The following is a 55,353-nucleotide window of genomic DNA, read 5'->3' as shown; positions in this document are numbered from 1 at the left end:
CTCCCACAGCGCCACTGCCTGCGGTGAGCCCGCAGCCTCGAAGTGCGCCAGGCGCTCTGCGATGAACGTGTCACCGTGATCGCCATGGGTTCGCTCGACCCACAAAGCTAGGGCCCAGATTTCTTGCTTCCGGGTGACCGCCACCGCTACATCATCCACGAAACAGAAACAGCAACATGCCGCCTGCGGCGAAGATCATGAGGACGCCTAGCAGTGTGGCTTCGACCCAGGCCCGGCGCTCGTCCTTCGGGTTATGAGGCTCCCAATCTTTCATCGCCGCGAGATTGTCATCTGGCGGTGGTGAATGGCAAGTCCAATCGAGGAGAAGAGATGCCCTATCGAACCGCCCTGGTCGCTGCTGCGGTCGCCATTTGCCTGCCCTGCCCTGCGGCTGCGTGGGGGCAGCTGGGCCATCGCGTGATCGGCGAGATCGCCGACGAACGTATCAGCGGCAGGACCCGCGCCGAGATAGAGCTGATCCTTGGCAAAGAGGATCTGGCCGAGGCGTCCACATGGTCCGATGAGCAGCGCTCCAACCCCGCGGAGTTCTGGCAGCGTGAGGCGGGCGCCTATCACTATGTGACGGTGCCCGAAGACCAGACCTATAACGAGGTAGGTCCGCCCGAAGAAGGCGATGCGTTGAGCGCACTCGAGCGCTTTGCTGCCACCGTTCGCGACCGGAACGCATCGCGGGAAGACAAGGCCCTCGCGCTGAAGTTCATCGTCCACATCGTAGGAGACGTCCACCAGCCGCTTCACGTTGGCCATGGCGAGGACCGCGGTGGTAATGATGTGCGGCTTCGCTGGTTTGGCGAAGAGACCAATCTGCACCGGGTCTGGGACAGCCAGATGATCGAGGGCAAGAGTCTGTCTTATACCGAGTATGCGGCTTGGCTCGATCGCCAGATCGAACCGGCTCAGACCATTAGCTGGTGGGATGCCAACCCGCAGGCCTGGATCGGGGAAAGCGCGCAGATCCGCGACACGATCTACCCAACCACTGACGGGGAATTGCCGAACCTGGGCTATGACTACCAATTCCAGCATCTAGGAACGGCCGAGCTGCGGCTAAAGCAGGGCGGCGTCAGACTGGCGGCTTATCTGGATTGGATGTTTCAGACCGGCCTATAGGATAAATGCTAGGCCATTTTCCGATCGCGAGTGATCGAGAACGATGCGATAGGTTAGCCGCTGAAATAGCTGCGATGGCTTCGGCAGCGACAGCGCTGTCGATATGCATGCCCTTGGTCCTGCAAACCGTATTGTAACTATGACTGTTGCCGTTCGCGCAACAGCTTGACTCCTAATGGGGTTGGTAGTCTCTACGAGATGGGAGGCCGTGCCAGAGAGCATCGGTCGACAGGGGGAATACCAATATGAAATCGCTTTACCTAGCGGGAGCGTTGTGCGCGCTCTCCGCACCTGTGTTCGCGCAGGAAACCAACGTCACTCTGCAACCCGCACCCGCTGCGACGGTCCCATCGCCGATCGCAGCACCGCCGACCGCAAACGCCGTGCTTCGCGCAGGCACGCCAATTATCCTGCGACTACTGGAAGAAGTGACCACGAAGGAGAAGGCTGCTCGTGTCGGTCAACGCATCAAGATGGAAGTGGCCGCGCCTGTCGAAGTCAACGGCGTGGTCGTGATACCAGCTGGTAGTCCTGCCGAGGGCGAGGTCGTCTCGGTGCGCAACAAGGGCATGTGGGGCAAGTCGGGTCATCTTGCTGCCCGCGTGCTCTATACGCGCGTCAATGGGCGTCAAATTCGTCTGACAGGTAGCTTCGACGACAAGGGCGTAACGGGCACAGCAGGGGTCATTGGGGCTGTCGCGTTCGTTCCAATTGTGGGCTTCTTCGTGACCGGCACAAGCGCAGTTCTGCCGATGGGGGGCGAAGTGCCTGCTTTTATCGATGAGGACGTTCAGCTCGCTATGGTTGCCGCCGCTCCCGCGCCAATGGTGGTAGAAACTACGTCTACTACAGTGGTCGCTGCAGCAGCAACGGCTATTGAGGAGCCTGCTCCAGCAACAGCACAAACGACGGCGGTGGTCGAAAACTAGACGAGACTGAAGGGGGGCGCACTCCGGTGCGTCCCTGGGGCATCATTTAATTGGGTTGGCCCGAGTGCTGGTCACTAACGGTCTTACCCTGAGATGAAACACCAAGGAGTTTGAATAGACGCCGCGCCACCCAGCGGCGCAATCAGCGGGCGCGAATGAATTCGCGTTCGTCTGCCGACAACGCCTTTCGGTGCTGATCGCGAATATACATCATGTGACCAGAGTCGTAGTAGCGCCACTCGATCCGATCCTGGGGAAGACCGGTGCGGGTAAGTGCGTATTCGGCAGCAAAGAACGGGGTCGCGAAATCGTACCAACCTTGGCCCACGAAAATGCGCATTCCCGAATTTTCGCGCAATGCGCGGCCGAGGTAAGGCGTGACATTGAGATACGCGTTTGAATCGTCGTGGCCAGTGGCGAACTACGCAGTATGATCTGGGGCTTCCCGCTCACTTTGAAAAGCAAGAAGACCGGGCAACCGCTAAAACCCAAGCCGGTCAAAAACGCCCGCGCCGACAAGCTCGATAGCTTCATGTGGCGCTACAGCTTTGCCGAGCGCCGATGCCTTATTCCTATGACGAGATTTGCCGAGGCGGAGGGTGAATCGGGCAGCAAGACCCGCACGTGGTTCTCCCTGCCGGATCAGGACGTATTCGTCGTCGCAGGTATCTGGCGCGATACTGACGAATGGGGCTCGGCGTATTCGATGGTGATGACCGGGCCTGTGTGCATGTGGCAGACATTCACGACCGCATGCCCGTGGTCCTGCAGCACGACGACTGGGCAAAGTGGGTGGAGGGGCGCCGGAAGATGTGCGGGAGCTTTGCCGGCCTTATCCCGCTGCCATGACTGTCGATCGCACAGATGAGACGTGGCGCCGCGGCTGAGATGCCGCTGAGTTTGGACCCTTTAAGATGACCGAGTGTTGGCGGTCTCTTCACGAAAGGACCAACCATGATCAAACTCGCGGCCCTTGGGGCACTCGGCTTCGCCAAATACAAGTACTACCAGAAGAGCTCGAACCAAAGCGGTCGTGACGATGCGACGACAACGCAAAATGCCGTTGCTGGCGGGCCACTTAGCGACAAAGCAACCGTGCGGACGAAAGCCAATTCACCGATGACTTGATCGCCTTTGATTGAAGATTTTGAGTACATTGCTAGTAATATTTGAGGGGAGAGATTTATGCGACCGGTCTCACCCTTTTTATCAAATGCGGTAGCCACCACATATGGTTGGGGCTCGGCTTCGCTCCGTGGAGAAACGAAGACCTTTTGTCCGCATTTGGGCCGGTGGCTGAAAGGCAGGTCCTGGCTGGGATCGGGGCAAAGCCGCATGTCGGCTTTCGGGTAACCGCCACAGGACATTTCATGGCCGCAACTGGGTGGGAAGCTGCCATTGGACAGCACTCCCTTTCCGGTCCAAACTACCGGTTCGCAAGAGTGGAGAGGTGATGTCGATACTAGGGCTTGAACACATCCAACTTGCAATGCCACTCGGGGGCGAAGACACTGCGCAGGCTTTTTACACTGGTGTGTTGGGCATCCCGGAAGTGCCGAAGCCGTCCCATCTTGCTAGCCGTGGCGGCTGCTGGTTTGAGGATGGCGGTCTAAAAGTGCATCTCGGCGTGGAAGCCGACTTTAGGCCCGCTCGAAAAGCACACCCTGCGTTCCTGGTTAGCGATCTGCCCCAACTCGTCCGGCGGCTGCATCGAGGTGGACACTCTGTGGTGGAAGACCAACCCCTCGATGGGTTTGATCGGGTCTACGTTGACGACCCCTTTGGCAATCGGATCGAGCTCATGGAGCCGCGTCGATCGGAATCCCTCGGCTAGGGAAATTTGCGGAATGTCTGCAAGTGGGTGGAAAACTGAAGGAGCGGTTGTGCGGCACAGCTAGGGCGAGTTCGGAGGGGCATAATCCTTTCCACATCGATCAATTGCCTTGTGGCGCAAGGCCTTGCGATATTCTGTCCGCATCTGATCCGGCTGGAGCCTCGGGCAGTTTGCTAAAATCAGTTTCGATTGACCTTGGCACGGGCCCTCCAAGCTTCGGACAGAAAGAGATCAGGCTTGGCACACAGGGGGGCGGAGACAGATCAGGTGCCAGGGGATTGCCGGCATCCATAGTACTGGTGGCATAATCCTGGCGCGCCTCTTCGCGGCTCTGCAGCACGTAATCGCGCTGATCTTGAACCTGCGCGCAGACCACAATCTCGTTGGAAATGGTCGTTTCAAGGTCGGCATCAGCGCAGGCGTTCTCGACTAACTTCAGATCAAGGACAAAGCCGGTCTCGCCCGTCGTTGCGTCAACATTTGCTAGATTGGCTGCATCGGCAGCCTGCGCGAAATCAGGCGCAGGTGAAACTATCACCGTAAGACATATTATCAACAAGGCTCTGCACACAAACGACATATCGACCCAATGGCGACATTTAGCGAGCGGATATATTGCGGCCACTATCTGCAAGGGGCTCAAAGAAGACTAGGGTGCGATTGATTTAGGCCACATCGATAAATGGGCAAGATTTAGGTCGGCATCAGAAATTCCACTCCTAGCAAATCCAGGGTGGGAGCTGCCTGACCGGTCATGGTAGTGAGGATGGCCACCGGGAACGGCGTGAACTAGGGCGGGAAGCAGACTGGCGAGCTCTTCACTCGAAAACCATGAATACGGACCTTTAATTAGCAATCTGTAATTCTACGTCCCGCGCGTTATCGCGTAACGCCATATCCTTTCCTACGGCGTAACCAAAACATGCCATCACACCGACAGCGATTACAAACGATGCTAAAGCTTTGGATATCACTCCTTTTGATTTCGGAGCCTGGTTCACTACCTGATTCATAATTATCGTCCCTCGTTTACGACCGCTTGTAGGTTGAACCGGCAAAGGCATCAATGTCCACAAATGGGTCGGAAGCAGAACGTCCGCATTAGCGGTTCGGTGGCCAGAAGCGGACGGCCCGCAATCGCACCCAATGAATGACGTCAAGCGCAAGTCTGATGGGTGATCTCAGCAAGTTGTCTCCATCTCCTGACAGGCGCCCAAGGCCCCCTCCATGCTGCATTCGTGCTGCATGGAGATTGAGGGAATGGCGCGGAAAAGCCCGTAACCGTCTGAAAAGAGAAGGAACGGCTCGGAATCGGCTGGGACCAAGGCTTTTAGACACTAGCTATTGAATTTGTTGGGAAAAAATGGATGCCCCGTGAGGATTCGAACCTCAATTGACGGAGTCAGAGTCCGTAGTCTTACCATTAGACGACGGGGCATCGGCACCGGGTCGGGCGGGACTCGCCTGCGCCCCCGACGCGAGGCGGCCATCTAGGTGGGAGTTCCCGGCAGGTCAAGACCGCGCAGCGCCGTGCCTCGCAAGTCCTTGCTCCCGCGCCGCATCGGCTGTAGCACTCCTGTCAGGTCCCCGCGCCGGCCTTTTCGGAGCGCGGGAGGAAACAGAAAGATTTGCCATGGCGGACCATTCTCCGCCGGACTTGCACGCAGCGGCTGGCAAGCGCAGGGGTAAGACGTCCGGCAAGGTAGCCGATTTCCGCTACAAGCTCCCCTCCCGGCCCGACAAGAAAGCCCGCGACTCCCGCGGCCCTCTCAACGCACCGCCCGGCCATGTCCGCCACGAAAGCGGTCCGCGCCGTCAGGCCTATGCTGCGCTCGATCTGGGCACCAACAATTGCCGCCTGCTGATTGCGCGGCCTTCGGGCGAAAATTTCACCGTGATCGATGCCTTCAGCCGCGTGGTCCGCCTGGGCGAAGGATTGGCGGCCTCGGGCAAGCTCTCCGATGTGGCGATGGAGCGCACGCTGGGCGCGCTGCATGTCTGCGCCGAGAAACTGCGCCGCCGCAACGTCCATCTGGCGCGCTCCGTCGCGACCGAGGCCTGCCGCCGCGCCTCCAATGGCGAGGCCTTTATCGAGCGGGTGCGCGAGGAAACCGGGATCGCGCTCGATATCATCTCGGCGCAGGAAGAGGCGCGGCTGGCGGTGCTGGGCTGCCACATCCTGCTCGAGGACGGCGTCGGCCCCGCGGTCATCTTCGATATCGGCGGGGGCTCGACCGAACTGGTGCTGATCGAACCCGGTGGTCCGGTGCCGCGCATCCTCGACTGGCTGAGCGTCCCTTGGGGTGTGGTCTCGCTCACCGATTCGGTACAGCCCCCCGATGGCACCAGGCATGGCCGCGCGGTCCGTTATGCCGAAATGCGCCGGTTGGTATCGGAAAGCTTCACCCCCTTCGCCGAACGCATCGCCGACACGGCGCGCGAATCGGAAACGATCCGCCTGCTGGGCACCAGCGGCACGGTGACCACCCTGGCCAGTATCCATCTTGAACTCCCGCAATACGACCGCCGCGCGGTCGATGGGCTGATTGTCCCTTCGCAATCGATGCGCGAGATCTCGCTGCGGCTTTCAACCATGAGCGAGGCGGATCGCCGCACCCTGCCATGCATCGGCGACGATCGCGCCAATCTGGTGGTGGCGGGCTGCGCGATCCTGGACTCGATCCTCGATATCTGGCCGGCGAAGGAACTCGCGGTTGCCGATCGCGGTATTCGCGAAGGCATCTTGCGCAGCCTGATGGCCGCGGACGAAGTGGCAGAACGCAGCCGCGAAAGTCGGCTGCGCATTCGCGAGGAAGATTTGTGAGCCGTTCAGGGCGCGATTCGGACCGAAGGGTCAAGACGGCGAAGGGGCGCACCGCCTCTTCCACCCGCTGGCTCGAACGCCAGCTCAATGATCCTTACGTCAAGCAGGCGAAGGCCGAAGGCTATCGCAGCCGCGCGGCCTACAAGCTGATCGAGCTCGACGAGAAATTCGCGCTGCTCAGAGGCGCCGAGCGGGTGGTCGATCTCGGCATTGCACCCGGTGGCTGGAGCCAGGTCGTCCGCAAGGTCGCACCCAAGGCGACGATCGTCGGGATCGACCTGCTCCCGACCGAACCGATCGAGGGCGTCACCATCTTCGAGATGGATTTCCTGGACGATGCCGCGCCCAAGGCGATGGAAGAAGCGCTACAGGGTGCACCCGATCTGGTGATGAGCGACATGGCCGCCAACACGGTGGGCCACAAGCAGACCGACCATCTGCGCACGATGGGGTTGGTCGAGGCCGGCGCTTGGTACGCGATCGAGACTCTGGCGCCAGGCGGCGCCTTCATTGCCAAGGTGCTGGCAGGCGGAACCGATGCCGAGCTGCTCAACCTGCTGAAAAAGCATTTCCGCACGGTCAAGCATGCCAAGCCTCCGGCCAGCCGGAAGGGATCGTCGGAGTGGTATGTGGTGGCGCAGGGGTTCAAGGGGCGCGAGTAAGGGCGCCCCTCGTTACCTAGGCTCGTTTTCCTGAGACGGTTTTCGCGACCAATTCGCGAAGCCCATTTCGCTCAGCGCGAAGTTTATTCGCTTGCCTCGACCGGACCGGAAGGAACCGGCTGCTCGTCACCCATGGCACCAACTGCTTCGGGGGCATCCGCAGCGGCGCCCTCGACAGCGCCAGGACCTTCACCCGGACTATCGACACCCTCCTCGGCAGCCGGGGCCGCGGGCTCGGGCTTGGCCGGCGCCCCGCCGAAGGTCGACAGATATTCCATCACATTGGCGCGATCTTCAGGCTTGGACAGGCCGGCGAAGCTCATCTTCGTACCGCTGGCAAACGCGCGGGGGCTGGTGAGCCACTCGTTCATGTTTTCCCAGGTCCACTGGCCGCCGTGATCGGACAGCGCGCTCGAATAGGCGAAACCGGGAGCAACGCCAGCGATCGCCTTGCCCATCGAACCGTAGAGGTTGGGCCCGATACCGCTCGCTCCACCCTGCTCGATCGTGTGGCAGGCGGTGCATTTGGCGAACACGGCTTCGCCCGCGGCGGCATCGGCGGACGCCAGCAGGGTCCCCAGGTCCGGTCCGGCATCCTCGCCGGCACCTTCTTCGGGCGCATCGATGAAATAGCCCGGTTCCTCGGGCATTTCAGGACTGTCGGCATGAAAATACATACCCGAACCGATCGAGGCGCCGAGCGCGACGATCCCGGCGAAGAGAACCCATCCGGAGGCGGTATTGAACTTGTCGTCCATGCGTGAATCGTCCGCAAACTTGTTTGATGATGTCGGTTGGGCGACGCTCTAGGGGCGCAGCAGCCCGCGCGCAAGTGCGACCGACGCGCCTTGGCCTGCAGGAGCTGCAATTCGCTTGCGGCGCTCGAGCGGCCCCGATAGCACGCCCGCCATGCGCAAATTCCCCCAACCCGCCCTGGCTATGGTCGACACGATGCGCAGCGCGGCGCAGGCCGACCCGGCGCGCACCATCGCTTTCGGCGGTGCCCCCGGCTCGAATTCCCACCAGGCGACGATGCAGTTCGCGCCCGAAGCGCTACCGCTGCCCTGCTACGGCTTCGAGGACGCGCTCGACGCGGTGAAGGCAGGGCAGGCGGGCGCGGCCATGATCCCGATCGAGAATTCGCAGCACGGCCGGGTCTCGGACATTCACTTCCTGCTGCCCGAAAGCGGGCTGGCGATCGTGGCGGAGCATTTCATGCGCATCACCCACGCGCTTATGGCGCTGGGCGACGGCCCCTTCGAGGCCGCCTACAGCCATCCCCAAGCGCTCGGGCAATCCCGCGAATTCCTGCTGGCGCGCGGGATCGTACCGATGAGCTACGCCGACACCGCCGGCGCGGCAGCTTATGTGGCGGAGCGCGGGCGCCCCGAACTAGCCGCGCTCGCGCCGCCGATGGCAGCCGAACTCTACGGCCTGAAGATCGTCGAACAGGCGGTCGAGGATGCGCATGACAACACCACGCGCTTCGTCTTGCTCGCCAGGAAAGCCCGCGATCCGGCGGGGCTGGATGGCGCGCCGCCGATGACGACCTTCATCTTCGAGGTGAAGAACGTGCCCGCCGCGCTCTACAAGGCGCTCGGCTGCTTCGCCACCAATGGCGTCAACATGACCAAGCTGGAAAGCTACCAGAAGGGCGCCAGCTTCGCCGCGACGCGGTTCTACGCCGACATCGAAGGCGCGCCGGGCGATCCGCGGGTCGATCAGGCACTGGAAGAACTGGCCTTCCACTGCAACAGCGTCCGCCTGCTCGGCAGCTACGCGCAGGCGCGCAAGCGGGGATGAGCATGGCCACCCGGCGTGGCGTCATGCTTGGCGGTCTCGCCTTGGCGGGCGCGGCCTGCGTGCCGATCGGGGCGGATAATAACGCCCGGCTGGAAGCCAAGCTGCGGATAGTGGAAGCCGGGGCCGGTGGGCAGTTGGGAGTCTTTGCGCTCGACACGCAGACCGGGCTCGGGCTCGGCCATCGCCAGACCGAGCGCTTCGGTCATTGCTCGAGCTTCAAGGCCTCGCTCGCGGCGATGGTGCTGCAGCTCGACGCCGATGGCACCATCTCGGCGGATGAGCATGTCCGCTGGACGCGCGATCAGCTGATGGCGGTGTCGCCCTTTACCACCGAGCGGCTGGAACAGGGTGCGACCCTGCACGAACTGGCCGAAGCGACGCAGAAATATTCCGACAACGCCGCGGCGAACATCCTGCTGGCGAGGCTCGGTGGACCGCAGGCGCTGACCGCGTTCTGGCGGCGCATGGGCGACGATGCCAGCCGGCTCGATCGCACCGAGCCCGAACTCAACAACGTGCCGCCGGGCGAATTGCGCGACACCACCACGCCGCGCGCCATGGCGACCACGCTGGCACGGATGCTCTATGGCGGCGGGCTGGATGCGCAGGCGGGCGAGAGGCTCAAGGGCTGGATGCACGACACCCCCACAGGATTGCGGCGGGTGCGTGCAGGCCTGCCCGAAGGCTGGCATGCCGGAGACAAGACCGGCACCTCGATCTGGCCGGGAATGGGCGGTCTCTATGTCGATATCGGATTCATCGAACCGCAGCAGCGTGCGCCGCTGACCTTCGCGACCTATTACCGCGCGCCTACGATCCATGGCGCCATGGATCCGGTATCGGAAGCCGTGCTGGCTCAGGCGGGGAGCATTATCGCCCGCTGGGCCACGGGCTGATCGCGGCTAGTCTTCGGCGAAAATTGCGATCTCGTTGACGCCCTTGCTGGTCGCGCGCCCGCGGTACATGCCGCTGGTGTTGAAGCTGAACACCGCCGCGCCCGAGGGCGCGACCACGATCACTCCGCCATCGCCGCCCAGCTCCTTGACCTCGGCCATCACGGCGTCGGCGACGTTCTCCACCAGTGCATCGGTCAGCGTGATCTCGCCCCCGCCTTCGCTCTGGCCGTTGTCGAATTCCTCAAGCGCGGTGTCGCCAGCCAGCCGCAGCCGTGTGCAGATCTCCTGCGCTACGCCGACGCGGATGAAATACTCGCCCGCGCCCGTGGCCGATACCGCGCAGCTGCGGTTGTCGGCATAGGTGCCCGCGCCGATGATCGGGGCATCGCCGATCCGGCCCCAGCGCTTGCCGGTCATCCCGCCAGTCGAGGTGCCTGCCGCCAGATTGCCCGCCTGATCGAGCGCCACCGCGCCGACCGTGCCGAATTTGTGATCCACGTCATAGGCCGAGAGCTGGTCGGCCTTCATCCGCTCGAGCGCCTCGCGGCGGGGCGCGGTCTGGAACCATTCAGGCGCGACCGTTTCAATCTCGCGTTCGCGGGCGAATTCCTCGGCGCCTGCGCCACTCAGGAAGACATGGCGCCCGTCGCGCATCACCGCGCGCGCCAGCAGAATCGGGTTCTTGACTGCGGTGATCCCGGTGACCGCCCCCGCGGTGCGATCGCGCCCGTCCATCACCGCGGCGTCGAGTTCATTGGCGCCTTCCCAGGTGAAGACTGCACCGCGCCCGGCGTTGAACTTGGGGTCGTCCTCCATCAGCAGGATCGCCGCCTCGACCGCATCCATCGCGGTGCCGCCATCGCGCAGCACCGCTGCACCGGCATCGAGCGCACCCTGCAGCGCCGCCTCGTATTCCGCTTCGCGCTCGGGGGTCATGTTCTCGCGCGAGAGCGTCCCCGCCCCGCCGTGGATTGCGAAGGACCAGGCCTCCGCTTCATGCGCCGTGGCGGGGGTGGCGAGAAGGGTCGGCAAAGCGAGCAGGCCGAGGGCGACAGCGATAAAAGAACGGGTCATGCCAGCGCGATAGCACGGCAACTTATCCACTCCACTACAAATCGATTTTGGAACAACAGCGACCACGTGGTACCCTTCGACGTACAACAACCAACGGGGAGAGCTTTCGATGCAAATCGGCAATTATCGTTTCGACGAGGAGGTCGCGATGACCGTGCTTGAAAAAGCCGTCGTCGCAATCCTCATCCTTATCGCCACATGGGCATTGGCGAAGGCCGCGAAATGGGCCTTCGCCAAGCTGGTCGACAATGTTGCGTTCTTCCAGCGCGCGACCGGGACCGGCTCCTCGCTGGGGGAATCGCTGGGCAAGATCGTCGCGCTGTTCATCTGGCTGTTCGGTCTCATCGCAATCCTTAATGTCTTCGGGCTTGGCGCGGTGGCCGGGCCGGTCGATACGCTGCTCGAAACGACCGTCGAATTCATTCCGCGCATCGTTGCCGCGGGGCTGATCTTCTTCATCGGCCTGATGGTGGCGAAGATCGTTCGCGATCTGATCGTCACCTCGCTTGGCGCGATCAGCTTCGACAAATGGGCCAATCGCGGCGGGGTCGACAGCGTCACCGGCAACGCAACGATCAGCAAGACCATCGGTACGATCGCCTATGTCGTGATCGTCCTGTTCGTCTCGATCGCGGCGCTGGAAACGCTCAACATCCAGTCGATTTCCGAGCCTGCTTCGGACATGTTGCGGCGGATCTTCGCAGCCATTCCCAACATCCTGGCCGCGGCGATCCTGCTGGGCATTGGCTATCTCGTCAGCAAGTTCGTGGCGCAGATGCTCAAGGAAATCCTCCCCGGCCTCGGCGTCGACCGGGCGCTTGGCGAAAGCGGCCTGACGACTGGCACCACCGGGGCCAGCGCGATCATCGCGCGAGTCGTCCAGGTGGCGATCATCCTGTTCTTCGCGATCGCTGCCACCCGCGTTCTGGGATTCCCCGAACTGACCGCGATCCTCGACCAGATCCTCGAGCTTGGCGGACGCGTGGTGTTTGGCGCCGTGGTGATCGGGGTCGGTTTCCTGATCGCCAACATGCTCGCGCGGCTCATCGCCGGCGACGAGACACGGTCCACCCCGGCGACCATCGTCAAATGGATCACCATCGTGCTGTTCGTCTTCATGGGGCTGCAGTTCACCGGGATCGGCGGTATGATCCCGACCACCGCACTGACGATCATCGTGGCGGGCATCTCGGTCGCCGGCGCGCTGGCCTTCGGGCTCGGCGGCCGCGACTGGGCGGCGCGTAAGCTCGAAGAGCTCGACGAGAGCATGGGATCGGGCGAACTCGACAAGCCGACCACCACCCCGCCGTCGCGGCCTGGACGCAAGCCGGCCGCTGCTCCTACGGACGACGACCCGCTTCCACCCGGCGCGTGACGGATCGTTCAACAGTCCACTAGCCAAACAGCAGGGGCGCGGGATAGACCATCCCGCGCCCCTTCTTCATTCGGAGATATTTTCATGAGCACATTCGGTTTCGACAGCACGGCGGACAAAGTCCTCGCCGACAAGGACCTCACCGGGCGAACCGCCTTCATCACCGGTGCCTATTCGGGGCTCGGCCACGAAACCGCGCGCGCGATGGGCGCCAAAGGTGCAAGCCTCATCCTCTCGGGTCGCGACGAATCCAAGCTCGAAGCGGCGGCCAAGACGATCGGCGACGAGACCGGCGCCAAAGTCGAAACGCTGGTCTGCGACCTCGCCTCGCTCGGTTCGATCCGGGCCGCCGCGGAGCAGGCGCTGGCACGATTCGACCATGTCGATCTTCTCATCAACAACGCCGGGGTGATGGCCTGCCCGCTCAGCCGCACTGCCGACGGCTTCGAACTGCAGTTCGGGACCAACCACCTGGGCCATTTCCTGCTCACCAATCTGCTGATGCCGCTGCTGGAAAAGGGCGAGAACCCGCGCATCGTCAATCTGTCGAGCCGCGGCCATCATCTCGATTCGGTCCATTTCGACGACCTCAACTATGCCGAGCGCGACTACGACAAATGGGAAGCCTACGGGCAGTCGAAGACCGCCAACATATTGTTCGCCGTGGCGCTCGAGCAGCGGCTCTCGGACAAGGGCATCCATGCCTATGCGGTGCACCCCGGCGGGATCATGACCAATCTCGGGCGCCATCTCGACGAGCAAGACATCGCCAATCTGCGCAAGCGGATGGAGAGCAATGCCGAAGACAAGGGCATGACCTTCAAGACCGTGCCACAGGGTGCGGCAACGACCTGCTGGGCCGCGACCGCACCGGAACTCGAAGACAAAGGCGGGCTCTATGCCGAGGATTGTGCCGTCGCCGATCACAGCGACAGCGATCCGAGCGGCGGCGTACGCTCCTACGCACTCGACAAGGATGCAGCCGAGCGGCTGTGGTCCGCATCGGAAGAGCTGGTCGGAGCGACATTCGCTTACTGAGCCTGATGCCGGGCTGGACGAGTCGCACAAGCGGGCCGCCGTCTGTCGCCGGTCCGGTCGGGGGCGGCTTTCGTCGGGCTCCGCTTGCGCAGAACCATCCGGGGCCGCAGGATTCCCCCACGAAATTCACGGGAGTTGCAGATGAGAACCTTCGCCGCCGCTATTGCGCTTGCCAGCGCGCCAGCCATTGCCCTGTCGCCCACTCCCGTCCTGGCGCAGGCCGAGGCGGGCTCCCCTGCCGCCGCCGAAACCCCGGAATGGGTCGAGACCAGCAACGCCTATACGACCCAGCTGATCGAGTTCGAGGCGCAGTTCTTCCCCGAAGGCGCCTCGCAGTCGGGCTACGAGCAATATGACGGCCAGACCTTCGACATGTCGGCCGATCGCAACGCGCGCTATCTCGCCGGGGCCGAGGCTCTGCGCGAGCGCTTCGTTGCGGCGCGCGAGACCGAGACCGACGCGTTCGTCAAACAGGATCTCGCGATCCTGATCGATTCGCTCGACCGGAGCATCGAATCGACCCGGCTCAATGAGCGCCTGCTGCTCGAATGGTCGGAAATGCCGCAGACCATCTTCTACACTATCGGCGGGATGCTGTCGGACCAGACGGCGGAAGGTCGCCGCGCTTCGGCGCTGACGCTGCTGCAGCGCTATACCGGGCTCGCCGAGGGTACGCAGCCCTATACCGAGCTGGCCAAGGCGCGGTTCGAAGCCAGCCGCGGGACCGACAAGCTTGGCCCCTATGCGGTCGAGGTCGAGGAATCGATCGCCAAGATCCCGACCTTTGTGGCGGGCATACGCGAGCTGTTCGAACGCTACGAGATCGCGGGTGCGGAGCCCGCACTCGCGGCGATGGAGAGCCAGTTCGCCGATTACGGCCAATGGACGCGCGACACGGTGCTCCCCAGCGCGCGCGCCGAGGCGCGGCTGCCCGAGGAACTCTACGCGCTCAATTTGCGCAATGTCGGTATCGACATGGAACCGCGCGAGGCAATGGCGCGGGCGCGGCGCGGCTATTACGAAATCCGCGCGCAGATGGAGGCGCTCGCCCCACAGATCGCGGAGAAGAACGGCTGGGAAGAAACCGATTACGTCTCGGTCATGCGCAAGCTCAAGGAGCGCACGATCCCCGATGACGAGATCGAGGATTACTATCGCGATGTGAACGCCCAGCTCGAGGCGAAAATCCGCGAAAACGACATTGTCAGCCTGCCCGATTACGAGATGTCGATGCGGCTTGCTTCCGTGGCCGAGAGCGCCGCGCAGCCCGCGCCGCACATGCGCCCGCCCCGGCTGATCGGCAACACCGGCGAGCGCGGCACATTTGTGTTGACCGCGGGCAACCCCACCGCCGGGCCCGAAGATGCCTATGACGATTTCAACCACGCGGCGGCAAGCTGGACGCTGAGCGCGCACGAGGCGCGCCCTGGGCACGAAATGCAATTCGCCGCGCTGGTCGAACAGGGAGTCAGTCTGGCACGCCTGCTCTACGCCTTCAACAGCGTGAACGTCGAAGGCTGGGCGCTTTACGCCGAAGCCGAGGTGATGCCCTACGAACCGATCGAGGGACAGTTCATCGCCCAGCAGTTCCGGCTGCTGCGCGCGGCACGCGCCTTTCTCGACCCGATGCTCAACCTCGGGCTGATCACCCGCGATGAGGCAGGCCGCATTCTGCGCGAGGACGCGCTGTTCTCGCCCGGAATGGTGAAGCAGGAACTCGACCGCTACAGCTTCCGCTCGCCCGGGCAGGCGGGCAGCTATTATTACGGCTACCGTAAGCTGATCGACCTCAGGATCGAGACCGAGATCGCGCTGGGTGCGGATTTCAAGGAGCGGGCGTTCAACGATTTCCTGCTCAGCCAGGGGATCATCCCGCTCGAACTGATGGCACAGGCGGTACGCGACGAGTTCATTCCTTCGCAGCGCTCGGGGGAGTAAGCGCCACCAAATCGGGCGGCGCGCTAGAGCCAGCGCTGGCTGCGGAAGATCGCCAGAATGGCGAGCGCGATCGCCAGGCACGCGCCGATCACCCCCCAGAACGCCCAAGGTTCGTCGTGCCAGGGAATGCCCGAGACATTGCTGCCGAGCAGACCGGTGAAGAAGGTCAGCGGCAGGAACACTCCGGCCATTACGCCGAGCTTGTAGGTCGCGTTCTGGCCGACAGCCTGGGCGCGAACGCGCAGCTCGTCCTGCAACACGACCGCGCTTTCCTTGCTGATGTTGATGTCGTCGACATGCCGCCGCAGCCGGGCGATCGATTCGGCTATTTCGCGGCGGTCGTGCGGCTCGAACCATTCGGGTGCATCGCGGCTGATCTGCTGCAGCGCCTCGTGCTGGGGCGAGATGTGCCGCTGCAACGCCAGGCAGTTGCGGCGAATTTCGGCGATCTCGCGGGCACGGACTCCGATCGCCAGATCGTCGGCATTGTCTTCCAGCCGATCGATGGCGGCGTTGATGTCGATCACCGCGCCGCTCAGATGGTCGATCATCAGCTCGGCAATCAGCGTGATCATCGCCCCGGCGTCGCGCGGGCCCGCGCCGCGATCGAGCAGATCGCGCAGCTCGTTGGGGCTCTGCTGGGGCGCGCGCCGCAGCGTCAGCACGCGGCTGCCATCGCTCCACAATTGCATCGCGATCATGTCCTCGGGCGTCGCGCCGGGATTGAAATTGAGATCGCGCAGCGTGGCGACAAGCGCCTCGCCCTCACGAAAGGCGCGCGGCCGCGACAGGTCCGAGACCAGCAGCTCGGCGGTCGGTCCGGTCATTCCATGCTGCTTCCGCAACCACGCCTGGAGACCAGGGGAGGCGCGATCGAGATGCAGCCACAGGATCTGGTCGGGAGCCAGCGGCACCCAGCCCTGCGCCTCCTCCCAATCGATAGGCCGCGCCCCGCCCGCGCCGTTTAGGACGCGGCCGAACAACAGTGGCTTCCGGGTGTCATCGGCGTCGAGCGAGCTGGTCATCGTCACATCATGGCGCATCGCTCATGCGCTGTCATTGCTCCTTCACCTTGGGCGTTCTATATCGCAAGCATGTCTTCTATACGCCCCTGGCGCGATATCGAGCGCCGCAAGAGCCGTCAGATCATGATCGGCAAGGTCCCGGTCGGCGGCGATGCGCCGATCAGCGTCCAGACCATGACCAACACCCCGACCGAGGATGTCGGCGCGACGATCGACCAGATCCGCCGCTGCGAAGAGGCGGGCGCGGACATTATCCGCGTGTCCTGCCCGACCGAAGAGGCGACCCGGCATTTCGACAAGATCACCCGCGCTGCCGAGGTCCCGATCGTCGCGGACATCCATTTCCACTACAAGCGCGCGCTCGAGGCGGCCGACAAGGGTGCCGCCTGCCTGCGGATCAATCCGGGCAATATCGGTTCGTCGCAGCGGGTCGCCGAAGTGGTCCGCGCCGCGAAGGCCAATGGCTGCGCGATCCGCATCGGGGTCAACGCCGGCAGCCTGGAAAAGGACCTGCTCGAGAAATACGGCGAGCCCTGCCCCGAGGCGCTGATCGAAAGCGCGCTCGACCATATCAAGCTGCTGCAGGATCACGATTTCCACGATTTCAAGGTGGCGGTGAAGGCCAGCGGCGTGTTCCTCGCGGTGGCCGCCTATCACGGGCTCGCCGAAGCGGTCGACTGCCCGCTGCACCTCGGCATCACCGAAGCCGGCGGGCTGATCGGCGGGACGGTCAAGAGCTCGATCGGGATGGGCAGCCTGCTGTGGGCCGGGATCGGTGATACGATCCGCGTCTCGCTTTCCGCCGAGCCCGAGCAGGAAGTGAAGGTCGGGTTCGAGATGCTCAAGGCGCTCGGGCTGCGGACCCGCGGTGTGCGCGTGGTCTCCTGCCCTTCGTGCTCGCGCCAGGGTTTCGACGTGATCCGCACGGTCGAGGCGCTGGAAAAGCGGCTCGAGCACATCAAGACCCCGATGAGCCTTTCGGTACTGGGCTGCGTCGTCAACGGCCCGGGTGAAGCACGCGAGACCGATATCGGGCTCACCGGCGGCGGCAATGGCAAGCATATGGTCTATCTCTCGGGGGTGACCGACCACACGGTGCAGAGCGAGGATATGCTCGAGCATATCGTCCGGCTGGTCGAGGCCAAGGCCGCGCAGATCGAGGCCGGCGAACAGGTTGCCTTCGACCCGCATGCCTCCCCCATCCAGGCCGTCGAAGCGGCGGAGTGATTCGCGCCTTCCCGTGATCGAAGGGCTGTTTCTCGCTTTCGCGCTCGCGATGGACGCCTTCGCGGTCGCGCTGACGCAGGGTGCGCGGTTCCGGCCGCGGGTCTGGCACGGTCTCGGCATCGCCGCTGCGTTCGGTCTGGCGCAAGGGATCATGCCGCTGATCGGCTGGGCGCTGGGTGCGGCTGCCCTCGTCTTCATCGCCCACCTGGACCACTGGATCGCCTCTGTGCTGCTCGGCTTGCTTGGAATCCAGATGATCCGCGGCAGCGGCGATGACGACGCTGCGCCCAAACTGCGCGGGATGGCGCTGCTGGTGGCGGCGATCGCAACCAGCATCGATGCGCTCGCCGCCGGGATCACTTTGCCGACGCTCGAACTTTCACCGCTGGTCGCGGCGGGGCTGATCGCCGCAGTCACCTTCGTGCTGTCGGCGGCGGGTGTCCTGTCGGGCCGGATCGCGAGCGACGGATTGGGGCGCTGGGCAGAGCGGGCGGGCGGCGTCATCCTAATCGCGCTGGGGACCAAGATCCTCGCCGAACACAGCGGCTATCTGTGACGCCATGCTGCATGTCGTCCATCACACCGATTACATGGCGCCGCCGCCCGAGCGCGGCACCTTCAAGTTCGACAAATACTATCTGGTGATGGAAGCGCTCCGCGCGAGCGGCGCAGCGATCACCGAACACGCTCCCGAGCCGATGCCGCGCCGCTGGCTCGAAGAGGTCCACGATCCCGCCTATGTCGACGAGGTGTTCCGCGCCGCAGTCCCGCGCGCCAAGGAGCGGCGGGTCGGCTTCCCGGTGACGCCGCATATCGCCAGCCGGGTGCGCCACACCAATGGTGGGACCTGGCTCGCGGCGCAGCTGGCGCTCGAGCACGGCTATGCCGCCAACAGCGCGGCGGGCAGCCACCACGCGCTGCACGATACCGGCGCCGGCTATTGCGTGTTCAACGATCTCGCGGTGGCCGCCAACCGGTTGATCGCCGAGCGCGATGCGCGGCGGATCCTGATCGTCGATTGCGACGTCCACCAAGGCGATGGCACCGCCAGCCTGACCGCGACCCGCTCCGATATCTTCACCCTGTCATTCCACGCCGAAAAGAATTTTCCGGTGCGCAAGGCGCGTTCGGATTGCGATGTCGGCCTGGAGGACGGGACCGATGACAGCGGATATCTCGCAGCGCTCGAACGCCACCTGCCCGATATCATCGAGCGTTTCGCACCCGACCTCGTGCTCTATCAGGCGGGGGTCGATCCGCACCAAGACGACAAACTCGGGCGGCTGGCGCTGAGCGACGAGGGGCTGGCGGCGCGCGATCGGTTCGTCGTCGGTGAAGCGCGGCGCCGGGGGCTGCCCATCGCCAGCGCGCTCGGCGGCGGCTACGGAACCGACCAGCGCGCCGTGGCGCAGCGGCACGCCGCCTCGATGCTGGCGATGGCCGAGACCAATGCCAGCTTTGCGCGTTCATCTTGTGCTAGGGTAGACGCTGCTACAGGAAGAGACGATGAAACGCCGTGATCTGATCAAGGCCGGACTGCTGGCCGGCGCAGTCGCCGCGCTGCCGCTGCGCGCCGCCGCGCAGGTCGGTGGCCCCTCGGCCCGCGACCGCAAACTGTTCGAGCTGGCCCGAAGCGAAATCGCCCGGCTGGGCAACCATGTCTGGCGCAGCGATATCGTCGGGATCGCCGATTTTGCGCTCCATTCCTCGCAGCGACGGTTCCATTTCGTCGATCTCGAGCGCGAGCGGGTGGAAAGCTACCACGTCAGCCATGGCGATGGCTCGGATGGCGAGCACGATGGCTGGCTCAAGCGCTATTCCAACCTCGAGGGTTCGCACGCCACCAGCCGCGGCGCCTACACCACGCGCAGCTGGTATATGGGGCGGTTCGGCATGTCGCTCCGGCTCGACGGGCTCGACCCGACCAATTCCAACGCGCTCGACCGCGCGATCGTGATGCACAAGGCGCAATATGCGACCCCCGAGCATGTCGATCGTTGGGGGCGGCTGGGCCGCTCCAACGGCTGTCTGGCGATGGGCCCCGAACAGTTCGACCGCGCGCTGATCGATCTTTCGGGCGGGCGTCTGGTGCTGGCAGGAAGTTACGGGATTGCCGAGGATGGCAGCACCATCACCCCACCGGTGCAGCAAATCGACCTGCTGCGTCCCGAGACCGAGAACACCTTCCAGCGGACCAACCCCGGGGTCTACTGACCGGCCCACCCATTCGACGACTGCGGGGGGACCGATCAGCGATTTTTAATCCAACTCAATTTTCGGTCGAACTCAGGCTCCCGGCGCCTCGAGCGGGATGATCTTCTCTCCCTGAACCCGCGAACGATTGGCCATGCGCGGCTTTTCGAACGAGGCCATCACCGCCGCGTCACGGTCGTAGATGTCCTTGAAGGTGGTCAGTTTGCCATCCACATCGCGCGCCATCGTGAAATAGGTGATGTAGACCGGCCACTGGTTTTCGATGCTGTAGGCGGTGTATTCGCCCGAGGCGGTGATCGCCTCGACCTCGCGCTGGATTGCGGGGATATCCTCCCTGTTTTCCATATTGCCCAAAATCGCCATGGTCATCGCCAGTTCGCGCGCATCCTCGACGCGGATACAGCCGTGGCTGAGCGCACGATCGGAATTCGCGAACAAACCGCGCGACGGCGTGTCGTGAAGGAAGATCGCGTGGCGGTTGGGCATGTCGAGCTTCATCACCCCGAGCGCGTTCTTCGGCCCCGGTTGCTGGACCACGCTGATCCAGCCATTGGCGCCGCGAGTCGCCTTATAGCCCTGCGTCCGAGCCCAGGCGGGGTTGGCGAGTACGCGTTCGCCGAGCCCCTCGCCCTTGACGATCGATTGCGGCACCGTCCAGTTGGGGTTGAAGATCACCCCCTGGACCAGCTGCGCGAGCTGCGGGGTGGCGGTCCGCCCCGGCTTGCCGACGATGGTGCGATAGCTCTTGATGATCTTGTCGCGCACGGTCAGCCGGACCTGGAACTCGGGCACGTTGGTCATCAGATATTTGCTGCCGAGATCCTGCGGGAGCCAGCGCCAGCGATCCATATTGGCGCGGACCAGCTTGCGCTTGGACGCCTGGCTTTCCGGCGTGGCGGCGAGTTCCGCCTTGAGCAGCGCGTAATCGGGATGGATCGGGGCGAGCCCTTCGAGCGTCTCGACGATGGTGCCCTCGGCGAGCGCATCCTTCAACAGCCGCGCGGTGGGCATGCGGTCGGCATCGGGATCCATCACGAACCACTGCTTGCGCCCTTCCATCGGAGTGCGCCCGTCGCGCAGATCCTCGACCAGCCAGACAAAGGTGCGACTGGCGATCTCGTTGAGCGCCCCGCCCTCGCCCTGCGCAATCGCAACGGCGAGCACGTCGGGCCCGTAATCCTGCGGATCGAGCCCTTCGGCGGCAAGCTCCGCAACGAAGCGGGCCAGTTGCTGCGCCTGCGGCAGCGACCATTCGCCCACCAGGACGGGCAGTTCTTGCACCACTTCGCTCGACTGAAGCGCGATATCGTCGAAATTCTCGGCGACGGTCGGTTGGGGTGCCCCGGCCTGCGGGGTGGAAAGCGGGCGCTGGTTTGCGGGCGCGGGCTGCACCGCCGCCGGCGCGGCAGGCGTGGCGTCGTTGCGATCGCTCGCCTGCAGCTGGGTGTAGTCGGGCAGCGGCTCGCTCACCGTCTCGGATTCGGGGGGGAGCAGGTTCTGCGGCCCGGTCTGTTGCGCATGCGCGCTGACCGCCAGCATCGCCGTGCCCGTCGCCAAGCCCAATATCATCTTGAAATTTTTCATAAGTCCCACCGGAAGCGCCTGTCGGCATCTCTTTACGCGATCTGTCGTCACCTTCCAATATCGCAGCTTAGCTGCAGGTGAACTGCCAGCGGATAATTCGCTCTGGATCGATACGACCGGATTTGCGTGACGCTGCAACGGCTCGCGGATAATGCCGCTAGCATGATGCGATCCCGGCTCCTGCTCCCGATCGGCGCGGCTTTGCTCGGGGTCGCCTGCCTGTCGTTGATGGACGCCTTCATGAAAGGCGCGGCGCTGGCGGCGGGGACCTACAGCGCCACGCTGCTGCGTTCGGCGATCGGGACGTTGATCGCCGCTCCGGTCTGGCTGCTGCTGGGCGGACGCTGGCCGACCCGGCCGGTGCTGAAGCTTCATCTGGAACGCGGGGTGGTGTCGGCCTTCATGGCGCTGTCGTTCTTCTATTCGCTGACCAAGCTGGGAATTGCCGAGGCCATCGCGATCAGTTTCGTCGCCCCGTTGCTTGCGCTCTATCTCGCGCGGGTGTTGCTGGGCGAGACGATCCGCAGGCAGGCGATCCTCGCCTCGATCCTCGGGTTCGTCGGCACGCTGGTGATCGTCGGAGGCAAGCTTGGCGATGGCGGGTTCGACCGCGACACCGCGCTGGGGCTGGCGGCGATCCTGTTTTCCGCACTCCTCTACGCCTACAACTTCATCGTCATCCGCCGCCAGTCGCAGTTGGCAAGGCCTCTCGAGATCGCCGCCTTCCATTCGGGCGTCGCGGCGCTGGTATTGGCTTTGGCCGCTCCCTTTCTGTTTGTCTGGCCGGCCGAAGCGGTGCTGCTCGACACCACGCTGGCCGCGCTGCTTACCGTCGCCGGGGCGATGGCGATCGCCTGGGCCTATGCGCGCGCCGAGGCGCAGGTGCTGGTGCCGATGGAATATTCGGGTTTCCTGTGGGCGGCGCTGTTCGGCTGGCTGTTCTTCCGCGAGAGCGTGACCCTGCCGACCATCGCCGGGACAGCGATTATCGTCGCCGGATGCTGGATGGCGGCGCGCAACCCCCACGCGGATCGGATCGTGCCGGCGACCGAACAACGTGCACTCTAGCGCGGCCGATCCATCCTGCGACCTTGATTTTCGCCCGTTTTCGGCGCAGGTGCGCGGCACATATCGCCGCCCCAGCCATTGGTCGGGTGAAGGCCCCACACAGGAAGGATTGACGCACGCATGACCCAGGTCGGCAAAGACACGCTCGGAACCCGTTCCACTCTTAAGGTAAAGGGCAAGGAATACGCCTATTATTCCTTCGCCAAGGCATCCGAGACGATCGGCGACGTGTCGAAGCTGCCGTTCAGCCTCAAGGTCCTGCTGGAAAACATGCTGCGCTTCGAGGATGGCGGCTTCACCGTCTCTACCGATGACGCGCAGGCGATCGCCGACTGGCAGAAAGATCCCAGCACCGGCAAGGAAATCCAGTTCCGTCCGGCGCGTGTGCTGCTGCAGGATTTCACCGGCGTTCCATGCGTGGTCGATCTGGCTGCGATGCGTGACGCGATCGGCAAATTGGGCGGCGACACCGCCAAGATCAATCCGCAGGTGCCCGTCAATCTCGTGATCGATCACTCGGTTATGGTCGATGAATTCGGCCACCCCAAGGCCTTCGAGCACAACGTCGAGCTCGAATATGCGCGCAATGCCGAGCGTTACGACTTCCTCAAATGGGGTTCCAAGAGCTTCAAGAACTTCTCTGCCGTGCCCCCGGGCACCGGCATCTGCCACCAGGTCAATCTGGAATATATCGGCAAGGGCGTGTGGTCGACCGAGGATGCGGACGGCCACGCCGTCGCCTATCCCGACACCTGCGTCGGCACCGACAGCCACACCACGATGATCAACGGCCTGGGCGTGCTCGGCTGGGGCGTCGGCGGGATCGAGGCCGAAGCGGCCATGCTTGGTCAGCCGATCTCGATGCTTCTCCCGCAAGTCGTCGGTTTCAAGTTGACCAGCGCGATGGCCGAAGGCGTCACTGCCACCGATCTGGTGCTGACCTGTGTCCAGATGCTGCGCGAGCGCGGCGTGGTTGGCAGCTTCGTCGAGTTCTACGGCCCGGGTGTCTCCACGCTCAGCCTCGCCGATCGCGCGACGATCGCCAATATGGCGCCCGAGTACGGCGCAACCTGTGGCTTCTTCGGTATCGACGAGAAGACGCTGGAATATATGCGCCTGACCGGCCGCGACGAAGATGCGCTGGCGCTGGTCGAAGCCTATGCCAAGGAACAGGGCATGTGGTTCACGCCCGAGAATGAGCCGGTGTTCAGCGACACGCTCGCGCTCGACATGAGCAAGGTCGTCCCCTCGCTCGCCGGCCCCAAGCGCCCGCAGGACCGCGTCGCGCTGCCGGAGGTGAACGAGCTTTTCAACACCGACCTCAAGACGGTTTACAAGAAGGACGGCCCGCACCGCGTCGCCGTCGAGGGCAAGGATCACGACATCGGCGACGGCGATGTCGTCATCGCCGCGATCACCAGCTGCACCAACACATCCAATCCGGATGTGATGATCGCTGCCGGTCTCGTCGCGCAGAAAGCGCACGCCCGGGGCCTAACGCCCAAGCCCTGGGTCAAGACCTCGCTCGCTCCCGGCTCGCAGGTGGTCACCGACTATCTGGTCAAGTCAGGCCTCCAGACCGATCTCGATGCGCTGGGCTTCGATCTGGTCGGCTACGGGTGCACTACCTGCATCGGCAATTCGGGGCCGCTTGCCCCGCCGATCAGCAACGCGATCAATGGCAACGACATCGTCGCTGCCAGTGTGCTCTCGGGCAATCGCAATTTCGAAGGCCGTGTCTCGCCCGATGTGCGCGCCAATTTCCTCGCCTCGCCGCCGCTGGTGGTCGCCTATTCGCTGCTGGGCACCGTGACCGAGGATATCACCACCACCCCGATCGGTCAGGACCAGGACGGCAAGGACGTGATGCTTGCCGATCTGTGGCCGAGCAATCAGGAAATCGCCGACCACCGCGCCGCCAATATCGACCGCGAGATGTTCGCCCGCCGCTACGCCAACGTTTATGAAGGCGACGCGCACTGGCAGGGGATCAAGGTCGAGGCTTCGGACACATATCGCTGGAACCCGACCAGCACCTATGTCGCCAGCCCGCCCTATTTCGACGGGATGGAGATGGAGCCGGCGCCGATCACCGATATCACCGATGCCAAGCTGCTCGCGATCCTGGGCGATTCGACCACGACCGATCACATCAGCCCGGCCGGTTCGATCAAGGAAGACAGCCCGGCAGGCGCCTATCTGAACAGCCATCAGGTCGCCAAGGCGGACTTCAATTCCTACGGCAGCCGCCGCGGCAATCACGAAGTGATGATGCGTGGCACCTTTGCCAATATCCGCATTCGCAACGAGATGGTTCCAAGCGTCGAGGGTGGCTTCACCACCTTCGAAGGCGAGCAGATGCCGATCTACGACGCGGCGATGAAGCACAAGGAAAACGGCACTCCGCTGGTGGTCGTCGCGGGCAAGGAATACGGGACCGGTTCGAGCCGCGACTGGGCCGCCAAGGGTACCATCCTGCTGGGTGTCCGCGCGGTTATCGTCGAGAGCTTCGAGCGTATCCACCGCTCCAACCTCATCGGCATGGGCGTGCTGCCGCTGCAGTTCACCAATGGCGAGACCCGCGATAGCCTGGGGCTGGGCCCCGACGACACCTTCACCATCAAGGGACTGGCCGGGCTTTCCCCGAGCCAGGAAGTCGAGGTCGAGGTGACCCAAGGCGATGGCGCGGTGAAGACCTTCACCACCAAATGCCGGATCGATACCGCCAACGAGATGGAATATTACCGCAACGGCGGCATCCTCCACTACGTGCTGCGCAAGCTCGCCACCGACTGAGCGCGGCAGGCAACTGGCTCAAAAGAAAGGGCGGCTCCCCGATAATGGGGAGCCGCCCTTTTCTTGTCCGGTCAGATCTTGTCCGGCGTGAACCGATCGCGTCAGGCGACCCGCTTACGCGCAAATAAAGACGCCAGCTTGCGGCGGCGCAGCACCGCTGCGGCGGCGAGGCCGAACAGCGCCATCATCGGCGGCGCGGGAACGTCCGTTCCGCTGGTGGTCCCGCTGGTCGTGCCACTGGTCGAGCTCACGTCCCCAGAGGTGCTCGAGCTCGTGGAGGTCGAGCTGCTCGAGCTCGATGAGCTGGAGCTCGAGGTCGATGAGCTGGTGCTCGAAGTGATGTTGCCCGAAGTCGAGGTGCTGGTCGAGACATCGCCTGAGGTCGAGGTGCTCGACGATACGTCACCCGAGCTGCTGCTCGAGACATCGCCAGAAGAGCTGGAGGTGGTGGTGCTGCTGACCGCCCCGGTTGAGGTACTCACGGCGCCGGTCGAGCTGCTCACCGAGCCGGTCGATGTGCTCACCGAACCCGTGCTGGTCGAAACCCCGCCGGTGGTGGTCGAGGTCGACGACCCGCCGCTGGAATTTTCGTTCGAATTGTCGATATCGACGATGATGTCGCCGTCGAAACCGCTGGTCGAGGTCGTGGTTGTGGTCGTGGTCGTGCCGGGCGTCCCGCTGGTGGTGTCGCCGCTGGTGGTGTTGACCACCACGCTGGTACCGCCGCCGCCGCCGCCGCCGAAGAAACCTCCGAAGAAACCGCCACCGCCGCCGAAGCCACCCCCGAAGCCGCCGCTACCCGAGGGAATCGAGCGCGCCGCACCACCGCCACCGGCCAGCGGCCGCGCATCGGGAAGCGGGGGAACCGGAACCGGGGCCAGCGCGGTACGATAGACCGGCGGACAGATGTTGGCGCTGTCGGAAGCGGCCTGCGGCGAAGTCGCCGGGATGCATTCGAGCTGGCGTGGAATCGTCCGGGCTCGGACCGGTTCGCGCCGGGGCACCGTCCGCTTCGCCACCGGTCGCGGGGTCTTGATCATCTTGATCTGCCGCGGCTCGGCCTTGGCCGATTTGAAAGACGGGCTGTCGGTAATCGGCCGTTCGGCGACATGCACCGCGCCGCCCGCCAGAAGCGCACCACCCGCAGCGGTGGCCGACAGTTTTGCGAGAGCTGCTTTTACCGACATCTTTTCAATTCCTGTTTCGACCGGCACTCTGGCCCAGAGCGTCTTTACACCGAAAAAGCCTTTGTACAGATTCGTTTACTATCCGCGTGATGGCTAAAAAGTAAATTCCAGCCCGAAAAGCGAGGGGTTTGCCCGCCCTGTCCCGCAGTGGGACCCGAAACTGGCAAAGATTACCGCGCGATCAACCCTCTTCGTCGAACAAGTTCGACTGCCCCGCAGGCCCCGGCGATGCAAGCCCGAGATGGCGCCAGCCCCCCTCGTTGAGGCAGCGTCCGCGCGCGGTTCGGGCAATCAGGCCAAGCTGGATGAGATAGGGTTCGATCACCTCCTCGACCGTATCGCGCGGCTCGGAAAGCCCCGCCGCGAGCGTCTCGACGCCCACCGGACCACCGGCGTAGGTCGTCGCGATCATGGTGAGATAGCGGCGGTCCATCGCATCGAGACCGAGCGAATCGACCTCGAGTCGCGTCAGCGCGGCATCGGCGACCTGCGCCGTTACCGTCCCGTCGCCCGCCACATGAGCGAAGTCGCGCACCCGGCGCATCAGGCGTCCGGCGACGCGCGGCGTGCCGCGGCTGCGGCGGGCGATTTCGCGCGCGCCGCCTTCGTCGATACCAAGGTCGAGCAGGCCTGCCGCCCGAGTAACCACTTTCAGCAATTCGTCCTCGGTATAGAAATTGAGCCGCACCGGAATTCCGAAGCGGTCTCGCAGGGGCGTGGTCAGCAGCCCCTGACGCGTGGTCGCGCCGACCAGCGTGAAGGCCGGCAGGTCGATCCGCACGCTGCGCGCCGAGGGCCCTTCGCCGATGATGATGTCGAGCGCGCGATCCTCCATCGCCGGATAGAGGATTTCCTCGACCACCGGATTGAGGCGGTGGATCTCGTCGATGAACAGCACGTCGTGCGGTTCCAGATTGGTGAGCAGCGCGGCGAGATCGCCCGCCTTGGCGATCACCGGCCCCGAGGTGGAGCGGAAGCCGACGCCCAGTTCGCGCGCGACGATCTGCGCCAGCGTGGTCTTGCCCAGCCCCGGCGGCCCGAAGAACAGCACATGGTCCATCGCCTCGCCGCGCGATCTTGCGGCCTCGATGAACACCCGCAGATTTTCGCGCGCGGCGCGCTGACCGACGAATTCGGCAAGCGACTTGGGCCGCAGCGCGGCGTCGGGATCGTCCGGTTGGCGGGAGGGGGAGAGATCAGGATTCACGAAGATTCAGCCCGACCAGCCATGCCAATACGAAGGTCACAGCGACCGCCATCCACTGATAAAGCGGCACAAACAGCAGAATAAGCGCGTTTTGCGCATCGGGTGGACCGATAAACATGACCCGCCACTGCAAATAAAATCCGAAGCCGGCGATTGCAGCAATCATCGCGAGATCCAACTTTCGGGCGATGCCATTGACGAATTTGGCCAACCAGAGCGCGGTTACGACAGGCGAGGCAATCCACAAACCAAACAGGATGCCACTCGGCCACCAAGCAGAATCGCCCGGCTCCCCGGCCCGAAAAATCAGAACGACAGCCGCCAGTGCATAGACGGCTGCAGCAACGCTTCGAGAAACGGAAAAGCCGGTCACCCCGCCGCCCGTTTCAGGGCCACGCGGATCAGTTCGCCCTCGCTCGCGCCCTCGCCCAATTCGCTCTGCGCGCGGGCGACTGCCTGCGCGGCGACGGCGGGTTTGAAGCCGAGGTTCTGCAGAGCCGAGACCGCGTCGGCGCTGGCGCCGCCGACCGGGATTGCCGCAAGCCCCGCGCCCTCGCCGCCACCCGGCAGCGCGCCGGCCTTGTCCTTCAATTCGTTGACGATCCGCGCCGCCAGCTTGGGCCCGACGCCCTGCGCGCGCGCCAGCGTGGCCGCATCGACCCGCGCGCAGGCGCCGCGCAATTCGCCCGGCGACAGCGCCGAGAGGATCGCCAGCGCCACCTTGCTGCCCACGCCCTGCACCCCGGTCAGCAACCGGAACCAGTCGCGCTCGCCCGCTTCGGCGAACCCGAGCAGCCGCATGTCGTTCTCGCTGACCTGCAGATCGGTGAACAGCGTACAGGCCTCCCCGCTGGCGCCCAGCGCCGCCAGCGTCTTGGACGAGCAATGGACGAGATAGCCCACACCTGCGACATCGATCACCGCCCAATCGGCGCCGGTTTCGTCGAGCAGGCCCTTGAGCTTCGCGATCATTTCATCGTTCCGGACATGCTTTGTTCTTGGGGCAATAGAGAGGATTGGTCCAGCGCCGATGGACTTGCGCCCACATATTCGGGCATGTGGCTGACCATGAGCTGGAACACCTTCGGACGCGTCTTGCGCTTCACCACCTGGGGCGAAAGCCATGGACCCGCGATCGGCGCGGTGGTCGACGGCTGCCCGCCGGGGCTGGCTCTGGCGGAGAGCGATATCCAGCCCTTCCTCGACGCGCGCAAACCGGGGCAGTCGAAATACACCACCCAGCGGCGCGAGGCGGATGAGGTGCGGATCCTCTCGGGGGTTTTCGAAGGCCGGACCACCGGCACCCCGATCTCGCTGCTGATCGAGAACACCGATCAGCGCTCGAAGGACTATTCCGCAATCGCGAACACCTATCGGCCCGGTCACGCGGACTATGCCTATGACGCGAAATACGGCTTGCGCGACTATCGCGGCGGGGGCCGCAGTTCGGCGCGCGAGACCGCGATGCGGGTGGCGGCGGGCGCGGTCGCGCGGCTGGTGCTGCCCGAGGTGCGGATCATCGCCTATGTCGCCGAGATCGGCGGCGATGGCATCGACCCTGCGGCGTTCGACCCCCAGGAAATCGCGCGCAATCCGTTCTGGTGTCCCGATGCGGGTGCGGCCAAGCGTTGGGAAGCGAAGATCGATGCGGCGCGCAAGGCCGGTTCCTCGCTCGGCGCGGTGGTCGAATGCGTGGCGACGGGCGTGCCCGCCGGCTGGGGCGCGCCGATCTACGCCAAGCTCGATGCCGACCTTGCCGCGGCGATGATGGGGATCAACGCGGTGAAAGGGATCGAGATCGGCGACGGGTTCGACGCCGCGCGGCTGACGGGCGAACAGAATGCCGACGCCATGCGCCCGGGCGAGAATGGCTCACCCGAGTTCGCCGCTAATCACGCAGGCGGCATCGCGGGCGGCATTTCCACCGGCCAGCCGGTGACCTGCCGGGTCGCCTTCAAGCCGACGAGTTCGATCCTCACGCCCGTAGCCAGCGTGGATCGGCAGGGAGAGGCAACCGAGGTGAGAACCAAGGGCCGACACGACCCCTGCGTCGGCATCCGCGGGACACCCGTGGTCGAGGCGATGATGGCGCTGGTGCTGGCGGACCACAAACTGCTGCACCGCGCGCAATGCGGGTAGAGGGCGGTCGAGCAACGGCTCATACCTTGCCCACCCATCGAGCTCGCCTGAGCCAGCCGCACTCTGCAGATCGTCGAACCCTCCGTAGATATTGGCCGCCGAATATCAGCTCGCCAAGCACCTTCATTTTGTCAACAAGCTCGTTTGTGCGGAAACCTTTGCTGATAATCTGTCTCGTGACGCTGTGCGAACCTGCAACGGCTTTCGCGCAAACTGCTGATACGGCAGATAAAGACCGAACGATGGGCGATTCCGGCTTTATCCTTGATCTGACCCTAGTCGAGAACGCTTGTGACGACGCCGACCCTGATGCGATCGTTTCCAACGAGATTGTGGTCTGCGCGCAGGTACAAGATCAAACCGAGTACGTGCTGAAAAGCCGCGAAGAGGCGAGCAATGATTATGCCGCGAGCACCATGGATGTCGGCAATCCTCAGGCACCCGACCTTTCTCCGCCACCCTGCGTACCGAGCCTGATCTCCTTCTGTCCGAAGCTTGGGGGACCTGTGCCAAGGTCAATCGAAACTGATTTCAGCAGGTTGCCCGAGGCACCAGCAGGATCAAATGCGGACAGGATATCACAAGGTCTCGCGCCAAAAGGCAATTGATAAATGTAAAGAGGACTGAGTGTCCTCGCATTAGCACTGGCTGTCGAATAACCGATCCTTCAGCTTCCCACCCGCCGGAGGCTTACACAACCAACTGTGCCGGCATACCAATCGTACCAAACGCTACGAAATCAGCGGCCGACACCTCTTTTCAAAAGTTCCGTGCCACTGATTGATAATTCCGATGTTAGCAATCGCACAATATCGCTTTTGTGCGGCGCAACACCGCCTATCTGTGACCCTTCAGTTTCACCCCAATTTTGGAGATTCTCATGGGTATCATCGGTAGTCAGCTCAAACCGTTCAAAGCCAACGCCTTCCAGGCCGGCAAAGACTTCTTCGAAGTCACGCAGGACGATATTTCGGGCAAGTGGGCGGTGTTCTTCTTCTATCCGGCCGACTTCACCTTCGTCTGCCCGACCGAGCTGGAAGATCTCGGCGAGCATTACGACATGCTCCAGAAGATGGGCGTCGAAGTCTACGGCGTCTCGACCGACACGCATTTCGCGCACAAGGCCTGGCACGACACCAGCGAGCGCATCGGCAAGCTGAAGTTCGCCTTCCTCGGCGACCAGCTCCACACGCTCTCGAAGAATTTCGACGTGCTGCGTGAAGACATGGGCCTCGCCGATCGTGCGACCTTCGTCATCGATCCCGATGGCGTGATCCAGATCATGGAGCAGACCTGCGAAGGCGTCGGCCGCAATGCCAACGAGCTGACCCGCAAGATCAAGGCCGCGCAGTATGTGCGCAACAATCCGGGCCAGGTCTGCCCCGCAGCCTGGGAAGAAGGCGGCGAGACGCTGGCTCCCTCGCTCGACCTCGTCGGCAAGATCTGATCATCCGGATCTGAATTGATACCGCGGCCGCCATTGCGATGGCGGCCGCGAAGCGCCCGGGTCTTGCCCGGGTCGCTGGAAGGCCCGGGGCGACCCTCCCCCCCTCCCGTTCCGGGCCTTTTTGCTTTTCCCTCCCGGCTTTCGCCAACAGGATTTGCCATGCTCGATGCCAATCTTACCCAGCAGCTGAAGACCTATCTCGCCAATCTGCGCGAACCGGTCGAACTCGTCGCCTCGCTCGGCGACGATGCCAAGTCGCAGCAGACGCGCGAGCTGATCGAACAGATCGCCGTGTTGCACGACGATGTGAGCGCGAACTTCGACGGTACCGACGAGCGCAAGCCCAGCTTCGTGATCCGCCGCGCCAGCGATGCGACCAAATGGGTCCGCTTTGCCGGGCTGCCCACCGGGCACGAGTTCACCTCGCTGGTGCTGGCGCTGCTGTGGGCCGGCGGCCACCCGCCCAAGGTCGATGCCGACCTGATCGAGCAGGTCCGCGCGCTCGAGGGCGATTACAATTTCGAGATGTATTTCTCGCTGTCGTGCCACAATTGCCCCGATGTGGTGCAGGCGCTGACGCTGATGGCGCTGGAGAACCCGCGCATCACCGCCACGCTGATCGAAGGCGGCACCTTCCAGGACGAGGTCGAGGAACGCGGCGTGATGGCCGTGCCCGCGACCTTCCTCAACGGCGAAAGCTTCTACAACGGCAAGATGGAGCTGGCGGAAATCCTCGCCAAGCTCGACAGCGGCAGCGGCGCCAAGGCCGCCGAAAAGCTGTCCGCCAAGGAGCCGTTCGAGGTACTGATCGTCGGCGGCGGGCCCGCGGGCGCGTCCTCGGCGATCTACACCGCGCGCAAGGGTTTCCGCACCGGCATCGCCGCCGAACGCTTCGGCGGACAGCTCCACGACACGCTGGGGATCGAGAACCTGCCGGGCACGTCCTACACCGAAGGGCCCAAGCTGGCCGGCCAACTCGAAACCCATGTCGGCGAATACGAAATCGACCTGATGAACCTAGCCAATGCGGTCAGCCTTGTCCCGGCCAAGGAAAAGGGCGGCATGCATCGGATCGAGCTTGCCAACGGTGCCAAGCTGGCTTCGCGCAGCCTGATCCTTTCGACCGGCGCGCGCTGGCGCAATATGGGTGTTCCGGGCGAAGCCGAATACCGTAACAAGGGCGTCGCCTATTGCCCGCATTGCGACGGGCCGCTGTTCAAGGGCAAGCGCATCGCGGTGGTCGGCGGCGGCAATTCGGGCGTCGAGGCGGCGATCGACCTGGCGAAGATCGTCGGTCATGTCACGCTGATCGAATTCGACACCAAGCTGCGCGCCGACGAGGTGCTGCAAGCCAAGCTGCGCAGCCTCGACAATGTCGAGATCATCACCTCGGGCCAGACCACCGAGATCACCGGCGATGGCAGCAGGGTCAACGGCCTGGTGGTCAAGGATCGCAATTCGGGCGACGAGCGGAGCATCGAACTGGCCGGCGTTTTCGTCCAGATCGGGCTGGTTCCCAACACCGAATGGCTCAAAGACAGCGGTCTCGAACTCTCCAAGCATGGCGAGATCGTGATCGACGAGGAAGGCCGCACCAATTTGCCGGGTGTCTTCGCGGCGGGCGATGTCACCACCGTGCCCTACAAGCAGATCGTGGTGGCGATGGGCGAAGGCTCGAAGGCCGGGCTCTCGGCTTTCGACTACCTCATCCGCAACGAGCCGGTCGAGGACGTGGCGCAGGCCGCCTGACGAGTTCAGCCTCGAGAATGCAAAGCGCCGCCATCCCCTGAGGGGTGGCGGCGCTTTTCGCATGGCAGGCACTGTTCGCCGCACCATCGCTTCAGGCAATCAATTCGACCCATTTAATCGATTGGACGAATGATCGCCCAGCCGTCATTCTCCTCTGGTAGCTCGGGTACGTCCTGAGTCGATTGAAGATTTTTGAGGAGAGAGCCCATGGATGCGAAGACAGGTGATATCAGCGGTGGATGCCCCTTCAATGGCGACGGAGGCGTTCGCGCCCTGCTCGGCCGGACCAACCGCGACTGGTGGCCGGATGCACTCGACCTGCACATCCTCACCCAGAGCGGCACTTCGCCCGATCCGATGGGCGAGGATTTCGATTATGTCGAAGCCTTCAACGTGCTCGATTACAAGGCGCTCAAGCAGGATCTGACCGCGCTGATGACCGACAGCCAGCCCTGGTGGCCGGCGGATTACGGGCATTATGGTCCGTTCTTCATCCGCATGGCCTGGCACGCGGCGGGTACCTATCGCACCGGCGACGGTCGCGGCGGTGCCAGCAGCGGCCAACAGCGGTTCGCCCCGCTCAACAGCTGGCCGGACAATGGCAATCTCGACAAGGCGCGGCGCCTGTTGTGGCCGATCAAGCAGAAATACGGCCAGCACATCAGCTGGGCCGATCTGTTCATCCTTACCGGCAATGTCGCCATCGAATCGATGGGTGGCCCGGTGTTCGGCTTTGGCGGCGGCCGCAAGGATGTCTACGAGCCCGAAACCGACATCTACTGGGGCTCGGAAGAAGAATGGGTCGACCAGGGTGTCGAAACCCGCATCATCCCCGATGAAGGCAAGGCGCTGGAGAACCCGCTCGCGGCGATCCAGATGGGGCTGATCTACGTCAATCCCGAAGGTCCCGGCGGCGACCCCGACCCGCTGGGTTCGGCGCGTGACATGAAGGAAACCTTCGGTCGCATGGCAATGAACGACGAAGAAACCGTCGCGCTGACCGCTGGCGGCCACGCCTTCGGCAAGTGCCACGGCGCGGTCCCGGTCGACGGGATGAGTGGTGCGCCCGAAGGCGAAGGCATGCATTTGATGGGCTTCGGCTGGAGCACCGATCCCGAAGAAATCGGCAAGGGCCACATCACCACCTCGGGTCTCGAGGGCGCCTGGACGCCCAACCCGACGCAGTGGGGCGGCGACTATTTCCGCCTGCTGTTCAAATATGAGTACGAGCTGGTCAAGAGCCCGGCGGGTGCCCAGCAATGGCAGCCGATCGACCCCGATCCGGAAGACATGGCGCCCGATGCGCGCGATCCTTCCAAGAAGGTGCCGACGATGATGACCACCGCCGACATGGCGCTGAAGATGGACCCCGACTATCGCCGGATTTCGGAGCGTTTCCGCGACGATCAGGCAGCACTCGACGACGCCTTCGCGCGGGCATGGTTCAAGCTGTGCCACCGCGATATGGGCCCCAAGATCCGTTACATGGGTCCAGAGGTTCCGGCCGAGGATCTGATCTGGCAGGATCCGGTTCCCGCCGGTACGCAGGCTTCTGATGCAACCGCTGCTTCGTTCAAGTCCAAGGTGCTCGACAGCGGGCTCGGCGTGACCGAGCTGGTCAAGGCGGCCTGGGCCTCGGCCTCGACCTATCGCAAGTCCGACCATCGTGGCGGCGCCAATGGTGCACGGGTGCGGCTGGCCCCGCAGAAGGACTGGAAGGTCAACGATCCGCAGGAATTGTCCAAGGTACTCGCCAAGCTCGACGAGCTGCGCGGCGACCTGTCGATGGCCGATGCCATCGTCATCGCCGGTTCGGCGGCGGTCGAGAAGGCGGCGAAGGATGCCGGCTTCGATGTCAACGTGCCCGTCACCACGGGTCGCGGCGATACAACGGACGAGCACACCGATGCCGACAGCTTCGAACCGATGGAGCCGTTCGCTGACGGTTTCCGCAACTACCTCAAGACCAGGGCGAGCGTGAAGACCGAGGATCTCCTCATCGATCGCGCCAGCCAGCTCGGCCTTTCCATCCCGGAAATGGTGGTGCTGGTCGGGGGCCTGCGGGTGCTGGGTGCCAACCATTCGAGCGCGCCGACAGAGGGCGTTTTCACCGATCGGGTCGGCCAGCTCACCAACGACTTCTTCACCAACCTGCTCCACATGGGCACGGTCTGGGAAGTCATCGACGAGAGCGGCGACGAGGAATTCGTCGGGCGCTGCCGTCTGGAGGGCCACGAGAAGTGGCGCGCCACGCGCACCGACCTGGTGTTCGGCTCCAACTCGCAGCTGCGTTCGGTGGCCGAAGTCTATGCCGAGAACGGCCACGAGCAGAAGTTCGTGACCGATTTCATCAAGGCCTGGACCAAGGTGATGAACGCAGATCGTTTCGATCTGAGCTACGCCAAGTACCACGCGTAAGCCTGCGCGCCGCGCGATTGCGAATCGGCCCCCGGCAGCGATGCCGGGGGCCTTTTTGTATGCGACCTGCAGCATCGCTAAATGCGATCCAGACGAACGCTTTTCTCGCCAGCTGCCGGTGGAACGTAGCTGGCTGCGCGAACGTTCTTGGTATGAACTCCCGACATTATCGAAAGGCGTCGCCATGGCCGACAAGAGCATACCCCCCACCACCACCGATGCAGGCATTCGTGTCCAGTCCGACGAGCATTCGCTCACGCTCGGCCCCGATGGTCCCATCGTGCTTAACGATCACTATCTGATCGAGCAGATGGCCAACTTCAATCGGGAGCGTATTCCCGAGCGCCAGCCGCACGCCAAGGGTTCGGGCGCATTCGGACATTTCGAAGCCACCGCCGACATCACGAAATACACCAAGGCCAGGTTCTTCCAACCCGGCACCAAGACAGACGTCGCCATGCGGTTCTCCACCGTGGCGGGCGAGCGTGGCAGCCCCGACACCTGGCGCGATCCGCGCGGCTTTTCGGTCAAGTTCTATACCGAAGATGGCAATTTCGACATGGTCGGCAACAACACGCCAATCTTCTTCGTGCGCGATCCGATGAAGTTCCAGCACTTCATCCGCAGCCAGAAACGCCGCGCGGACAACGGCCTGCGCGATCACGACATGATGTGGGATTTCTGGACGCTCAGCCCCGAAAGCGCGCATCAGGTCACCTATCTGATGGGTGATCGCGGCGTGCCGAAGAACTGGCGCGAGATGAATGGCTATGGCAGCCACACCTATATGCTTATCAATGAAGACGGCGAGAAGTTCTGGGTCAAATGGCATTTCCACACCGATGTCGGTGGCATGAGCGGCAACGCCCATCTGACGCAGGATGAGGCGGTTAAGACAGCCGGCGAGGATAGCGATTATCACCGCCGCGACCTGTTCGATGCGATTTCCGACGGCGATTTCCCGAGCTGGACGCTTAAGTTCCAGATCATGCCCTACGACGATGCCAAGACCTATCGCATCAACCCGTTCGACCTCACCAAGACCTGGCCGCACGAGGATTACCCGCTGATCGAGGTAGGCAGACTGACGCTCAACGAAAACCCCGTCGATTGGGATACGCAGATCGAACAGCTCGCGTTCGAGCCGAACAATATGGTGCCCGGTCTCGGCCTGTCTCCGGACAAGATGCTGCTGGCCCGCGGCTTCGCCTATGCCGATGCACACCGGCATCGCCTCGGCGTCAATTACAAGCAGATCCCGGTCAACGCCGCGCGCAATGCCCAGGTCAATTCCTACTCGCGCGCGGGCGCCATGCGGACGGTCAACGCGGTCGATCCGGTCTATGCACCCAATTCCTACGGCGGCCCCGCGGCTCAGCCCGAGGTCGGCGGCGAGGCGACGTGGTACGCCGATGGCGATATGGTCCGACAGGCCTATACCTTGCGCGAAGACGATGATGACTGGAGCCAGCCGCGCGCCCTGATCAACGAGGTGATGGACGGCGCGCAGCGGGACCGGTTCGTCTCCAACGTTGCCGGGCATCTGGCCGATGGGGTCAGCGAAAGCGTGCTGATCCGCGCCTTCAAGTATTGGCGCAACGTGGACGATGCCATCGGTGAGCGTATCGAAAAGACGGTGCGCGACAAGATCGGGGGCCGGTCCAAGGCGCCCGGCATGGCCAGCGCCAAATCGATCTCGGACGAGGGCCAAGCAAAGCGGCCGAACAAGTCCTAGCGTTCGCGCTTGAGAACGATCGTGAGCGCACCGTCCCCCCCGTGGTGGCGGTGCGCTTTGCGGATGGCGGCGATTGCGCTGCCGTGTTCGCTGGCGGCGAGCCAGTCGAGCACCTTGGCGCGGATTGCGCCGCGCATCTGGCCGCGATCCGCCGGATCGACCGGACGCGACTTGCCCGTCACCAGCAGCACAGTGCGCGCATTCATCGCCCGCGCCTGCGCCACTCCGCTCATCAACCGCATATAGGCGGCGTCGAGCCCCAGACCGTGAAGGTCGAGCGTGAAATCGGGCGCCACCGTTCCGGCCTTGAGCTTGCGATCCCAATGCGAATCGAGATCACTGCTTTTTTTGGCCGGGGGTTTTGGCGGCAGGCGAACCGGCTTGCGCTGCGAAGGAAGTTTGGGCGCAGCGGATTTGGGTGATGGCGGCGGCGGGCCCGCGCGCTTTTCGACGACGGGGGGCGGCGGTGTGCTGGCTGGCTTGAGCTTCCGGGGGACCAGCGGGGTCACCGTTTCGGCAACGCGGTGCCAGGCTTCCGCTTCTTCGTCGGTCAGCCCGCGCGGGGGACTCATCGCCCGGTGAGGCGCGCCACGACACCCTTCGGCAGCAGCACCAGCGCGCTGCCGCGGCCGCTCATTCCCCCGGCGATCTCGCGCGCATCCCCGCCATTGCCCCAGAAGGTATCGAAGCGATTGGCGCCCTTGATCGCGCCGCCGGTGTCCTGCGCCACCCACAACCCGTTGGCCACATCGCGGTCGAGATCGAGCCACACCGGCGCGCCAAGCGGTACGAACAGCGGATCGACTGCCACCGAAGCCTCGCGGCGCACGGGGATCTCCAGCGCACCGAGGGGGCCGTCGGTGGTCAATTCGCGGAAGAATATCCAGCTCTTGTTGAGCCGCATCAGATCCGCGCCCGCCTCGGGGTAATCGCGCAGATACTGGACGATGCCCTGCATCGAACCGGCGTATTGCCCCGGCCCGTCGCCGAGCAATCCGCGCTCGCGCATCACGCTGCCGATACCGACATATTCGCGCCCGTTCTGCCCGGCATAGCCGATCCGCATCCGCGTGCCGTCGGGCAGCCGCAGCAGGCCCGAGCCCTGGATCTGGAGGAAGAAGAACTCGATCGGATCGGCCGCCCAGGCGATCTCGAGCCCGCGCCAGGCGAGCGCACCCTGCTCGATTTCGGCGCGCTCGTAATAGGGGACGAAATTGCCCGCGGCATCGGTGCGCCCGAGCGGTGCGCGCCCTTCGCGCTCGCTCTGGGCCATGTCGGTCGGCCAGCCGCGAACGAGATCGGGCGGCATGCGATAGACCGGAACCGTGTAGCCGGGGCCCGGTACGCGGCTGCCGAGGATCTCCGGCTCGAAATAGCCGGTCGCGAAGGCGCGCCCGTCGCCCACCTGCACAGTCTCGAAATGGGTGGCGAAGAAGCGCGCGGCATCGCTTGCCGGCCATGTCGTGGCGGCCTCGCAGGCGGGGCGCCAGTCGTCACGCTGGGTCAGCCCGCTCTGGTCGGTGCGGATCAGCAGTTTGGGGCAGGATTCGCGAAACCCCGACAGCGCGGAGGACGCATCGTTCTGGCCCAATCCAAGAGAAGCGATAGCAGGACCGGCCGTGATGCCTGCGAGCGCAGCACTCTCTGCGAGGGTTCCAGGCACGGACGGACCGGGTACGGAAACGGTGCGGACGCAGGCGGCTAGCAGCGCAAGCGCAGCGACGGCGAGTGAAGAGCGGAGGATGCGCATGTTCTCACCGGTTCCCATCGTCGTCTTCCGCAGGGTCTTAAGCAGCTACGCGTCAACCCGGATTCATTGGCGCCCGAAGATCAGTCCTGATCGGTTTCGTCGAGAATCCAGTTGGGTTCGGGCGAATCCACGTGACGCGCGAAGGTCCAGATGTCGCGGCTTTCGACCGCATCGTCGAGCGAACCGGCGATCACCGTCTCGTCGCGATCGCGGGTCACTGCGGCGATGTCGGCCACGAACAGCACCGCAACGCGTGCCACGCGCCCGTCGAGTTCGGCGGATTTGATAGTCGCGTTCTCGATCCGGACAAGCCGGTTGGCGAGCGTCTCGCCCGCTGCCTCGCGGGCATCGATCGCGCCAGCAAAGCTTTCATAGACATCGTCGTCGCACAATTCGCGCAAGGTCTCACGATCGCCTTCCCAGAAGGCCTCGAGGATCATGCCATAGGCACCCTTGGCCCCGTCGAGAAACGAGACGATGTCGAAGCGCGGATCGGCACCGGCAATCGCCCGCACGCCCGCCTCGGTCCCGGCGGGAACCTCTGCCTGGCGCAATTGCACCGAAGACTGCACGGAGCGCGCCGATTCATCGGAAGTGTGGCGATCTTCGCCACGTTCGATGCGGCGGGGCACGACCTCTTCCTCGTGTTCCGCACGGCGACCGAGCACCGAATAAAGGCGCAGGCCGAGAAAGGCGGCGACGGCGGCGAGGATGACGATTTCCAGTATCACGTAACAAGCACCTGCAGTTTTGGCCCGATCGAACAAGCGGCGCGGGCCCGAGATTTTCGTAGCTTACCCCTGCCCTACATAGGTGTAAAACTCAAATGGACAACACGCCGCACGGCTTCTTCCCGCCGCTTTGCGGGCCCGCCCCGTCCCGTGCAGCGCAGTTGCCGCACAGATTGGCAGGTGCTACGCGCGCCACCGAACCGGTGCCGGGCCCAACCAGCCGCCCGCGACAGGTACCGCAGCGCCAACACTGACACGAAAGACTACGCATCATGGCCGACGAAGGCGATATCCTCACCGACATCAATCCCGATCCCGCAGCCGGTGCCAACGGCGCGGATAATCAGCCCGCCGCCGGGATGATCTCGCAATACGTGAAGGATCTCTCGGTCGAGAACCCCAATGCGCCGGCCTGCTTCCAGTGGACCGACCAGCCGCAGATCGATCTGCAGTTCAACATCGGCGCGACCCCCGTCAGCGGCGAAGTGCACGAAGTCGAGCTCAAGGTGAACATCACCGCCAAGGGCGAGAAGGGCAATTTCTACCTCGTCGAACTGAGCTATTGCGGCCTTGCGGGCCTGCGTAACCTGCCCGACGAGCATGCCCATGCCTTCCTCTATGCCGAAGCACCGCGCATCCTCTTCCCCTTCGCCCGCCGCGTGATCGCCGATGCGACCCGCGATGCGGGCTTCCCGCCGCTGATGATGGAGCCGATGGATTTCGGCGCGCTCTACCAGCAGCAGCTCGCCGCGCGCGCTCAGCAGCAGGGCGAAGGCCAGGAGCCCCTGCCCGGTGGCAACGCCTGACGGCGCGCTGATCAGGGCTCGGGCGTGAGCCTGCTCAAAAACGTCGGGACGATCGGCGGGCTGACCATGGTCAGCCGGGTCGCCGGCATGGCACGCGAGATGATCTTCAGCCGCGTGCTCGGCGCCAATGCGGTGACCGACGCATGGTTTCAGGCGTTCATCATTCCCAACGTCTTCCGGCGGCTGTTCGCCGAGGGCGCGTTCTCGGCCGCCTTCGTGCCGATGTTTTCCAAGCGCCTCCACGGCGACGGCGGGCTCGAAGCAGCGCGCAGCTTCAGCGACGATGTGCTGAGCGTATTCCTGCCGGTGCTCATCGCGCTGACCGCCATCCTGCTGCTGGCGATGCCGGGGGTGATCTGGCTGCTGGCGGACAAGCCGATCGATCCGGGCGAGTTCGGCATGGCGGTCGATTTCGCGCGGATCATGTTCCCCTATATCGTGCTGGTGAGCCTGGTGACGCTGTTCACCGGCATGCTCAACTCGGTCTCGCGCTTCGCGCCGGGCGCGAGCTTTCCGATCATCCTCAACATCGTCCTGATCGCCGCGCTGCTGCTGGGCGAAAGGTGGATGGCCGTCACCGGCGCCAGCGTCGAACAGACCGCTTATGGCATCGCCTGGGCGGTGACCGGCGCGGGCGTGATGCAGTTGGTGTGGCTCTATGTCTGGGTCCGGGTCGAAGGATTCCGTCCCAAGCTTTTGTGGCCGCGTCTGACGCCCGAAGTAAAACGGCTCGGCGTCATCGCGCTCCCAGCGGCGATCGGCGGCGGCGCCTATCAGATCAACACGCTGGTGCAGCTCTATTTCCTCAACCAGCTCGAGAGCGGTTCGGTCAGCTACATGAATTACGCCGACCGGCTGAACCAGCTGCCGCTGGGTATCATTGGCATTGCGCTGAGCACCGCGATCCTGCCAACGCTGTCCAAATTCGTCGGCGCCAAGAACAAGGAGGGCGCCGACCGGGTGCAGTCCGATGCGATCGAGCTGGCGATGCTGCTGACGATCCCGGCGGCGGTGGCGCTGGCCATCTGCGCGACCCCGTTCGTGACGATGATCTTCCAGGGCGGACGTTTCGATCTGGCGGATGCGGCGGTGACCGGCAATGTGCTGGCGGTGCTCGTGCTCGGCCTGCCCGCCTATGTGCTGGTCAAGGTGCTGGTGCCCAATTTCTACGCCCGGGCGGACACCAGGACTCCCGTTGTGGCCGCGTTTATTTCGCTGGGGGTTTTTGTCACGGCCTGTGTGCTGAACCTCGGCATTTCGATCGGCGGCTCGCTTGATCTCTGGCTGTTGGCGTTGCCGCTGCCGACGATTGTGCTGGAGGGAATGGGCTACGGGGTTCCCGGGATTGCTCTGGCCAGCGTCGTCGGCGCATGGATCAATGTAACCTTTTTGGTGGTCGTCCTTGCCCGGCGTAGGCATTATGTCGCCTCCGCCGCGCTGGTATTGCGGATCGCGCGCCAGCTGGTCGCCGCCGCAGCCATGGGGGCGGCGCTGTGGTTCGCGCGCGACCTGCTGACCGGCTATTTCGCCGCCGGGCTCATCGAACGGCTGTTCGCTCTGGCGGTGCTCGTCGGCTGCGCCGCAGTGGTCTATTTCGGAGTGGCCTTTGCCGTCGGCGCGATCGACCGGCAACGGATCGCTACCCTCACCAAGAAGAAGGCTCCCTGATATCATGCGCGTCGTTTCCGGCATCCAGCCCACCGGCAATCTCCACCTCGGCAATTACCTCGGCGCGATCCGCAACTGGGTGCGGATGCAGGACGAGATCACCGCCGATGGCAACGGCCGCGCTCAAGTAGCCGGAGGCGGTAGCGCACCAAAGAACCAGTGCCTGTTCTTCCTCGCGGATCTGCACGCGATCTCGCAGCCGCATGTTCCGGCCGAGCTTTATCGTGGCTCGCTGGAAATGACCGCCGCGCTGGTCGCCTGCGGGATCGATCCGGCGCGCTCGATCCTGTTCAACCAGGCGCAGGTCCCGCAGCACGCCGAACTGCAATGGCTGCTCAGCGGCACAGCGCGGATGGGCTGGCTCAACCGCATGACGCAGTGGAAGGACAAGGCCGGCAAGAACCGCGAGGGCCAGTCGGTCGCGCTGTTCTCCTACCCGGTGCTGCAGGCCGCCGACGTGCTGCTCTATCAGGCCACGCACGTGCCGGTGGGCGAGGACCAGAAGCAGCATCTCGAGCTGGCGCGCGACATCGCGCAGAAGTTCAACAATGATTTTGCCCCCAGGAACGAGAATGGCGAGGATGTGCCAATCTTCACCCTGCCCGAACCCTTCATCCCGCCGGTCGCGGCGCGGATCATGAGCCTGCGCGATGGCTCCGCCAAGATGAGCAAATCCGATCCGTCGGATCTCAGCCGCATCGACCTCTCGGACGATGCCGAGACCGTGATGCGCAAGATCAAGAAGGCCAAGACCGATCCCGAACCGCTGCCGGGCGAACTGGCCGGGCTGGTGGGCCGCCCCGAGGCGCTCAACCTCGTCACCATCTACGCAGCGGTGTCAGATCGCAGCGCCGAAGACGTGCTGCGCGAATTCGCCGGGCAAGGGTTCGGCGCGTTCAAGCCGGCGCTGGGCGAATTGCTGGTCGAGACGCTGCGCCCGATCTCTCAGCGGTTTACCGAACTGCTCGAGGACCGCGAATCGCTCGACGCCATCCTGGCAAAGGGCGCCGCGCGGGCGCGAACGCTGGCGGGCCCGACGCTCGACTCCGTCTATCGCGCGCTGGGCCTGGTAAGGGCCTGATCTCGAAAACCGGTGGAGTTAACCAAACGTCTGATTTGCCACACATTCAATCGTGGTTCAGGCCCGATGGTTTACACCCTGATCGAATGCTGACAGCGTATCGTTGCAAACCGGCTGCATGCGGCGAGTCAGCCTCGAAAGGATACCACCATGACCACCCCGAACAAGGGTTGGGGGCGCACCATCAAGCTGGCCTCCGTTCCCATCATCCTCGCCAGTCTTGCTGCCTGCGCAACGCCTTTCAAGGCCGATGTCTCGCGCTTCCAGACGCAGCTTCCCGCACCTTCGGGCGAGAGCTTCGCCGTGGTGGCGGACGATCCGGCGCTGGCAGGCGGGCTCGAATTTGCGATGTACGCCGATCGGGTCGAAGAGCAGATGCAGCGTCTCGGCTACGCGCAGGCCGCTTCGCCCGAGGCCGCCAGCCTGCTGGTCCGCTTCGATTACAGCGTCGATAATGGCCGCGAACGAATCCGCACCACCGGTTTCCGCGATCCGTTCTACGATCCCTGGTATGGCTACAGCCGCTCGCGCTTCGGCTATCGTTCGCCCTTTTACGGCAGTCGCTGGGGCTATGGCTTCAACGATTCCTGGTTCGGCGGACCAGAGGTTACCAGCACGACGGTCTACACCAGCGGCATCGATATGAAGATCGACCGCGCCGCGACCGGCGAACGGCTGTTCGAAGGAAGGGCCGAGGCCATGTCGACTTCGGACCGCCTGCAATATCTGGTGCCCAATCTGGTCGAGGCCATGTTCACCGATTTCCCAGGCAGTTCTGGCGAGACGGTGCGCATCTCGATCGCTCCGGAGAAGACCACGGTGCGCCGGATCGACTGATCGGCCAATCAAATCGCAAAATAAAAGGGCGGCCCCAAGGGTCGCCCTTTTTGTGTGCCTTGTGGCCCAGATCAGCCCAGCTTCGCGTGTCCGCCGGTCGAGCCGAAGCCGCTTTCCCCGCGGTCGGTCGAATCAAGATCGCCGACCTCCTCCCAGCGCGCGCGGACCACCGGGGCCAGCACGAGCTGCGCGATCCGGTCGCCCCGCTCGATCGCGAAGACTTCCGTGCCGTGATTTATCAGGATGATCTTCAACTCGCCGCGATAATCGGAATCGATCGTTCCGGGCGCGTTGGGTACGCCGATACCATGCTTGAGCGCGAGGCCCGAGCGCGGCCGAACCTGGATTTCGAACCCCTCGGGGATCGCGAGCCCCAACCCGGTGGCGACCGCATGCCTTGCGCCCGGAGTCAGTTCGACCGCTTCGGCGGCGACGACATCCATTCCCGCTGCGCCTTGCGTGGCATAGGCGGGCAGATCGAGCCCTGCGCCATGAGCCAGCCGCTTGATGCGCACGCCGACCTGGTCAGTCATCGCCATCGCCATCGTCCTTCGCCGCCAGCGCGTCGGCTGCGCGGCGCATCAATTCGCGCGCGACATCCCGCTTCGACATCGGCTCGAGCGTCTCGACCCCTGCCTCGGTGACGATCTGGACCTGATTGTTGTCGCCGCCCATCACCCCGCCATCGCCGGTATCGGTGACGTTGTTGGCGATGATCCAGTCCGCTCCCTTGCGCTTGCGCTTGGATTTGGCGTTTTCGAGCAGGTTCTCGGTCTCGGCGGCAAAACCGATCAGCAGGGTCGGGCGGTTGCGGCCCGAAGCCACCGTCGCGAGGATGTCGGGATTCTCCGAAAGGATCAGCGCCGGCGGGGCCGAGCCACGCTTCTTCATCTTCTCGTTCGCCACATGGCTGCTTTTCCAGTCGGCAACCGCAGCCACCATAAAGGCGATATCGGCTGGCAGCGCCTGCTTGACCTCGGCAGCCATTTCCTCAGCGCTCTCGACATCGATGCGGTCGACCCCGATCGGCGTGGGCAGGTGTACAGGGCCCGCAACCAGCGTCACCCGCGCGCCGGCACCCGCAGCCATCGCGGCGATGGCGAAGCCCTGCTTTCCAGAGCTGCGATTGGCGAGATAGCGAATCGGATCGATCCGTTCCCAGGTCGGCCCGGCGGTAACCAGCACATGCCGACCATAGAGCGGACGATGGTTGGGATCGGAATCGAAATCCGGCTGTCCTGCGAGCGGGTCGGCGCCATCGTCTGCAGGCGGATCTGGCCAGGCGCCGTCGTTCGCACCCGCAAATTCGAAGTCGATCGCAGCCGGATCGGTCAGTGGCGCGGCGGCGGCCTTGCCCTTGCTTGCCAGCAACGGACCGCCGAAATCCGGTTCCGGAGCGTGGTCATCTTCCGTATTCCCGGAATCGAACCATGGATCGTCCAGAGGCCCGCGCTCGGGCAATGCCTCGAGTTCGGCATCGATCTCGGCATGCGAGCGCTTTGTCGTGCTGCGCGGGATAAGCGCGGATAGCAGCGAATTCCACGCGCCCTTGCTCTCGACCTCGGGTTCTGGCTCGAGCGCTTCGGCACCGAGATCATCTCGTTGGGCCTCGCGCTGGCGTGCAGCCACCGAGCCTGCGGCGGTGAGAGCGGTCGATAGGCCAGTATCGATGTCGAGATCGAGATCGAGATCGAGCTGCTTGGCGATTGCCCGCAGAACCTCGGGCGGCTCGGGCAGTCGTCCCGGGCCGTATTCGCCGCAGGCCATCGCGCCCTCGTCGGGCTCCATCACCTCGACGCCCGCCTGGCGCAGCCATCCCACATTGCGGACTGTTGCCTGGTGCTGCCACATCCGCACGTTCATCGCCGGCACGGCGAGCACCGGCTTGTCGGTCGCGAGGATCAGCGTGGTCGCCAGATCGTCGGCAATCCCCGCCGCCATCTTGGCCAACAGGCTCGCCGTCGCCGGGCACACAACGACCAGATCGGCCTGCCGCGAAAGCTGGATATGCCCCATCTCGACCTCGTCCTTGAGATCGAACAGCGAGGTATAGACCTTGTTCTCGCTCAGCGCGGCGAGCGCCATCGGGGTGACGAACTGCTGCCCGCCATCGGTCAGCACGCAGGTGACCTCGCCGCCTGCCTTGCGGATGAGGCGGACGAGCTCGCAGGATTTGTAGGCCGCGATACCGCCGCCGATTACCAGCAATATGCGCGGGCCCGTCATCGCGCGCCCGCTGCTGCCGCAACCACCCACTGCGCGTCGGGCGCGGTTCCTGTGCTGTCCCATCGTCTCATCGACGCGGTTGCTAGCGCCCCGCGTCTGCTAATGCCAGCGCGTTCGGGCCTTCCGGACCCGCTTGCACCGCATGGCGCATGCGCGCATAGTTTCGCCGATCGCCGCAAGGGGATTTCAACGGGGGGACTATTCGCAATGCACCTTATCCTGAGCGCTATCATCGTGTTGCTGGCCATTATCGACGTCATCGTCGGGGTCGGCTTCTTCGTCAATCCGGCGCAGGCGGGCAGCGACTTCGGTCTCTCGACGGTCGGCAATGCGGGGACTTCGGCGCTGCGTGCGGATTTCACCGCCTTCTTCTTCGTTGCGGGGCTGTTCATGGCCTGGGGCGCCTGGCGGCGGCGCGGCGAACTGCTGCTGGCCCCGCTGGCGCTGTTCGTGATCGCCTTCACGGGACGGCTGATCAACCTGCTGGTTGAGGGCAGCTACGACGATTGGTGGATCCCGATGACAGTCGAGATGGTGCATATCGTCGTGCTCGCCTTGGCGATCCGCGCCTGGCCCGCCCGCCGCACCGGGCTTTAGCCGGATCGCAAACCGTCGCGGCTGATCTAGATCAGCCAGCCCTGGACCGCTGCCAGCCACACCACCGCAGCTCCGGCCAGCGCCGCGGCGATATAGCCGGTCACACCACCACTTTCGTTGCGGCGACGCTCGCGCCGCTCCCACATCAGCTCGATATCGGGCACCGGTGGCGGTTCGGGAGCGCCCCCGCGCGCCGGATAATGCTCATCCAGCCGCCGGATCAGCGAGGGCAGGCGCAGCAGCGTCTCGGTGTCTTCGCGGATGCGTTCGGCCAGCGCAGCTTCGGGGCCGAGCTCGTCGCGGATCCAGGCACGCACGAAGGGCGCGGAAACATCCCACATGTTGATCTTCGGATCTAGCTGGGTCGCGATCCCCTCGACCATCACCATCGTCTTTTGCAGCAGCAGCAGATGCGGCTGGGTCTGCATGTCGAAATCGCGGGTGATGGCGAACAATCCATCGAGCATCTGCCCGACGCTCAGTTCGCTCACCGGCTTGCCGCGCATCGGTTCGCCCACCGCGCGCAGCGCCGTTGCGAATTCATCGACCGAATGATGCGAGGGCACATATTGCGCCTCGAAATGGATCTCGGCGACGCGGCGGTAATTGCCGGTGGTCAGCCCGTAGAGGATCTCGGCAAGCCATTGGCGGGCCTGCCGATCGATCCGGCCCATGATCCCGAAATCGATCGCCACGATGGTGCCGTCGCCGCGCACGAACAGATTGCCCTGATGCATGTCGGCATGAAAGAAGCCCGCGCTGATCGCCTGCTTGAGGAAAGCCAGCACCAGCCGCTGCGCGATATCGGGCAGATCGTGGCCCGCGGCGATCAGCTGCTCGGTCTGGCTGATCTTGATGCCGTCGATCCACTCCATCGTCATTACCCGGCCGTTGGTGCGGTCCCAGTCGATTTCCGGCACGGTGTAGCGCTCGGTACCGATCATCGCGTCGGCCAGTTCGGAAGCCGAGGCCGCCTCGCGCCGCAGGTCGAGCTCACGATTGGTCCAGCGCTTGAAATTGGCGATGGTGAGCCGCGGGCGCAGCCTTCGCGCCTCGTCGTTGCCGAGCGCTTCGAGATGGGCGGCCGCCCATTCGTAGGTCCGGATATCGCGTTCGAACCGTTCGCGGATGCCCGGACGCAGCACCTTGATCGCGACGGTCCGGCCATCGGTGGTGATCGCGCGGTGCACCTGCGCAATCGAGGCCGCCCCGACCGGCACCGGATCGATCTCGAGAAAGAGCTCGGACAGTGGCTGGGCAAAGGTCGCGGCGATCGCAGCCTCGATTTCCGTGAAGGGAACCGGCGGGAGATTGTCCTGCAGGCTGAGCAGGTTCTGCGCCGCATCGTCGCCGACCAGATCCGGCCTGGTCGCCAGCGTCTGGCCCAGCTTGATCGCCGCCGGACCGATGGCGCGAAACGCGCCTGCGTAGTCGGGCTGCGCCGGCTGGACCGTACCGAACCGCGCAATCCGCGCCAGCCGCTTGACCTGAGGCGGAGTGTTGGGGTCGCGCTCGATCCCGCGCAGCGCGCCGTGGCGCGCCAGGGTGCGACCCCATTTAAACAGGCGCCAGATATGGGTTGCCGGACGGGTCACAGGGTCAGGTCTTCCATCCTGAGTGAATCGCGACCAGTCCGCCCAGGATCGGTTCGACGCGCGTCTGGGTAAAACCCGCCGCGCGGATCATGCTCTGGAATTCGGGCATCGGCGGAAACCGGCGGATCGATTCGACGAGATAGCGATAGCTTTCCTCGTCGCCAGCGATCGCCTTGCCAAGCTGCGGAACGAGCTTGTGCGAATAGAGGTCGTAGGCCTGCTTGAAACCCGGCCATTCGACGGTCGAGAATTCGAGGCAGAAGAACCGCCCCCCGAACTTGAGCACCCGGTGCGCTTCGGCCAGCGCCCGGTCGATATGGGTGACGTTGCGGATGCCGAAAGCAATCGTGTAGGCATCGAAAATGCGCGAAGGATAGCTCAGAACCTCGGCGTTCTGGCACGACCAGGCAAGCCCGGTCAGCCCGCGGTCGAGAGCGCGTTCCATCCCGACATCGAGCATGTCCTGATTGATATCGGCCACGGTCACCTCGGCGCCGCGCTCCACCATGCGAAAGGCGATGTCGCCGGTGCCACCCGCCATGTCGAGAATTGCCTCGCCCGGCTGCGGCTTGACCCGCGCCACGAAGCGATCCTTCCACAATCGGTGCATCCCGCCCGACATGGCATCGTTCATGATGTCGTATTTGGCGGCGACATTGGAGAAAACCGTACCCACGCGCTCGGTTTTCTCGTCGGGGGCCACGTCCTCATAGCCGAAGGAGACAGTGTCGTTCATGGCGCCGAGCCTTAGGGACAATTGCCGGGCGGGCAAAGGGTGTTAGAGACGCAGCCATGCCCGAACTTCCCGAAGTCGAGACGACCGTGCGCGGGTTGGCGCGTTTTCTGGATGGTGAAACCATTACCGGCGTGACCGTCAACCGCCCTGATCTGCGGCGCCCCTTTCCGCCCGGCCTCGTCCAGGCACTGACCGGCGCGCAGGTTTCCGGACTTTCGCGGCGTGCCAAATACGGACTGATCCACACCGCGCGCGATCATGTCATGGTGTTCCATCTCGGCATGAGCGGACGCTGGCGGATCGATCCCGAGGACGATTTGCCGCACGACCATCTGGTGCTGGAAACCGCCGGACATCGCTTTGCGCTCAACGATCCGCGCCGGTTCGGCTCGGTCGATCTGCTGCTCGGCTCCGAACTCGACGCCTGGCCGGCCTTCGCCGCTCTGGGCCCCGAACCGCTTGGCGCCGAGCTGACCGTCTCGTGGCTGCGCGAGCGGACGAAGGGGCGCAAACCGGCGATCAAGCAGTTGCTGCTCGACCAGCGAGTGGTCGCGGGTCTGGGCAATATCTATGTCTGCGAGGCGCTGTGGCGTGCGCGGATCGATCCGCGCACGCCGGGCGGACGGGTAACCGGGCCGCAACTCGAACGCCTGATCCCGGCGATCCGCGAAGTGCTCGAGCAATCGATCCGCGACGGTGGCTCGACCTTGCGCGATTTCGCCCAGCCCGATGGCGAACTGGGTTATTTCGCTACCCGCTTCGACGTCTATGGTCGTACGGACCAGCCATGCCACCGCGATGATGGCGGCACGATCGGCCGGGTGGTCCAGGGCGGCCGCAGCACATGGTACTGCCCGCGCTGCCAGAAATAGCCCGGGCAGGCTGGGCCAAGAAACGATTGACGATTCGCCACCACCAACCTATGTCGCCCGCTTTCCGGCGGTCATGCGCCGATTTTCGCAAGATTCGACAGACTCGTCGGGCGCGCTCCATGCGACCGCTCGAGACTCGAGCCAGACAAGGACGACCATGGCCAATACGCCGCAAGCCAAAAAGCGCATCCGTCGCAACGATCGCCGCTCCGAGATCAACACCGCGCGCAAGAGCCGCATCCGCACTTTCGTGAAGCAGGTGGAAACCGCCTGCGAAGCGGGTGACAAGGAAGCGGCCAGCGTGGCGCTCAAGCAGGCCCAGCCCGAACTGGCGCGCGGCGTCGCGCGCGGCGTGCTGCACAAGAATACCGCCTCGCGCAAGATGAGCCGGCTGAGCAAGCGCGTCTCCGCGCTCTGAACCGAATCGCTTCAAGCGGCCGCCTGCTGGCGATGCCGCAACGAAGCCAAATAGCACCAGGGCCGTCGCGGCAACGCGGCGGTCCTTTGCTTTGTTCGCAAAGCCCAGGATCCCGGACCGATCTATTCAGTCGTCAGACTGAAACCTAATTGTAATGTTCGGCGCTCGCGACTCCTTACAAACCCGCGATTCCAGCGCTTAAATACGCTAAAAATACCGGAATTCAGCCAGTTGCACGGGGGCCCGCGGGCTAGGGTCGAGTCAACGCTTTTATTTCGCTTTTTTTGCAGCATCCACACTTGCGACTCATCCGAAGCTGACCCTAGAAGATGGCACTGCCTGGGGCGGGACAGCCCGGGCTCCACAATTTGGAATATGTGATGGGGGTTCCCGGAAGGATTGATTCCGGGAGATGGCGACGCTGTGTCTCTGTCCTCGCCAGATACAATAACGCTTCGCCGGCAGCGCTGTTTGCCGGCCCGATTTTGGGTGACGAGACGATGGGCAAATTGACAGAACAGACCGGTGCGAAACGCAAAGGCCGGGAGGATCTCATGGAAGACCTCGAAGCGGTGAATCTGGCTGCCGACTGGGCCGATATCAGCCATGGCCTGCGCAAGGATCTCGGCCAGCAATTGCACAGCCAGTGGATCAAGCCGATCCAGGTCGGCGCGCTCGATCGCGACACCGGAACGCTCGATCTCTACCTCCCGACGCAATTCTCCGCCGACTGGGTGCGCGATCGCTTCTCCGACCGCCTGTCGCTGGCTTGGAAGATCGCGCGTGGCGAAGTGCGCCAGATCGCCATCTCGGTCCATCCGGGCCGCCGCAAGGTCGCCGACCTGCAATTGCATTCCGATGGCCGCCGCCCCGCCAATGACGGCGCCGATCAGTCGATGATGGCGATCTCCGCCGACACCCTGAACGATGCGGGCTTTACCTCCAGCGTCGGGCTCGACCCTTCGCTGACCTTTGCCGCCTTCGTCACCGGCGAAGCCAATGTGCTTGCCTGCAACGCGGCGCAGCGGATGGCCGCACCCGAGAAACCGCAGTTTTCGCCGCTCTATCTCAAGGGCGCGACCGGCCAGGGCAAGACCCACCTGCTGCACTCGATCGGCCATTCCTTCCTGCAGGCGCATCCGCGCAGCCGGATCTTCTACTGCAGCGCCGAGCGTTTCATGGTCGAGTTCGTCCAGGCGCTGAAGCAGAACCAGATGATCGAGTTCAAGGGGCGGCTGCGCAGCTTCGACCTGCTGCTGGTGGACGACATTCAGTTCATCATCGGCAAGGCCAGCGCGCAGGAAGAGCTTCTCTACACGATCGATGCGTTGCTCGCCGAGGGCAAGCGGCTGGTGTTCGCCGCCGATCGTGCACCGCAGGCGCTCGACGGGGTCGAGCCACGGCTGCTCAGCCGGCTTTCGATGGGTCTGGTCGCGGATATCCAGGCCGCCGATATCGAATTGCGCCGCAAGATCCTGGTCAGCAAGCTGACCCGTTTCGCGCCGCTCGAAGTGCCCGATGACGTGATCGATTTTCTCGCGCGCACGATCACGCGTAACATCCGCGAGCTGGTTGGGGGATTGAACAAGCTGATCGCCTATGCCCAGCTCACCGGGCAGGAAGTCTCGCTCCAGCTTGCCGAGGAGCAGCTGACCGATATTCTCTCGGCCAATCGCCGCCGGATTACCATCGACGAAATCCAGCGTACGGTGTGCCAGTTCTATCGCATCGACCGTTCCGAAATGAGCAGCAAGCGGCGCGCGCGCGCCGTGGTCCGCCCGCGCCAGGTCGCGATGTATCTTGCCAAGGTGCTGACCCCGCGAAGCTACCCCGAGATTGGCCGCAAGTTCGGCGGCCGCGATCATTCCACCGTGATCCACGCGGTGCGGCTGATCGAGGATCTGCGCACCCGCGACGCCGATATGGATGGCGACGTCCGCAGTCTGCTGCGCCAGCTCGAGAGCTGATCGCGGCATTGCGGCGCCGTGGGGCGAAGCGTAGGGGAGCGGCATGACCGCTGCGCCCCTACTCGCTTCGCTGGCGCCCTGCACGGGTTCCCCGCCCGGCCCGGCCAGCCTGCCCTTCACATGGCGCGAGGCAGCCTTGCGGGGACTGCGTGGGGATTGCCCGCGGTGCAGTGAGGCAAAGCTGTTCCGCAAATGGCTCAAACCCGTCGATCATTGCCTGGCCTGCCGGCAGGATTGGTCGTTCGAACGGGCGGATGACTTTCCAGCCTATATCTCGATCTTCGTGACCGGACACGTCATGGCCCCCTTGATCATCGCGCTCATCGGCGAATTCGGCATGTCGACCTGGGCGACGTTGGCCGTCATCCTGCCGCTGGCCATGATCATGATGCTGGGGCTGCTGCAACCCGCCAAGGGCGCAGTGCTGGCGACAATGTGGTGGTCAGGGATGGGGACCTTCGCGCGCGAGCGGCCGATCGGCCATCCCGATCACCTCGATTTGAAATGAGGCCGGAGATGAAGCTGCCGCCCGAACGGCCATTTCCACCTGAACGACTGGCCCGTTTCGCCCGCCACATCGTACTGCCCGAAGTCGGCGGCGCGGGACAGGCGGCGCTTGGACGATCGCATGTGGTGCTGGTTGGCCTGGGCGGGATCGGCTCGCCCGCCCTGCAATATCTCGCCGCAGCCGGAATCGGGCGCCTGACGCTGGTGGACGGCGACAAGGTGGATGCCAGCAACCTCCAGCGCCAGACGATCTACACGACCCGCGATATCGACCATGGCAAGGCCGTCTCCGCCCGCCGCTGGCTGGCAAATTTCGATGTGGCGATCGAGGCGGAATTACACGACGGGCGGATCGGCCCGGACAACGCGCCCGCGCTGCTGGAGGGAGCCGATCTGGTGCTCGATGGCACCGACAATTTCGCCACGCGGCTGGCCGTTTCCGATGCCTGCGTGGCGGCGGGCGTTCCGCTTCTCTCCGCCGCGGTAGGCCGCTTCCAGGGCCAGGTGGGCGCGTTCTCGGGGCATTTGCCGGGCCAGGCCTGCTATCGGTGCTTCGTGGGCGATGCCTTCGACGCCGAGGATTGCGACAGCTGCGCCGAGGACGGAATGCTTGGCGCGATGGCTGGCTGGGTCGGCACTTTCGGGGCGCTGCACGCGGTACGGATCCTGCTCGACGGCATCAGTGACTTCGGCGATCCGCAATGGGGCACGGTTCATCTGCTCGACGGCATGGCGCCCGCGATGCGCAGTTTCCTTATCGCCAAGGACCCGGCCTGTTCCGGTTGCGGCTCAGCCGCCTAGCATCTCGTCGACCCACTGCGGGACCAGCTGCGTCGCGGGACCCTGGCGGCTCTCGTCGAACCAGTGCGAACCCTGACTGCGCTCGAGGTTGAGTTCGAGCGTTCGCGCGCCGAGCTGGCTCGCATCCTGGACGAACCCGGCGGCGGGATAGACCGCGCCCGAGGTCCCGATCGAGACAAACAGATCCGCCCCGCGCAGCGCAGCATAGATGCGCTCCATCTCATATGGCATCTCGCCGAACCACACGACATCGGGCCGCAGCGCGGGTTCGCCGCAATCGGGGCACGGCGGGTTCTCGACCAGCGTTCCGGTCCAGCGATGCCGCGCGTCGCAGGCGGTGCACCAGGCGTTGAGATGGGTGCCATGCATGTGCAGCACTGCGCTCGCGCCGGCGCGCTGGTGAAGATCGTCGACATTCTGGGTGACGATCAGCAGTTCGCCGCGCCATTCGCCTTCGAGCCGGGCAAGCGCCAGATGCGCGGCATTGGGCTGCTTGGTCAGCACCGCGGCGCGGCGCATGTCGTAGAAGCGCTGGACCAGCTCGGGATCGCGCGCAAAGGCCTCGGGCGTGGCGACATCCTCGACCCGGTGCTGTTCCCACAGCCCGCCGCCATCGCGAAAGGTGTCGATCCCGCTTTCGGCGGAGATTCCCGCGCCGGTCAGGACGACGATATTGCGCAAGCGGGCCATGTCCCCCATGAAGCATGCGGATAAGGGGAATTGCAATGGCACGTATCGGGATCGTCGGCAGCGAGGGCCGGATGGGTCAGGCTATCGCCGCCATCATGCCCGAGCTCGGACACGAGCTTGCCGGCGGGGTCGACAAGGGAGGCGATGTCGCGCGGCTCGCCGATGCGAGCGATGTGCTCCTGGATTTCTCCTCCCCCGGCAGTCTGGAAGCCAATCTGCACGCTGCGATCGGTGCCGGGATCCCGCTCGTCATCGGCACCACCGGGCTGGAAGACCGCCATCATCGCGCGATCGACGACACCGCGCGGGCGGTGCCGATCCTCCAGACCGGCAACACCTCGCTCGGCATCACGCTGCTCTCGCATCTGGTGCATGAGGCAGCATCCCGGCTGGGCGAAGATTGGGACATCGAAATCGTCGAGATGCACCATCGGATGAAGGTCGACGCCCCCTCGGGCACCGCGCTGCTGCTCGGCGAAGCCGCCGCCACCGGGCGCGGGGTCGAACTGGCGGAGCGACGCGAGAGCGGGCGCGACGGCCACACCGGGGAACGCGCGCCGGGCGCGATCGGCTTCGCTGCGCTGCGCGGCGGGACTGTCGCAGGCGAACACAGCGTCATCATGGCGGGCGCGCAAGAGCGGCTGACCTTTTCGCACAGCGCCGAGGACCGCAGCATCTTTGCCCGTGGCGCGCTGCGTGCGGCGCAATGGCTGATCGGCAAGGAACCGGGCCGCTACAGCATGCGCGACGTGCTCGATCATTGACACGGGA

General features: G+C 64.3%; 54 protein-coding genes, 1 tRNA gene and 2 pseudogenes (2 of these 57 running past the window's edge). 37 read left to right on the top strand and 20 right to left on the bottom strand.

What is annotated here, in order from left to right; all coding sequences use genetic code 11:
• Positions 1 to 159, bottom strand: the 5' portion of a protein-coding gene (locus A9995_RS09605; RefSeq protein WP_082992616.1) for a hypothetical protein. 54 nt of this gene lie to the left of the window's left edge; the window shows 159 of its 213 coding nt (coding positions 1-159); the start codon lies at positions 157 to 159; its stop codon lies off the left edge, out of view.
• A gap of 171 nt (positions 160 to 330) precedes the next feature.
• On the opposite strand from A9995_RS09605, the gene A9995_RS09600 reads away from it, so the two are divergent.
• Entirely contained in the window at positions 331 to 1,131 is an 801-nt protein-coding gene (locus A9995_RS09600; protein ID WP_067612123.1) for a S1/P1 nuclease, read from the top strand.
• A 245-nt stretch (positions 1,132 to 1,376) separates the two neighbouring features.
• Positions 1,377 to 2,060, top strand: coding sequence for a hypothetical protein (locus A9995_RS09595; protein ID WP_233998153.1), 684 nt, complete (start codon positions 1,377 to 1,379; stop codon positions 2,058 to 2,060).
• A 142-nt stretch (positions 2,061 to 2,202) separates the two neighbouring features.
• Here A9995_RS09595 and A9995_RS09590 read toward each other — a convergent pair.
• A pseudogene (locus A9995_RS09590) lies at positions 2,203 to 2,463 on the bottom strand (peptidase S10); the annotation flags it as partial.
• Between the two features lie 27 nt (positions 2,464 to 2,490).
• Between A9995_RS09590 and A9995_RS17640 the strand changes: the two are divergent.
• From A9995_RS17640 to A9995_RS09585, 4 genes and pseudogenes are all read left to right on the top strand, one after another.
• Positions 2,491 to 2,691, top strand: a pseudogene (locus A9995_RS17640) (hypothetical protein); the annotation flags it as partial.
• A 56-nt stretch (positions 2,692 to 2,747) separates the two neighbouring features.
• The gene (locus tag A9995_RS17635) at positions 2,748 to 2,909 is read left to right on the top strand and encodes an SOS response-associated peptidase family protein (RefSeq protein ID WP_369815834.1); all 162 of its coding nucleotides are present in this window, start codon (positions 2,748 to 2,750) and stop codon (positions 2,907 to 2,909) included.
• Between the two features lie 105 nt (positions 2,910 to 3,014).
• The gene (locus A9995_RS17065; RefSeq protein WP_168157377.1) at positions 3,015 to 3,188 is read left to right on the top strand and encodes a hypothetical protein; all 174 of its coding nucleotides are present in this window, start codon (positions 3,015 to 3,017) and stop codon (positions 3,186 to 3,188) included.
• Positions 3,189 to 3,513: 325 nt separating this feature from the next.
• The gene (locus A9995_RS09585; RefSeq protein ID WP_067612613.1) at positions 3,514 to 3,894 is read left to right on the top strand and encodes a VOC family protein; all 381 of its coding nucleotides are present in this window, start codon (positions 3,514 to 3,516) and stop codon (positions 3,892 to 3,894) included.
• A gap of 100 nt (positions 3,895 to 3,994) precedes the next feature.
• On the opposite strand, the gene A9995_RS16675 is transcribed toward A9995_RS09585, so the two are convergent.
• Complete coding sequence (locus A9995_RS16675; protein WP_145916889.1) at positions 3,995 to 4,432, bottom strand: hypothetical protein; 438 nt, start codon at positions 4,430 to 4,432, stop codon at positions 3,995 to 3,997.
• An 826-nt stretch (positions 4,433 to 5,258) separates the two neighbouring features.
• Positions 5,259 to 5,332 (bottom strand) — tRNA-Gln (locus A9995_RS09580).
• Positions 5,333 to 5,527: 195 nt separating this feature from the next.
• On the opposite strand from A9995_RS09580, the gene A9995_RS09575 reads away from it, so the two are divergent.
• The gene (locus A9995_RS09575; protein WP_067612118.1) at positions 5,528 to 6,718 is read left to right on the top strand and encodes a Ppx/GppA phosphatase family protein; all 1,191 of its coding nucleotides are present in this window, start codon (positions 5,528 to 5,530) and stop codon (positions 6,716 to 6,718) included.
• Complete coding sequence (locus A9995_RS09570) at positions 6,715 to 7,380, top strand: RlmE family RNA methyltransferase (RefSeq protein ID WP_067612116.1); 666 nt, start codon at positions 6,715 to 6,717, stop codon at positions 7,378 to 7,380. The genes A9995_RS09575 and A9995_RS09570 overlap by 4 nt, the downstream gene beginning before the upstream one ends.
• 83 nt (positions 7,381 to 7,463) lie before the next feature.
• Here the strand turns inward: A9995_RS09570 and A9995_RS09565 are convergent, their stop codons facing one another.
• Complete coding sequence (locus A9995_RS09565) at positions 7,464 to 8,138, bottom strand: cytochrome c family protein (protein WP_067612113.1); 675 nt, start codon at positions 8,136 to 8,138, stop codon at positions 7,464 to 7,466.
• A gap of 151 nt (positions 8,139 to 8,289) precedes the next feature.
• Between A9995_RS09565 and A9995_RS09560 the strand changes: the two genes are divergently transcribed.
• Both A9995_RS09560 and bla read left to right on the top strand, forming a co-directional pair.
• Positions 8,290 to 9,183 carry a prephenate dehydratase gene (locus A9995_RS09560; protein ID WP_067612110.1) on the top strand — a complete coding sequence of 298 codons (894 nt, stop codon included), beginning with the start codon at positions 8,290 to 8,292 and terminating at the stop codon, positions 9,181 to 9,183.
• Between the two features lie 2 nt (positions 9,184 to 9,185).
• Complete coding sequence (bla, locus tag A9995_RS09555) at positions 9,186 to 10,079, top strand: class A beta-lactamase (RefSeq protein ID WP_067612107.1); 894 nt, start codon at positions 9,186 to 9,188, stop codon at positions 10,077 to 10,079.
• A 6-nt stretch (positions 10,080 to 10,085) separates the two neighbouring features.
• On the opposite strand, the gene A9995_RS09550 is transcribed toward bla, so the two are convergent.
• Positions 10,086 to 11,153 (bottom strand): isoaspartyl peptidase/L-asparaginase family protein, encoded by a 1,068-nt coding sequence (locus tag A9995_RS09550; RefSeq protein ID WP_082992615.1) that lies wholly within the window; start codon positions 11,151 to 11,153, stop codon positions 10,086 to 10,088.
• A gap of 109 nt (positions 11,154 to 11,262) precedes the next feature.
• Here A9995_RS09550 and A9995_RS09545 point away from each other — a divergent pair, with 109 nt between their 5' ends.
• From A9995_RS09545 to A9995_RS09535, 3 genes are all read left to right on the top strand, one after another.
• Positions 11,263 to 12,528, top strand: coding sequence for a mechanosensitive ion channel (locus tag A9995_RS09545; RefSeq protein ID WP_067612103.1), 1,266 nt, complete (start codon positions 11,263 to 11,265; stop codon positions 12,526 to 12,528).
• A gap of 84 nt (positions 12,529 to 12,612) precedes the next feature.
• Positions 12,613 to 13,566, top strand: a complete 954-nt coding sequence (locus A9995_RS09540) for an SDR family NAD(P)-dependent oxidoreductase (RefSeq protein WP_067612101.1) — start codon at positions 12,613 to 12,615, stop codon at positions 13,564 to 13,566.
• Between the two features lie 141 nt (positions 13,567 to 13,707).
• Complete coding sequence (locus tag A9995_RS09535) at positions 13,708 to 15,504, top strand: DUF885 domain-containing protein (RefSeq protein WP_067612098.1); 1,797 nt, start codon at positions 13,708 to 13,710, stop codon at positions 15,502 to 15,504.
• Positions 15,505 to 15,527: 23 nt separating this feature from the next.
• Here the strand turns inward: A9995_RS09535 and A9995_RS09530 are convergent, their stop codons facing one another.
• Positions 15,528 to 16,547, bottom strand: a complete 1,020-nt coding sequence (locus A9995_RS09530) for a CorA family divalent cation transporter (RefSeq protein ID WP_233998151.1) — start codon at positions 16,545 to 16,547, stop codon at positions 15,528 to 15,530.
• Between the two features lie 51 nt (positions 16,548 to 16,598).
• Here A9995_RS09530 and ispG point away from each other — a divergent pair, with 51 nt between their 5' ends.
• From ispG to A9995_RS09510, 4 genes are read left to right on the top strand one after another with little or no spacing between them, the layout of a single operon-like run.
• Positions 16,599 to 17,756, top strand: a complete 1,158-nt coding sequence (gene ispG, locus A9995_RS09525; RefSeq protein ID WP_067612095.1) for a flavodoxin-dependent (E)-4-hydroxy-3-methylbut-2-enyl-diphosphate synthase — start codon at positions 16,599 to 16,601, stop codon at positions 17,754 to 17,756.
• A 13-nt stretch (positions 17,757 to 17,769) separates the two neighbouring features.
• A complete protein-coding gene (locus tag A9995_RS09520; RefSeq protein WP_067612093.1) occupies positions 17,770 to 18,312 on the top strand; it encodes a manganese efflux pump MntP family protein in 543 nt (180 codons plus the stop codon).
• 4 nt (positions 18,313 to 18,316) lie between these two features.
• The gene (locus A9995_RS09515) at positions 18,317 to 19,276 is read left to right on the top strand and encodes a histone deacetylase (RefSeq protein WP_082992613.1); all 960 of its coding nucleotides are present in this window, start codon (positions 18,317 to 18,319) and stop codon (positions 19,274 to 19,276) included.
• Positions 19,263 to 19,970: a murein L,D-transpeptidase catalytic domain-containing protein gene (locus A9995_RS09510; protein WP_067612090.1), complete on the top strand. Its 708-nt coding sequence runs from the start codon at positions 19,263 to 19,265 to the stop codon at positions 19,968 to 19,970. The genes A9995_RS09515 and A9995_RS09510 overlap by 14 nt, the downstream gene beginning before the upstream one ends.
• Positions 19,971 to 20,042: 72 nt before the next feature.
• Here the strand turns inward: A9995_RS09510 and A9995_RS09505 are convergent, their stop codons facing one another.
• Positions 20,043 to 21,554 carry a L,D-transpeptidase family protein gene (locus tag A9995_RS09505; protein WP_067612088.1) on the bottom strand — a complete coding sequence of 504 codons (1,512 nt, stop codon included), beginning with the start codon at positions 21,552 to 21,554 and terminating at the stop codon, positions 20,043 to 20,045.
• 162 nt (positions 21,555 to 21,716) lie between these two features.
• Between A9995_RS09505 and A9995_RS09500 the strand changes: the two genes are divergently transcribed.
• Positions 21,717 to 22,622 (top strand): DMT family transporter, encoded by a 906-nt coding sequence (locus A9995_RS09500; protein ID WP_067612086.1) that lies wholly within the window; start codon positions 21,717 to 21,719, stop codon positions 22,620 to 22,622.
• Positions 22,623 to 22,742: 120 nt separating this feature from the next.
• The gene (gene acnA, locus A9995_RS09495; RefSeq protein WP_067612083.1) at positions 22,743 to 25,418 is read left to right on the top strand and encodes an aconitate hydratase AcnA; all 2,676 of its coding nucleotides are present in this window, start codon (positions 22,743 to 22,745) and stop codon (positions 25,416 to 25,418) included.
• Between the two features lie 101 nt (positions 25,419 to 25,519).
• Here the strand turns inward: acnA and A9995_RS16030 are convergent, their stop codons facing one another.
• From A9995_RS16030 to ruvA, 4 genes are all read right to left on the bottom strand, one after another.
• Entirely contained in the window at positions 25,520 to 26,605 is a 1,086-nt protein-coding gene (locus A9995_RS16030; RefSeq protein WP_082992612.1) for an MYXO-CTERM sorting domain-containing protein, read from the bottom strand.
• Positions 26,606 to 26,786: 181 nt separating this feature from the next.
• On the bottom strand, positions 26,787 to 27,812 hold the full coding sequence (ruvB, locus tag A9995_RS09480; RefSeq protein WP_369815831.1) for a Holliday junction branch migration DNA helicase RuvB: 1,026 nt from the start codon (positions 27,810 to 27,812) through the stop codon (positions 26,787 to 26,789).
• Positions 27,802 to 28,185 (bottom strand): hypothetical protein, encoded by a 384-nt coding sequence (locus tag A9995_RS16670; RefSeq protein ID WP_145916888.1) that lies wholly within the window; start codon positions 28,183 to 28,185, stop codon positions 27,802 to 27,804. The genes ruvB and A9995_RS16670 overlap by 11 nt, the downstream gene beginning before the upstream one ends.
• Positions 28,182 to 28,784, bottom strand: a complete 603-nt coding sequence (gene ruvA / locus A9995_RS09470) for a Holliday junction branch migration protein RuvA (RefSeq protein WP_067612073.1) — start codon at positions 28,782 to 28,784, stop codon at positions 28,182 to 28,184. Before ruvA ends, A9995_RS16670 begins: the two co-directional genes overlap by 4 nt.
• Before the next feature lie 96 nt (positions 28,785 to 28,880).
• On the opposite strand from ruvA, the gene aroC reads away from it, so the two are divergent.
• The 6 genes from aroC (at position 28,881) to A9995_RS09445 (ending at position 37,300) form a co-directional block, all read left to right on the top strand.
• Positions 28,881 to 29,951 carry a chorismate synthase gene (gene aroC, locus A9995_RS09465; RefSeq protein WP_067612601.1) on the top strand — a complete coding sequence of 357 codons (1,071 nt, stop codon included), beginning with the start codon at positions 28,881 to 28,883 and terminating at the stop codon, positions 29,949 to 29,951.
• 242 nt (positions 29,952 to 30,193) lie between these two features.
• Positions 30,194 to 30,559: a hypothetical protein gene (locus tag A9995_RS16665; protein ID WP_168157376.1), complete on the top strand. Its 366-nt coding sequence runs from the start codon at positions 30,194 to 30,196 to the stop codon at positions 30,557 to 30,559.
• A gap of 272 nt (positions 30,560 to 30,831) precedes the next feature.
• Positions 30,832 to 31,398 carry an alkyl hydroperoxide reductase subunit C gene (gene ahpC / locus A9995_RS09460; RefSeq protein ID WP_067612071.1) on the top strand — a complete coding sequence of 189 codons (567 nt, stop codon included), beginning with the start codon at positions 30,832 to 30,834 and terminating at the stop codon, positions 31,396 to 31,398.
• A gap of 159 nt (positions 31,399 to 31,557) precedes the next feature.
• Positions 31,558 to 33,147, top strand: coding sequence for an alkyl hydroperoxide reductase subunit F (ahpF, locus tag A9995_RS09455; protein ID WP_067612068.1), 1,590 nt, complete (start codon positions 31,558 to 31,560; stop codon positions 33,145 to 33,147).
• Positions 33,148 to 33,354: 207 nt separating this feature from the next.
• Positions 33,355 to 35,565, top strand: coding sequence for a catalase/peroxidase HPI (gene katG, locus A9995_RS09450; protein ID WP_067612064.1), 2,211 nt, complete (start codon positions 33,355 to 33,357; stop codon positions 35,563 to 35,565).
• A gap of 184 nt (positions 35,566 to 35,749) precedes the next feature.
• Entirely contained in the window at positions 35,750 to 37,300 is a 1,551-nt protein-coding gene (locus A9995_RS09445; RefSeq protein ID WP_067612062.1) for a catalase, read from the top strand.
• Here A9995_RS09445 and A9995_RS09440 read toward each other — a convergent pair.
• The 3 genes from A9995_RS09440 to A9995_RS09430 form a co-directional block, all read right to left on the bottom strand.
• Entirely contained in the window at positions 37,297 to 37,872 is a 576-nt protein-coding gene (locus A9995_RS09440; protein WP_067612059.1) for a Smr/MutS family protein, read from the bottom strand. The genes A9995_RS09445 and A9995_RS09440 overlap by 4 nt on opposite strands.
• On the bottom strand, positions 37,869 to 39,068 hold the full coding sequence (locus A9995_RS09435) for a murein transglycosylase A (RefSeq protein ID WP_067612057.1): 1,200 nt from the start codon (positions 39,066 to 39,068) through the stop codon (positions 37,869 to 37,871). Before A9995_RS09435 ends, A9995_RS09440 begins: the two co-directional genes overlap by 4 nt.
• Positions 39,069 to 39,130: 62 nt before the next feature.
• Positions 39,131 to 39,781 carry a Tim44/TimA family putative adaptor protein gene (locus tag A9995_RS09430; RefSeq protein ID WP_067612055.1) on the bottom strand — a complete coding sequence of 217 codons (651 nt, stop codon included), beginning with the start codon at positions 39,779 to 39,781 and terminating at the stop codon, positions 39,131 to 39,133.
• Positions 39,782 to 40,053: 272 nt separating this feature from the next.
• On the opposite strand from A9995_RS09430, the gene secB reads away from it, so the two are divergent.
• The 4 genes from secB to A9995_RS09410 all read left to right on the top strand — a co-directional run bounded on the left by secB (position 40,054) and on the right by A9995_RS09410 (position 44,173).
• A complete protein-coding gene (gene secB / locus A9995_RS09425; protein WP_067612053.1) occupies positions 40,054 to 40,587 on the top strand; it encodes a protein-export chaperone SecB in 534 nt (177 codons plus the stop codon).
• Between the two features lie 24 nt (positions 40,588 to 40,611).
• The gene (gene murJ, locus A9995_RS09420) at positions 40,612 to 42,255 is read left to right on the top strand and encodes a murein biosynthesis integral membrane protein MurJ (protein ID WP_067612050.1); all 1,644 of its coding nucleotides are present in this window, start codon (positions 40,612 to 40,614) and stop codon (positions 42,253 to 42,255) included.
• Between the two features lie 4 nt (positions 42,256 to 42,259).
• A complete protein-coding gene (gene trpS, locus A9995_RS09415; RefSeq protein WP_067612048.1) occupies positions 42,260 to 43,336 on the top strand; it encodes a tryptophan--tRNA ligase in 1,077 nt (358 codons plus the stop codon).
• Between the two features lie 150 nt (positions 43,337 to 43,486).
• Complete coding sequence (locus A9995_RS09410; RefSeq protein WP_067612045.1) at positions 43,487 to 44,173, top strand: DUF4136 domain-containing protein; 687 nt, start codon at positions 43,487 to 43,489, stop codon at positions 44,171 to 44,173.
• A gap of 71 nt (positions 44,174 to 44,244) precedes the next feature.
• On the opposite strand, the gene dut is transcribed toward A9995_RS09410, so the two are convergent.
• On the bottom strand, positions 44,245 to 44,706 hold the full coding sequence (gene dut, locus A9995_RS09405; RefSeq protein ID WP_082992640.1) for a dUTP diphosphatase: 462 nt from the start codon (positions 44,704 to 44,706) through the stop codon (positions 44,245 to 44,247).
• Positions 44,699 to 46,399, bottom strand: coding sequence for a phosphopantothenate--cysteine ligase family flavoprotein (locus A9995_RS09400; RefSeq protein ID WP_067612042.1), 1,701 nt, complete (start codon positions 46,397 to 46,399; stop codon positions 44,699 to 44,701). The genes dut and A9995_RS09400 overlap by 8 nt, the downstream gene beginning before the upstream one ends.
• 207 nt (positions 46,400 to 46,606) lie before the next feature.
• Between A9995_RS09400 and A9995_RS09395 the strand changes: the two genes are divergently transcribed.
• Entirely contained in the window at positions 46,607 to 46,996 is a 390-nt protein-coding gene (locus tag A9995_RS09395) for a hypothetical protein (protein ID WP_067612040.1), read from the top strand.
• Positions 46,997 to 47,022: 26 nt separating this feature from the next.
• On the opposite strand, the gene ubiB is transcribed toward A9995_RS09395, so the two are convergent.
• Entirely contained in the window at positions 47,023 to 48,591 is a 1,569-nt protein-coding gene (gene ubiB / locus A9995_RS09390; protein WP_067612037.1) for a 2-polyprenylphenol 6-hydroxylase, read from the bottom strand.
• Positions 48,592 to 48,595: 4 nt separating this feature from the next.
• On the bottom strand, positions 48,596 to 49,327 hold the full coding sequence (locus A9995_RS09385) for a class I SAM-dependent methyltransferase (protein WP_067612034.1): 732 nt from the start codon (positions 49,325 to 49,327) through the stop codon (positions 48,596 to 48,598).
• 56 nt (positions 49,328 to 49,383) lie between these two features.
• On the opposite strand from A9995_RS09385, the gene mutM reads away from it, so the two are divergent.
• From mutM to A9995_RS09360, 5 genes are all read left to right on the top strand, one after another.
• Positions 49,384 to 50,199, top strand: a complete 816-nt coding sequence (gene mutM, locus A9995_RS09380) for a bifunctional DNA-formamidopyrimidine glycosylase/DNA-(apurinic or apyrimidinic site) lyase (protein WP_067612031.1) — start codon at positions 49,384 to 49,386, stop codon at positions 50,197 to 50,199.
• A gap of 157 nt (positions 50,200 to 50,356) precedes the next feature.
• Positions 50,357 to 50,617 carry a 30S ribosomal protein S20 gene (gene rpsT / locus A9995_RS09375; RefSeq protein ID WP_067612028.1) on the top strand — a complete coding sequence of 87 codons (261 nt, stop codon included), beginning with the start codon at positions 50,357 to 50,359 and terminating at the stop codon, positions 50,615 to 50,617.
• Positions 50,618 to 51,171: 554 nt separating this feature from the next.
• Positions 51,172 to 52,584: a chromosomal replication initiator protein DnaA gene (gene dnaA, locus A9995_RS09370; RefSeq protein WP_369815829.1), complete on the top strand. Its 1,413-nt coding sequence runs from the start codon at positions 51,172 to 51,174 to the stop codon at positions 52,582 to 52,584.
• A 43-nt stretch (positions 52,585 to 52,627) separates the two neighbouring features.
• Positions 52,628 to 53,092, top strand: a complete 465-nt coding sequence (locus tag A9995_RS09365) for a DUF983 domain-containing protein (protein ID WP_082992611.1) — start codon at positions 52,628 to 52,630, stop codon at positions 53,090 to 53,092.
• 8 nt (positions 53,093 to 53,100) lie between these two features.
• Positions 53,101 to 53,892: a HesA/MoeB/ThiF family protein gene (locus A9995_RS09360; protein ID WP_067612021.1), complete on the top strand. Its 792-nt coding sequence runs from the start codon at positions 53,101 to 53,103 to the stop codon at positions 53,890 to 53,892.
• On the opposite strand, the gene A9995_RS09355 is transcribed toward A9995_RS09360, so the two are convergent.
• Positions 53,881 to 54,582: an NAD-dependent deacylase gene (locus A9995_RS09355; protein ID WP_067612018.1), complete on the bottom strand. Its 702-nt coding sequence runs from the start codon at positions 54,580 to 54,582 to the stop codon at positions 53,881 to 53,883. The genes A9995_RS09360 and A9995_RS09355 overlap by 12 nt on opposite strands.
• A 35-nt stretch (positions 54,583 to 54,617) precedes the next feature.
• On the opposite strand from A9995_RS09355, the gene dapB reads away from it, so the two are divergent.
• Complete coding sequence (gene dapB / locus A9995_RS09350) at positions 54,618 to 55,346, top strand: 4-hydroxy-tetrahydrodipicolinate reductase (protein ID WP_067612013.1); 729 nt, start codon at positions 54,618 to 54,620, stop codon at positions 55,344 to 55,346.
• Positions 55,343 to 55,353, top strand: the 5' end (the start) of a protein-coding gene (nth, locus tag A9995_RS09345; protein WP_067612009.1) for an endonuclease III. The gene runs 661 nt beyond the window's last position; the window shows 11 of its 672 coding nt (coding positions 1-11); the start codon lies at positions 55,343 to 55,345; its stop codon lies beyond the right edge, outside the window. Before dapB ends, nth begins: the two co-directional genes overlap by 4 nt.

The sequence above is a fragment of the Erythrobacter sp. QSSC1-22B genome, from assembly GCF_001678665.1.
Lineage (GTDB): Bacteria > Pseudomonadota > Alphaproteobacteria > Sphingomonadales > Sphingomonadaceae > Qipengyuania.
The sequence above is the reverse complement of the archived record's forward strand: the minus strand, read 5'-3'. Positions and strand labels throughout refer to the sequence as shown.

What these genes read in the sequence shown, in the direction of transcription:
- A9995_RS09600 (WP_067612123.1), top strand. Translation starts at nt 331, where the DNA reads ATGCCCTATCGAACCGCCCTGGTCGCTGCTGCGGTCGCCATTTGCCTG.
- A9995_RS09595 (WP_233998153.1), top strand. Translation starts at nt 1,377, where the DNA reads ATGAAATCGCTTTACCTAGCGGGAGCGTTGTGCGCGCTCTCCGCACCT.
- A9995_RS17635 (WP_369815834.1), top strand. Translation starts at nt 2,748, where the DNA reads ATGGGGCTCGGCGTATTCGATGGTGATGACCGGGCCTGTGTGCATGTG.
- A9995_RS17065 (WP_168157377.1), top strand. Translation starts at nt 3,015, where the DNA reads ATGATCAAACTCGCGGCCCTTGGGGCACTCGGCTTCGCCAAATACAAG.
- A9995_RS09585 (WP_067612613.1), top strand. Translation starts at nt 3,514, where the DNA reads ATGTCGATACTAGGGCTTGAACACATCCAACTTGCAATGCCACTCGGG.
- A9995_RS09575 (WP_067612118.1), top strand. Translation starts at nt 5,528, where the DNA reads ATGGCGGACCATTCTCCGCCGGACTTGCACGCAGCGGCTGGCAAGCGC.
- A9995_RS09565 (WP_067612113.1), bottom strand. Translation starts at nt 8,138, where the DNA reads ATGGACGACAAGTTCAATACCGCCTCCGGATGGGTTCTCTTCGCCGGG.
- A9995_RS09560 (WP_067612110.1), top strand. Translation starts at nt 8,290, where the DNA reads ATGCGCAAATTCCCCCAACCCGCCCTGGCTATGGTCGACACGATGCGC.
- bla (WP_067612107.1), top strand. Translation starts at nt 9,186, where the DNA reads ATGGCCACCCGGCGTGGCGTCATGCTTGGCGGTCTCGCCTTGGCGGGC.
- A9995_RS09550 (WP_082992615.1), bottom strand. Translation starts at nt 11,153, where the DNA reads ATGACCCGTTCTTTTATCGCTGTCGCCCTCGGCCTGCTCGCTTTGCCG.
- A9995_RS09545 (WP_067612103.1), top strand. Translation starts at nt 11,263, where the DNA reads ATGCAAATCGGCAATTATCGTTTCGACGAGGAGGTCGCGATGACCGTG.
- A9995_RS09540 (WP_067612101.1), top strand. Translation starts at nt 12,613, where the DNA reads ATGAGCACATTCGGTTTCGACAGCACGGCGGACAAAGTCCTCGCCGAC.
- A9995_RS09535 (WP_067612098.1), top strand. Translation starts at nt 13,708, where the DNA reads ATGAGAACCTTCGCCGCCGCTATTGCGCTTGCCAGCGCGCCAGCCATT.
- A9995_RS09530 (WP_233998151.1), bottom strand. Translation starts at nt 16,547, where the DNA reads ATGCGCCATGATGTGACGATGACCAGCTCGCTCGACGCCGATGACACC.
- ispG (WP_067612095.1), top strand. Translation starts at nt 16,599, where the DNA reads ATGTCTTCTATACGCCCCTGGCGCGATATCGAGCGCCGCAAGAGCCGT.
- A9995_RS09515 (WP_082992613.1), top strand. Translation starts at nt 18,317, where the DNA reads ATGCTGCATGTCGTCCATCACACCGATTACATGGCGCCGCCGCCCGAG.
- A9995_RS09510 (WP_067612090.1), top strand. Translation starts at nt 19,263, where the DNA reads ATGAAACGCCGTGATCTGATCAAGGCCGGACTGCTGGCCGGCGCAGTC.
- A9995_RS09505 (WP_067612088.1), bottom strand. Translation starts at nt 21,554, where the DNA reads ATGAAAAATTTCAAGATGATATTGGGCTTGGCGACGGGCACGGCGATG.
- A9995_RS09500 (WP_067612086.1), top strand. Translation starts at nt 21,717, where the DNA reads ATGATGCGATCCCGGCTCCTGCTCCCGATCGGCGCGGCTTTGCTCGGG.
- acnA (WP_067612083.1), top strand. Translation starts at nt 22,743, where the DNA reads ATGACCCAGGTCGGCAAAGACACGCTCGGAACCCGTTCCACTCTTAAG.
- A9995_RS16030 (WP_082992612.1), bottom strand. Translation starts at nt 26,605, where the DNA reads ATGTCGGTAAAAGCAGCTCTCGCAAAACTGTCGGCCACCGCTGCGGGT.
- ruvA (WP_067612073.1), bottom strand. Translation starts at nt 28,784, where the DNA reads ATGATCGCGAAGCTCAAGGGCCTGCTCGACGAAACCGGCGCCGATTGG.
- aroC (WP_067612601.1), top strand. Translation starts at nt 28,881, where the DNA reads ATGAGCTGGAACACCTTCGGACGCGTCTTGCGCTTCACCACCTGGGGC.
- A9995_RS16665 (WP_168157376.1), top strand. Translation starts at nt 30,194, where the DNA reads ATGGGCGATTCCGGCTTTATCCTTGATCTGACCCTAGTCGAGAACGCT.
- ahpC (WP_067612071.1), top strand. Translation starts at nt 30,832, where the DNA reads ATGGGTATCATCGGTAGTCAGCTCAAACCGTTCAAAGCCAACGCCTTC.
- ahpF (WP_067612068.1), top strand. Translation starts at nt 31,558, where the DNA reads ATGCTCGATGCCAATCTTACCCAGCAGCTGAAGACCTATCTCGCCAAT.
- katG (WP_067612064.1), top strand. Translation starts at nt 33,355, where the DNA reads ATGGATGCGAAGACAGGTGATATCAGCGGTGGATGCCCCTTCAATGGC.
- A9995_RS09445 (WP_067612062.1), top strand. Translation starts at nt 35,750, where the DNA reads ATGGCCGACAAGAGCATACCCCCCACCACCACCGATGCAGGCATTCGT.
- A9995_RS09440 (WP_067612059.1), bottom strand. Translation starts at nt 37,872, where the DNA reads ATGAGTCCCCCGCGCGGGCTGACCGACGAAGAAGCGGAAGCCTGGCAC.
- A9995_RS09435 (WP_067612057.1), bottom strand. Translation starts at nt 39,068, where the DNA reads ATGGGAACCGGTGAGAACATGCGCATCCTCCGCTCTTCACTCGCCGTC.
- secB (WP_067612053.1), top strand. Translation starts at nt 40,054, where the DNA reads ATGGCCGACGAAGGCGATATCCTCACCGACATCAATCCCGATCCCGCA.
- trpS (WP_067612048.1), top strand. Translation starts at nt 42,260, where the DNA reads ATGCGCGTCGTTTCCGGCATCCAGCCCACCGGCAATCTCCACCTCGGC.
- A9995_RS09410 (WP_067612045.1), top strand. Translation starts at nt 43,487, where the DNA reads ATGACCACCCCGAACAAGGGTTGGGGGCGCACCATCAAGCTGGCCTCC.
- dut (WP_082992640.1), bottom strand. Translation starts at nt 44,706, where the DNA reads ATGACTGACCAGGTCGGCGTGCGCATCAAGCGGCTGGCTCATGGCGCA.
- A9995_RS09400 (WP_067612042.1), bottom strand. Translation starts at nt 46,399, where the DNA reads ATGACGGGCCCGCGCATATTGCTGGTAATCGGCGGCGGTATCGCGGCC.
- A9995_RS09395 (WP_067612040.1), top strand. Translation starts at nt 46,607, where the DNA reads ATGCACCTTATCCTGAGCGCTATCATCGTGTTGCTGGCCATTATCGAC.
- A9995_RS09385 (WP_067612034.1), bottom strand. Translation starts at nt 49,327, where the DNA reads ATGAACGACACTGTCTCCTTCGGCTATGAGGACGTGGCCCCCGACGAG.
- mutM (WP_067612031.1), top strand. Translation starts at nt 49,384, where the DNA reads ATGCCCGAACTTCCCGAAGTCGAGACGACCGTGCGCGGGTTGGCGCGT.
- rpsT (WP_067612028.1), top strand. Translation starts at nt 50,357, where the DNA reads ATGGCCAATACGCCGCAAGCCAAAAAGCGCATCCGTCGCAACGATCGC.
- dnaA (WP_369815829.1), top strand. Translation starts at nt 51,172, where the DNA reads ATGGAAGACCTCGAAGCGGTGAATCTGGCTGCCGACTGGGCCGATATC.
- A9995_RS09365 (WP_082992611.1), top strand. Translation starts at nt 52,628, where the DNA reads ATGACCGCTGCGCCCCTACTCGCTTCGCTGGCGCCCTGCACGGGTTCC.
- A9995_RS09360 (WP_067612021.1), top strand. Translation starts at nt 53,101, where the DNA reads ATGAAGCTGCCGCCCGAACGGCCATTTCCACCTGAACGACTGGCCCGT.
- A9995_RS09355 (WP_067612018.1), bottom strand. Translation starts at nt 54,582, where the DNA reads ATGGCCCGCTTGCGCAATATCGTCGTCCTGACCGGCGCGGGAATCTCC.
- dapB (WP_067612013.1), top strand. Translation starts at nt 54,618, where the DNA reads ATGGCACGTATCGGGATCGTCGGCAGCGAGGGCCGGATGGGTCAGGCT.